The sequence below is a fragment of the Acinetobacter sp. BHS4 genome (assembly GCF_018454425.1).
Taxonomy (GTDB): domain Bacteria; phylum Pseudomonadota; class Gammaproteobacteria; order Pseudomonadales; family Moraxellaceae; genus Acinetobacter; species Acinetobacter pittii.
In genome coordinates this window covers 2,248,460-2,305,081 of sequence record NZ_CP075323.1, presented here as the reverse complement: position 1 = coordinate 2,305,081, position 56,622 = coordinate 2,248,460, and the positions used below count along the sequence as shown (strand labels likewise).

Below are 56,622 nucleotides of genomic sequence, written 5' to 3'. Positions count from 1 at the left end.
GCTCAGGAAAAACCAACTTCTATTCGAGTTTTACAATCGAATAAAAAAAAGCCGAAATCACCAGTACTTTATATTGTGATTGGTGTGATTGCAGGGGTGTTTGTCAGCATCTCGCTATTCCTGTTCTTGTCTCAACCGAATTCGCCAGAATCAACAGCAATTGAGAGTAAATCAACGGAAGAGCAAGTTTTAAATCAAGATGTTGTACATTCTTCAGATGAACAAAATCAGGTTGCTGTAAGTCAAGACAACGAGACGGACTCAATGAGTCGTGATGGCTTTGAACAGCCAAAAGATAATGAGTTAAGCAATATTTTTAAACCTGTTCCACATAAACCTGTTGCTACGAATGAACAACGAGTTTCACCATTTGATGAACAGCTAACAGGTGAAAAGAAAGTTCAGGTTGTGCCTCAACTACAGACGACTGCAGCTAAAGCGGTTCAACCTAAAATACAGCCAGCTCAGCAAAAGCCTGTAAGTAAGCCGCAGCAGCAACAAGTGGTGCAGGCTAAACCCGTAGTTGAGAGTAAAGCTCCAGCCGAACCAGAACCTGAGGTTGAGCCACCTAAGGCATCGGTAGATATTAAAATTACACGAAGTCCTTTTGCCGTGAATTAATGAACTGATGATGATCTTTCTCATTTTCTTTTGCTTTACATGTTTGGCAATTGGTTTAGCGTTTTTAATGTCTTATGAACTCAGGAGTAGAAGCAAAGATTTTGTTTTGTCATTACTGCCCCAAGGGCGTAAACAGCTTAATCAGGTTAAACAATTTGCTCAAACCATGAATCAGGCAGCTGCTCCTGAAAAATTACAATCTCATTGGCATTTACAGCAATGGTGGATTGTAATTGCAGGCTTTTTCTTGTTTGCCAGTATACTAGTTTTTGCTTTTACTCGTCCGATTAGTTCAACCCGAATTGAAGCTGAATATCTGAAAAAAACAGATCCTCAAATTTATGCACTTTTAAATGGTGAAATATTATCACCACCGCCAGAAGTAGATGAAAGCTTAATTGAAGCCGCAATTGTTGAGGCCACGCAGTTAGAGCAGCAATATTCGTCTCAAAATAGTGGAGCTATTAATTCTTCACCGATTGATAACACCAGTTTCGATGGTCGAGCTATTTTGGATACAAATTTAGTTGATCGTAAATGGGACAAAATGAACCCACGATATAAACAGCGTTTACTCATGGTCTTTAAAATCATGAAAGAGCAGTACGGTTATGAGTTGGTTCTATTGGAAGGCTATCGTAGCCCAGCACGTCAGAATATGTTGGCGGGCAATCCTAACACGACTAGAGCGAGAGGTTATCAAAGCTATCACCAATTTGGTTTAGCTGCTGATGTAGCATTTAAACGAAATGGAAAAGTGGTTATTTCTGAGCGAGATCCGTGGGCAATGCAAGGCTATCGGTTATATGGGCAAGTCGCTGAATCGGTTGGTTTAACTTGGGGTGGACGTTGGAAATCTATCCAAGATTATGGGCATACCGAGTTCCGTATGCCGGGCTTAAGAAAAACTCAAGAAATGGCAGAAAAACTGATTGCTGAAAGTTCGAATGATATAAGTTAAATATTGATTGAGGATTGAAAACGTTCTTCTAAAACAGTTGTCATTTTATCTACAAGCTGGGAAATTATCCCAGCTTTTTCCCATGTGTAAATTGAAACGGCCATAGGAGGCACAGCTCCTAATGAATCATATCGACGTACTCTACGTCCGTTGGTCGTAGCTACAGGCAGTAAAGATAATCCTAATCCTGTTTCAACACTGACTAACACGCTTTCTAGACTACTACCCGTAAAGGCAATATACCAACGTCGCCGTTCGCGTTCTAGCGTTGCGAACATTTCGTCCCGATAAAGTCCGCCTTGAGGAAAGGTCACTAAACTTATGGGATCAGACCATGCAGTTGTTGAATTCTCACTTTCAAACCATGCCATTTCTTCTGGGAATGTAGCGTGGTGATCAGCACTGGCCGCAGGTTCTTTGACAATAATAATATCGAACTCACCATTCCGATAACGTTCTGTTAAGTTGCGACTCAAGCCAGAGGTTACGTCTAAACGAATGGAACGATGCTCTTTGGCAAATATACCAAAAACTTCGGCCATTGCTTGACTCATCATATCTTCTGGTAAACCAATACGAATGGGAATACTTCCTGCTGGATCTTTAAGTAGCGCTTCAGCTTCTTGTTGAAGGGTCAAAATCCTTTGCGCATAACCAATTAGATATTCTCCAGATGCCGTCAATTTGAAAGGTCTTGCTGTCCGATCTATAAGGGCATGACCGACAGATTCTTCAAGTCGTGCTAACTGCTGACTAACTGTTGATTGAGTCAGGTGTAATCGTTCGGCAGCTGCGGTAAAACCGCCAGTTTCAAAAATAGTGACGAAAGCACGTAAAAGGCGAGGATCAAACATATTAGGTACCGCCACACTAAAAAGCCAACAAGATAAGTATTTATAATCTTAATACTATCGATTAAATAATTTAATTTCCAAATACTTTTGGTGATCTTTATTCTATTTATAAAATGTTTAGCCAAAAATTTCTATTGGGAGGCCACCATGCGTAAGTCACTAATATGGATGAATCTGATTGTCGCATTAGGGGCTTCGGTTTTTACAAATATGACGAATGCAATGGGTGAGTATCCTTTACATCAGGCAGTGATAAATAATGACACACAATCTATCAAACAGATTTTATCTCAAAAAGCTTTAATTGATGAGCGAGATGAAACAGGTTCAACTGCTTTGATGGTCGCTACAAGAGCAAATAATATACATGCTGCTTATATGCTGATAGAGGCTGGTGCGGATGTAAATGCAAAAGATAATATTCAAGACAGTCCATATTTATATGCTGGTGCACAGGGATATTTAAAAATTCTAAGAATGACACTCATGCATGGTGCCGATTTAAAAAGTATTAACCGTTACAGTGGAACTGCGCTAATTCCAGCAGCGGAACGAGGCCATGTTGAAACAGTCCGTACATTAATTGCGGCCGGTGTAGATGTTAATCATGTGAATAATTTGGGGTGGACAGCATTACTTGAGGCCATCATTTTGGGAAATGGAGAACCCAAATATCAACACATTGTAGAGCTTTTATTAAAGGCAAGTGCTGATCCGAACTTGGCTGATAAAGACGGCATAACTCCTTTACACCATGCGCGGTCACGAGGATACCGCGAAATTGAAAAAAGACTTCTTGCAGCTGGTGCAAAATAGAAAGTGAGAATATGTGATGGAAAAAGGTGAACAGTTTTTACGTAAGGCGATTGAGCTTGCTTATAACAATATCGAAAAAGGTGGCAGGCCATTTGGTGCTGTGGTTGTAAAGAATGGAGAAATTATTGCTTCAGGCGTAAATCAGATTCTGGTAACGAATGATCCAACCGCACATGCTGAATTACTGGCGATTCGTGCAGCCAGTCAAGTTTTAGGATCTGCCAACCTAGAAGGCTGTTCTGTGTATGCAAGTGGACATCCATGCCCAATGTGTATGGCTGCAATGCGTTTAGCCGGTATAAAGTCGGTGAGCTATGCTTATTCTAATGAAGATGGAACACCATTTGGTTTGTCTACAGCTGAAATATATATTGAGCTTGCCAAGCCCTTTGCTGAGCAATCAATGAAAATTCAATATATACCGATCAGAGTTGAAAACCGCACTGATCTTTATGCGCATTGGAAGAATTATCAAGCCAATCATTCAGGCTCAAAATAATGAAGCAGTCTGGAGCTTTTTTGACCCAGCCGATGCTCATTGTAACTGTGGCTTTAGTTGGCCTTAATTTAAGACCATTTATAACAAGTATTGGACCATTGATTGCCAATATTCGAACAGCCACTGGTTTAAGCTTACAAGGGATAGCACTACTTACTTTGCTACCGATGATGCTTATGGGGATTGTTGCATTTGTTGGCCCAATATTGCAGAACCTGATCGGTGAACGAAGCGCTATTCTTGGTGCATTGCTGGCCATTTGTGGAGGATGTGCTATCCGATTTTTATTGCCTACATCCGAAGGATTAATTCTTAGTGCAATAGTAATTGGATTCGGAGTTGCGATGATACAAGCGGCTTTTCCCGGCATGATTAAACGAGAATTTAGCCAATTCATTGGGCCGATGATGGGGCTTTATTCGGCTATGCTCATGGGAGGAGGTGCACTAGGTGCATGGTTAGCTCCCATAATTTCAAATATAACGGGTGTCTGGTCGATTGGCCTAGCTTTTTTTACCATTCCAGCTTTATTTGCATTTATATTGGCGCTTGTCTTTTTACCTATAAAAGTTAGTTCATCCATTCATCATGCGCCTGTACGCAAGTTGTTAAATCAACCTCGAACATGGTTATTAATGATGTGCTTTGGACTTGTAAATGGTGGCTACTCATCAGTCGTAGCTTGGTTAGCGCCTTCTTTTCAAGATCACGGTTGGAGCGCAGCACAAAGTGGGAAATTACTTGCTCTTCTGGCCTTGAGCCAAGCAGCTTCAGCACTCATTTTGCCTGTTTTAGCTAGGAAATATAAAGACCGACGTCCATGGCTATGGTTTACGTTAGCAATGCAAATGGTTGGTTTTTCAGGAATAGTTTTTATGCCTGAGTTTGCCGCTATGCTTTGGGCAATTTGTTTAGGCGTTGGCTTAGGAGGATGTTTTGCATTAACGCTTATAGTTGCATTAGACCATTTTGATGAACCCATTCATGCAGGTGCTTTATCTGCACTGATGCAAGGCGGTGGTTTTTTACTGGCAGCAATTCCGCCGTGGATTATTGCAATTTTGCATGATTTTACTGGGGGTTACAAAGCAGGATGGCTTTTTCATTTAGCCAGCGTGGCATTGGTTGTTATTTTAGTGATTAGATTGGCTCCTAAAAGTTATTTTAAGATGAGTCTGTAAAATGTTGAGTTAGCCGAGATTCTTTTTATAAAGAATTACTGATGCTAAAGCACAAGCAAATGAGGAAATAGTGATACGATAGTACTGAAAATTTCAGCTTCTAAATGAATACAACAATATTTGATTTCTATGACTTCTTCTTTGAAACAGCTCACTTTATTTAATCAAGGCTTAGGAAAAACCAGTCGATTTGCAAAAGGCGTGGATGGAACTTTACAGGCTATTGAGCATTTAGGATATGTGCAGATTGATACCATATCGGTTGTAGAGCGAGCTCATCACCATATATTGTGGAGCCGAGTACCTGATTATGAGTTAAGTCATCTCAATAGTTTGGTTGGTGAGCGGCAGATTTTTGAATATTGGTATCATGCAGCGTCTTATCTTCCTATGAAAGATTATCGTTATGCATTGCCTGCCATGATGTCTGTCAGGAACGGAGAAAGCCGTTATTTCAATAGAGGTGATCAACACCTTATGAATGAAATTTTGGCGCGTGTTCGTGCTGAAGGAAAAATTCGTCTACGTGATATTGATAAAAATAATAAAAAGAGTTTGGGAAACTGGTGGAATACCGGACCAGGCCGTCGTGCTTTTGAGCAGTTATATATGCAGGGTGACCTGATGATCTGTGAGCGCAACGGAATGGAAAAGGTCTTTGATTTGACCGAGCGCTGCTTGCCTGAAAATATTGATTTAAGTATGCCTACGCTTTATGAATATGCGCAGTATTTATTTAATAATACGCTTCGAGCACATGGTGCATTTACATGGAAACAATTAGTTCATCTAAAGAAAAATGATTTAAAAGAAACTATGCGTGTCGTTCTGAAAGAACATATTGATGCAGGTGTTGTATCAGCAATTAAGCTTGAGAAAGGTCAAATGCTATATGTGGAGGTCGCTGCATTAGAACAAAAGTTTAATACTGAGTTCGGTTTAAAAATACTTTCACCTTTTGATAACTCGCTTATTCATCGTGACCGTTTAGCTTCTTTATTTGAATTTGATTACCGCATTGAATGCTATGTACCAGCGGCCAAACGTGTATATGGTTATTTTTGTTTGCCGATTCTATATCAAGACGAGTTAGTCGGCCGACTAGATTGTAAAGCGCATCGCTCTATCAAAGAGTTAGAAGTAATTAGCCTACATTTGGAAAAAACAGTAAAAAATAAGGAGCTCTTCTTCTTCGAACTGGAACAAGAGCTCAAGCGTTTTGCTGCGTTTAATCAATGCTCAACTATTAATGACAAAGTGATTAAGCTTATTCGTACTAAAATTTAAACACCAAAAGCACTCCAACTTTTGGTGTTTTCACTTTTTTAGTTCAAAGGCATACGGTATTCAATAATTCCTGGTTTTTGTGCAATCCAGTCATAAAGCTTTTGCGCTGTTACATTGGTTTCTTGAGTATGCCAGTATAAACGGTCACAGTTGTGTTCGATAGCTTGCTTCTGCACATATTCAATGAGTTGTTTACCAATGTGTTGTCCACGAACTTCAGGTGAAACATAGAGGTCTTCTAAATAACAGTAATTATTTTTTGCCCATGTTGAACGATGAATAACATAGTGCACAATTCCTAAAACCTGCTCACCTTGTTTGGCAACGGCACAGTACATAGGTTCATTCTCATCGAAGAAACGTTCCCATGTTACTTTTGTGACATGAAGGGGTAAATTCACCTGATAAAAATTTTGGTAAGCAAGCCAATATTTCTCCCATTGTGAATAATCTTGCTGCTGAACAGGAACGATTTGAAGACCTTGATTTTGCATAATAATTACACTCTATTTTAAAGTAATAAAAAAATCGACAATTAGAGTGTAGTTTTGATAGTGGTATTTTTATAAGATACACTTTTGATATTTTTCACAGTACCAGTTTTGATATGGCCGCTCCAATTTCTGCATCTTTTCCACATTTAATTTTGCCAAAAGGCCAGATTAAAGATGGACTATATACGGCTTTGCGTGATGCAATTTTAGATGGAAGACTGACTGCCGGAATAAAATTACCCTCAAGTCGTGCTTTGGCAGAGATGATGTCAATTTCAAGAAATTCTGTATTGGCGGCTCTTGAACGATTACTGGATGAGGGATATTTATTTACCAAACCAAGTTCGGGTACTTATGTTGCTGAGGTTGTGCCAGATCAGTTAATACATGTTCAAAAAAATTCAAAAGAAACGTCTAAAAATACTCATCGTTCCTTAAATATTAATCCGAATATTGAAGCTTTATTAGATTCATGGCGAAAGCAGTCATGGTTAAGTAAAAAGAAAAAAATGTTTCATGTAGGGGTAGGCTGTATTGATTTATTTCCTCATCAACTGTGGGGCAAGTTATTAACACAAGCTTGGCGGCAGTCGTATTATCAGCTTGGTCAATTTTACGACCCACGTGGCTATCTACCTTTGCGTCAGGCAATTTCTGAATATGTTCACTCCACACGAGGGCTAAACTGCAACGAAGAGCAAATTATTATTGTAAACGGAACGCAGCAAGCTATTCATTTAACGGCCTATGCCTTACTTCAAGCAAATGATGAAGTCTGTTTGGATGAGCCGGGATATGATGCAGCTTTTAAGATTTTTCGAAGTTTTGGTGCGCAGATAAATTTGATCGAGAGTGATGAGGAGGGAATGCAAATTTCTGACATTACTGATCATTACTTCAAAAGCAAACTGGTCTATACAGCACCTTCACATCAGTTTCCTTTAGGGGGAACTTTAAGTTTAGCTCGCCGTTTTGCTTTATTAGATTGGGCAAACAAACAAGAAAAATGGATTTTTGAAGACGATTATAATAGTGAGTTTCGCTATGGCACTCACCCAATTCAAGCACTACAAGGTTTAGATCAGCAGCAAAGAGTCATTTATTCTGGCACTTTTACCAAGATGATGTTTCCAGAGTTTCGTTTAGGGTTCATGGTTGTACCTGAAGCATTAATTGAAACCTTTAGTGCAGCTAAATATTATACTGACGTGCGAAGTTCATATTTAGAGCAGGTCGCTTTAGCTCTATTCATTCAACAAGGCCACTATGCTCGACATGTACGTAAAGTTCGAAAAGCATGCTATGAGCGTCAACAAGTATTGATTAACGCTATTAATGAATACCTTTCAGATGTACTCGATGTTCAGCCAACAGATTCAGGCATTCATCTTATATGTTGGTTAAAAGCATCATGGACTGAGCAGGAGTTTATTTCTCATTGCTCGGCATTGGATTTGGAGATTCAACCTCTATCAAGATATTGTCAACTTGAGTCGAAAAAAGCAGCAGTTCTGTTGGGCTATGCTGCACATCAACCTGAGGAAATGGTGGAAAATATTAAGAGACTAGCCATCAGTATCAAAAAGTAAAATAGCTAAACTTTTCAAAATTATATCAGGATTTTAGAGTGATTTTATTTTTAATGAGAAGGGCAAAATATTTATTCGATTTTAATATTTTGATGAAATTTTAAAAAATTTAAATTTAAAAGATTTATTAATCTTATTTTAAGCTAACTTCATTATTCTAATAATATCAAAGCTCAGTACAGTACACCTTTTGGCCACATTCTCCAGATGTGGCCTTTTTTTATTAGGAATAAATACAGCTTAGAATGAATTAATTTTTTAAGGAGAATAGGATTTAATCTTCTTCCATGGCATTACTATAAAACTTAACACCTAGTTTAATTCGGTCTCGACCATTACTCATACGCCAACGGTTGGTGTCACGTAAAGAATATACACAACCACAATATTCCTGTTGGTAGAATTCCTCTCGCTTACTGATTTCAATCATTCGACTAGAGCCACCATTTTTTCGCCAGTTATAATCCCAATATTGAATATCTGGATAATGGGATGCTGCCCGAATTCCACAATCATTAATTTGAGCCATATTTTTCCAACGAGAAATTCCTAACGAACTACTGATGAGACTAAAGCCGTGTTCATGTGCATAAAGGGCAGTTCGCTCGAAACGCATATCGAAGCACATGGTACAACGAATACCACGTTCAGGTTCATTTTCCATACCTTTTGCTCGAGCAAACCAATTATCCGTATCATAATCTGCATCGATAAATGGAATATTATGCTTTTCTGCAAAACGAATATTTTCTTCCTTACGGATGAGATATTCTTTTACCGGATGAATATTAGGATTATAAAAAAATATCGAAAATTTAATTCCAGAATCAATTAATGCTTCCATAACTTCTCCTGAACAAGGAGCACAACAAGAGTGAAGTAATAATTGATCATGTCCAGATGGGAGTTCTATTTTTAAACGTTGAGTTGACATAATAAAAAATTAAATTGCAATTATAATAATTATACATTTATATTTTATTTAATTTGAAATGAATTATTTTCAGTTAAACATGAAATTGATTTGATATCTAAAATTATTTATTACTTTATTTGAGATTAAGTTAAATATATTGAAATAATTGTATTATTATATGCTAAAAGTAATTTATATATTCGTATTTAAATTTACTAACTAATATACTATCTAAAAATATAAAATACACATCAATTTTATATTAATTAAAAATAATAAACTCACAATAATGTTTGATAAGTTATTGATGTTTCTATATATAATTTGTAATTTTTTATGGCTCCTATTGTGATATGTGTCACAAATAAACCTTATTTTTTCAATTAAAATATTTCTTTAGATTTGTAGCTTTAATAAATCTATACTATAAAATTCGATGTTTTTTTAAATTTAAGTGTGTGATAATTTGAGATATGAAAGATTGGCAATGTAAGTATTGTAATGGTTACATTATGGTTAATCATTCAAAGATCAGCGTAGGAGAAAAAGTTTACTTTTTGGTATATAAATTTGATGCAAAAAATGAAAGGAAAAAATTATATAAAAAGGGAATTGTGGTTGCCCGCTACGATAATATACTTCACATTGAGTCACGTAAAAAAACATATAAAATCGAACAGGCTAAGGTCTATCCATTAGGAGCACCAATGCCTTTTGTTTATAACATGTTTTGGATATGTGGATGTCCATGTACGCTACAAAGTTAATTCCTCAACTTTAACTGTCAGCAAGGTATTTATAGATTTAACTGAATTAATAATCACATTAAATTTATCTTTTAAGATTTAAAGAAAAGATTAGATAAGACTTATAAGCTTCGAAAAATGCCTTATGAAGGTTTAAGCGTTCTGTTTATTTGTTTGACAAAACAAAGATGCTCTCTTATAAACCTCGAGTAAAGTTGGGGGCAATGATGATGATTGAGAATAAAAAAGCCGAATCTAGTCGAGTTTTGACTGTAGGAGAAGTCGCCAAAAGAAGTGGAGTTTCTGTCTCCACCTTGCATTTTTATGAAGCTAAAGGGCTTATAAAAAGTATAAGAACCAATGGTAATCAACGCCGTTTTCCCTTAATCGTTTTAAGATATATTGCGATTATTAAAGTTGCTCAAAGAGTAGGAATTCCTTTAAATGAAATTAAAGAGGCTCTTAGCGCATATCCTATGGGAAGCAAATTAACAGCTAAACAGTGGAAAGAGTTATCAAGCCATTGGCGAAAAGATCTCGATGATCGTATTCAAAAATTAACCAGACTCCGTGATGAAATGGACTGGTGTATTGGTTGTGGTTGCTTATCACTAGAGCAATGCCCTTTAAGAAATCCAGAAGATGTTTTGGGGCAAGAGGGATCTGGGCCACGAATTTTGGAAAGGCCTTAATTGCAATATTTCAATAATTATTTTTAGGAGGGAATATCTTAAATTCCAATAAATTAAATATATGGTTAATAGAACTTCTAAGTGAGTTTTTTATTGTAAAGAAGTCACATCGAAGATAACTTTTTTTGATATCTTTAGTTTTTTTATTAAGAAGCAAAAAATTTATGAAAAAAATTATCTTTCTTGGTTTAGCGCTTGTTTCGTTAACGGCTTGTTCATCTGTACAACATAAAGATCCAACTCCACCAAAAATTGGTTCACCAAACCCAGCTAGTCAATATTGTGTTGAACAAGGTGGGAAATTAGAAATCAGAAATGAAGCAAATGGTCAGGTTGGGTATTGTCATCTACCAAATGGCCAAGTCGTCGAAGAATGGAAATTATTCCGTGATAATCAAGCAAACTGTGTAGCAGAAGAAGCTCAAAAATTAGTCGGTCAATCAGGCCTTACTGATGATCAAATTAAACAAAAAACTAAATCAGAAATTGTGCGTAAAGTGGCTCCAGGTCAACCAATGACTATGGATTATCGTACAAACCGAGTTACAGTTACTATTGATCCTGCTTCTAAGAAAATTACTCAGGCAACCTGTGGTTAATATGTTTAATTAAAGTTTGCTAAATCAAATTTTAAAGAAAAGAGCCTGCTGAAAATGCAGGCTTTTTTTACTTTAATTTTCGGAATAATGGATAACGGGATACTCTTTTTGTTGTGGTAGCTGCTGTAAAGTTTGATTAATTTTGATGAGAAAAAGATCCACTTTGTCTTGGCTTGGATTGTCGGTGTTGTATGATGCTCTTTCTTGATAGTTAATTCCGCATCCAACAATTTTCATATTTGCAGGATTAAAGCTCCAATCATTTTTATTCTTGATCGAGATATCTAAATCACTATCGCATTCTTTCCAGAGTTTTAAAAATTGATTGGAATATACAGCTGGAGTTTCTTGTGCTCGGTAGGCTGTAAATCCTTGCATTTCAGGATTAGCAAACTGAAGGAGATGATTGGTAGGCATTCCTCCCCAAAGTATAGCGGTATCTTTTGGTAGTTTTATTCCTGTTATATGTTCTTCTTTAAGTGGTGCAGTTTGCTCATCTTTCTGTTTAGATTTTTGAGTTTTATAAACCAGTTTCGTTCCAACAGGAACTGTTATGCCTTTGACTTGAGTGATTTGTGTTGTATAGAAATAAGGCGAATCATCACGGTTACAGCCTGTCGGGTTATAACAACCAATACAACCACTTAATAATAAAACCGGGCAACTTAAAACACTTAATTTGAATACTCGATCCATTTTCTTGTCTTTAATTATGTCTAGAAATTTAATATATCAGTATTTAAATCAATAATAAAAAAAGCCCCTAGCGGACTAGAGGCAGAAAAACATCAGATGCAAGAACAGGTGAATTATGCATCTGAGTTAAGTAGGTTGTATCAAACCATGTAAAGCACTTTACCAGCAAAAATGAATAAAAATAGGGAGGTGCGACTAATGGCTAATATTTGTAGTTTTTTATTTGTACAACTTCGTGTAGCTGTTTTAATAAAGGGGGGGCTTTTATAGTGATTGTTCAACCGTTGTCTTTTTGTGCTACTACTCAAGTGTTATTCGTGCTTTATAGATGGCTTAATGATAATTTTAGAGCTATCCGAAAGGACACAATAATGACGAACATACGAATAATAATGAATCGAAGGTAGGACCACGTGTTTATTAGTGTATTTGATCTTTTTAAAATTGGCATCGGCCCATCTAGCTCCCATACAGTTGGACCCATGCGAGCGGCATACAGTTTTGTGGAAGATTTATTGAAGCAAAGCGATTTACAAGCAACGGTTAGAGTTCAGGTGAAGTTATACGGTTCGCTGTCGGCAACCGGTGTCGGTCATGCGACAGATAAGGCTGTTCTGTTAGGTTTAATGGGTTTTGACCCTGAACATATTGATACTCAAGTAAGTACAAGCTTGATTGAAGATGTTCTTGAAAATAAAGCCATCCAGCTTAATCAGCAAAAGAGTATTGCTTTTGACTATAAGCATGATGTGCTTTTTTTAGATGAATCTTTGCCTTATCACCCCAATGCAATGGAACTAATTGCGTATAACGAGGCTCAAGAAATTTTATATGCAGAAACTTATTATTCAGTAGGTGGTGGCTTTATTGTTAGCCAAAGACAATTAGCAACAACTCAAACTGAAACTAACGACGTTAAGGTTCCATATCCGTTTCACAGTGCGGCTGAACTTTTAAGCTTATGTAAGACTCATCATTTATCAGTGAGCGAGTTAATGCTTGAAAATGAAAAAAGCTGGCGGAGTGAAGCTGAGATTCGTAGCAAGATTATGGAAATCTGGAAAGTGATGCAGCAATGTATTCACAACGGATTAATTAATGAAGGCATATTACCGGGCGGATTAAACGTAAAACGTCGGGCTAAAAAAATTCATGATAAGTTATTAAATAAGAAAAACTCAAACCTGATTGTGACGACTTTTCATGCGATGGAATGGGTCAATTTATTTGCCTTAGCGGTAAATGAAGAAAATGCCGCTGGCGGGCGAGTAGTGACGGCACCCACAAATGGTGCAGCAGGGATTATTCCGGCAGTTTTATATTACTACGTAACTTTTTCTAAAGACTTTTCCGAAGACAAAGTAGTTCGCTTTTTTCTAAGTGCGGCAGCCGTCGGCATTTTATGTAAACTCAATGCTTCTATTTCTGGTGCAGAAGTAGGGTGTCAGGGTGAAGTCGGCTCAGCATGTGCGATGGCTTCGGCAGGTTTAGCCGAGATTTTAGGAGCGTCTCCTGAGCAAGTGGAGCATGCGGCTGAAATTGGGCTTGAACATAATTTAGGTTTAACGTGTGACCCGATTGGTGGTTTGGTTCAGGTGCCTTGTATTGAACGAAATGCAATTGCGGCTGTAAAAGCCATTAACGCAGCCCAAATGGCACTTCATGATGACGATGAACACTTTGTCACCCTAGATAAAGTGATCCAGACTATGAAGGAAACAGGCAAAGATATGTCTGAGAAATATAAAGAGACTTCAAAAGGTGGTCTCGCTGTTAACGCAATTGAGTGCTAAAAAAAATGAGATGGGGACGAGGTGACCCCATCACAATTTAAACATTAAGCTTCACGAGCAACTAAGGTTAAAATGTCGTAAGTTGCGACAAGTTCACCGCGTTGGTTTTTGACTTTAATATCCCATACCACAACGCCATGCGCAGGTTGAGATGGGTCTTTTTGTGGTTTAGGTGTTTTTTGTTTACAGGTGAGTTCAACCTGGATTGAGTCACCAATTTTAACCGGTTCAACAAAACGTAAGTTGTCCATACCGTAGTTGGCAATCACAGGACCTTGTGCTGCATCTACAAATAGACCTGCTGCAGCAGACACAATGAAGTAACCGTGTGCCACACGCTCTCCAAAGAAAGACTCGGCCGCTGCGATTTTGTCGGTATGTGCATAGAAGTAGTCACCGCTTAAACAAGCAAAATTGACAATATCTGCTTCTGTGACTGTACGACGCGCCGTTAATAAACGTTCACCAATTACTAACTCATCAAAAGACTTTTTAAATGGATGTACGCGGTCTTCATTAACTTTTGAGCCAGCAGTCCATGAGTGAGTAATTTGCGTCAAACTGTTTGGAGAACCCTGAATTGCAGTGCGCTGCATATAGTGTTTAACTGCACGAATACCACCTAATTCTTCACCGCCACCTGCACGGCCAGGGCCACCGTGTACTAAATGTGGAAGTGGTGAACCATGTCCTGTACTTTCTTTTGCAGACTCTGAATCGAGTACATGCACACGGCCATGCCAAGGCGCGATTTTTTGAATAATCTGCTCAATATTCTCATCGTTATTTTTAACGACAGAAGCCACTAGGCTACCTTCACCACGTGACACGAGGTCAGCCAATTCTTCAATGTTTTGATATGGCATGAGTGTACATACCGGACCGAACGCTTCCGTAGTATGAACATTCGTCGCTTGTAAAGGCTGTTCGCAAAGCAATAAAGTTGGAGCGAAAAAAGCACCTTTTTCAGGATGATCTGCATTAAATGTAAAGCTATCGTTGCCACCAAAAACAATTTTTGCGTCTTTGCTGAGTTCGGCAACTTTTTCTGCAACGTCATGTTTTTGCTTAATGCTCGCTAAAGCACCCATGGTGGTTTCTTCTTTTTGAGGGTCGCCCACCACAACTTTAGCAAGTTTGGCTGTTAGCTTTTCTTGCACAGTCGCTAACAAATTTTCAGGAACAAATGCACGACGAATCGCAGTACATTTTTGACCTGCTTTGGTGGTCATTTCACGAAAGACTTCACGCACAAATAAATCGATAGTTTCTTCATTTGCCTCAGGGCTTAAAATTGCACTGTTTACCGAGTCGGCTTCCATGCTAAATGGAATTGAATATTTATTGAGGTGAGGGTGGTTACGTAGTTTTTGGCCTGTGTAAGCCGAACCTGTAAACGTAACGCAGTCTTGTGGGCCTAACTGTTCTAACAGGTCATAAGTCTGACCGCAAATGAGTTGTAGTGAGCCTTTCGGTAGCACATGTGCTTCTTCAATGGCTTTTACAACTGCTTGAGTTAATTGGGCACCATCGGTTGCTGGTTTCACAATACATGGCACGCCTGCAAGTAGCGTCGGTGCAATCTTTTCAAGCATTCCCCAAATTGGAAAGTTAAAAGCATTAATGTGAACGGCAACACCTGCTTTAGGACTTAAAATGTGCTTAGCGCCGAAAGTTCCATTTTTAGATAATTGAATCCAGCTGTCTTCAGTAATAATTTTTTCGTCATTGAGTTCACGGCGAACCAGACTTGAATAGGCAAATAACGTCTGGATGCCACCTTCAATATCAATCCATGCATCTTTACGAGTTGCGCCTGTGGCATAAGCAAGTTTGTAGAACTCTTCTTTACGCTCAAGTAAATGTTGGGCAATTTGTTTTAACGCATTTGCACGTTGGTGAAATGTCCAGTTAGCCAGTTCTGTACCATTTTGTTTGGCATATTGAACAACACGTTTCATATCAATGCCATGACTACTTACGGCATAAATCGATTCACCTGTAATGGCATGATAAACAGGGCGCAGTTCTTCACTCGTCGAATGCCATGTTCCATAGACATAAGAAGCAAGATGAGGCAGTTGATGCTCAGACTGCTGAAAATCTGTGTCAGTTGAGGTTCCTTCTAGGTGTGCTTGTTCAAGCATGACCAAACTCCTTTTTTATTTGATACATCAATTATAAAAATTGCAAAAATATGATTCATAATTTCAGATTAATTTGTCTAAAAGTCAACTTTATTTTGATTTGTAAACGTAAAAAGATTTTTTGTTTTTAATTAATATTTATTAATTTCAAATATTTATTCCTTGTTTGTTGGTTGGATTTAATTTGATACTAAAAAAGTGATTGACTTTGTTTTTGGTGTATCGAAAAATAGATTGAAGGGTGATACCTACAGGGAATGAAAGAATGGAAAACAATTACCAGAAATTTGAACAAAATATTGCCAATGAAATTACGATCGAGGCTAAGGATCAAATGCCCGATGCCTACCGCAAAACATTGATTCGTCAAATCGGGCAACATGGCCATTCTGAAATTGTAGGTATGTTGCCTGAAGGAAACTGGATTACACGTGCGCCAACTTTAAAACGTAAAGCAGTTTTACTCGCGAAAGTACAAGATGAAGCGGGTCATGGTTTATATCTGTATAGCGCGGCAGAAACCTTAGGTGCTGACCGTGATGACATGATGGAAAAGTTGATTAATGGGAAAATGAAATACTCATCAATCTTTAACTATCCAACTTTGACTTGGGCAGATGTCGCTGCAATTGGTTGGCTTGTCGATGGGGCAGCCATTGTGAACCAAGTTGCGCTTTGCCGTACTTCATATGGGCCATATGCACGTGCAATGGTACGTATTTGTAAAGAAGAAAGTTTCCACCAACGTCAAGGTTTTGAAGCCATGATGGCTTTGGCAAACGGTACACCAGAACAAAAACAGATGGCACAAGATGCAGTGAATCGTTTCTGGTGGCCAGCACTGATGATGTTTGGCCCAAGTGATGAGCATTCTCCAAACAGCGCACAAAGCATGGCATGGAAAATCAAACGCTTTAGTAACGATGAATTACGTCAAAAATTTGTCGATAACACCGTACCGCAAGTGTTGCAACTTGGCTTGGAAGTACCGGACCCAGATTTAAAGTTCAATGAAGAAACAGGCCACTATGAGTTTGGCGAGATTGACTGGCACGAATTTAATGAAGTGATTGCCGGACGTGGACCATGTAATCACGAGCGTATCGAAGCACGCCGTAAAGCATGGGAAAACGGCAAATGGGTTCGTGATGCAGCAGTAGTCTACGCGAAAAAACAGCAGCTTGAAGCGAACAAAGTGGCTTAACAAGATTTATGGAAAAATTTGAGGAAATCAAAATGGAAGATAAAAACAACTGGTCGCTCTACGAAGTATTTGTACGTAGTAAACAAGGCTTAAGCCACCGTCATGTAGGCAGCTTAAGAGCACCGGATGATGAAATTGCACTACAACATGCTCGTGATGTTTATACGCGCCGTAATGAAGGAATTAGCATTTGGGTGGTTCGTTCAGAACTCATTAAGTCATCACAGCCAGATGAAAAAGCTGAATTTTTCGATCCTTCTTTAGACAAGGTTTATCGTCACCCGACTTTTTACCATATCCCAGACGGCATTGAGCACATGTAAGGGGAATGGCAAATGAATCATTCAGTTTTATCTAAATTCTTATTACATATTGGCGACAGCCAACTGGTTTTATCTCAGCGTTTGGCTGAATGGTGCGGGCATGCACCTGAGCTAGAAATTGATATTGCCTTAGCAAATATCGGCTTGGACTTGTTAGGTCAAGCAAGAAACTTTCTGACGTTGGCAGGTCAATATGATGAAGCTAAGCGTGATGAAGACCAACTTGCATATTTCCGTACAGAACGTGAGTTTTTAAACCTCTTGTTGTGTGAACAACCCAATGGTGACTTTGCACAAACGATTGTACGCCAGTGGTTGATGGACCATTACCATCTTCATTTATTTACGGCTTTAGCGCAAAGCTCACTTCCTGAATTAAGCGCGCTTGCTGTCAAATCTTTAAAAGAAGTGAAGTATCACATCCGCTTTTCAACAAGCTGGATGGAACGTTTAAGTTTAAGCACAGATGAAGCACATCAACGTGTACAAGACGGTTTAAATAATTTATGGCGCTTTACTGCTGAGTTATTTGAACTCAATCCAGACGAGCAAGCACTAGTTGCAGAAGGTGTGATTCCAGATTTTTCAAATGAAAAAGAACAATGGAACCAAACCATTGCAGCTGAGCTTAAGCGTTTTGAATTAAATGTTGCTGTGAACGGTGCTTATCGCCGTGGTGCGAAACAAGGATTACATACCGAGCATTTAGGTTATTTGTTGGCTGAAATGCAATGTATTCAAAGAACTTATCCGGGCATGACCTGGTAAGACAAGGAGGTGAGCCATGCAAATGATTCGTCATTGCATCGACCAATGTTGGGATGTTCTACAAACGGTAAGTGACCCTGAAATTCCGGTTTTATCGGTTGTGGATTTAGGCATGATTCGCGGTGTAGAGCTTAACGATCAACAAGAAATTATTGTTCGTCTAACGCCAACATATAGCGGTTGCCCAGCAACAGATATGCTCAAAGCACAAATTGTTGAGGCATTTACCGCAGAAGCTTTGACACCGGTCAAAGTCATGGTCGATTTATCAGAAGCATGGACCACGGACTGGATGTCTGAAGCGGGTAAAAAGAAACTGCAAGTTTATGGCATTGCACCACCTGAAGGGTTGGCGCATCAGTGTGGGACTCACGTTCATTTAAATGATGGTGTCGAGTGTCCACGTTGTAAAAGCCGACATACCCGACTGTTAACAGAGTTTAGTTCTACCGCCTGTAAAGCACTTTATAAATGTCAGGACTGTCTTGAGCCTTTTGATTACTTCAAATGTATTTAAGTCTTTAGATAAGGAAATCAGCCATGAGCCAATTTGTACCATTAAAAGTAAAAAGTATTACGCCGCAAACCGATCAGGCAATTTGTATTGCATTTGACGTTGTACCTGAACAACAAGAACAATTTCAATTTCAACCGGGGCAACATTTAACCATTCGCCATTTAACTGAAGCGGGTGAAATCCGCCGTTGCTATTCAATTTGTAGTTATGCGGGTAAAGAAGACATCAGCATTGCGGTTAAAAAAATTGATCAAGGGCAATTTTCAAACTGGGCCAATGACCATTTGAAAGTGGGCGATGTGCTTGAAGTGATGCCACCACAAGGCGTGTTTTTTCAAAAAGCAGCCAAGATGGGCGGACAAAACTATCTAGGCGTTGCAGCGGGCAGTGGTATTACCCCAATTTTATCGATTGTTAAGCAAGTTTTATTTGAACAACCTGAAGCTAAATTTACCTTGCTCTATGGCAATCGCTCATGGAAACAAACCATGTTTGCCGAGCAAATTATGGATTTGAAAGATCAGTTTAAAGAACGCTTTCAGCTCATCAATATTTTTTCTCGTGAGTTCAACGATAGTGAACTGATGAATGGGCGTATTGATGAAGAAAAGCTTAAACAACTTTTTGATTTTGAAGTGCTTGAAACAAGTTTTGACCATGTGTTTGCCTGTGGTCCAGACGAAATGATGAATGCCGTAGAAAATACTTTACCGAACCTTGGTATTGCCAAAGAGCGCATTCACACCGAACGTTTCCATACAGGCCAAGCGCGTAAACGTAGTGTTGAAGCGGATGCAAACCGTAAAGAAGAAAAAGTAAACATCATTTTAGATGGCCGTGAACTGATTGTTTCTGTGGCTCAAGATGATGAAAGTATTCTGGATGCGGCTTTACGTGCGGGTGCTGACTTACCGTATGCCTGTAAAGGTGGGGTGTGTGCAACCTGTCGTTGTAAGGTACTTTCTGGCGAAGTTGACATGTTCCTTAACTATAGTCTTGAAGAAGACGAAGTTGAAAAGGGCTATGTGCTGAGCTGTCAGACCTTACCAAAAGGCTCAAATGTTCGCTTGAGTTTTGATGAATAGAGGCTGTCATGCAAGAGTTAATCAAAGCCAGCACAGCTGCTGACGGTGTTTTGTTATTAACCCTAAACCGTCCGGAAAAAAGAAATGCCTTAAACAATGCGACATTGCAGTGTTTATGCGAGTTGCTCGAAGAAGCTGAACATAATGCTCAAGTCAAAGCGGTGGTTTTAACGGGTAATGCTCAATGTTTTGCGGCTGGAGCAGATCTTAGCGAGTTGGCTGCAATGGACGCCGTGTCTTTGCAACTCGATATTCGTCCAAAGCTTTGGCAAAAAATTGATGCGTTTAGTAAGCCACTGATTAGTGCAGTCAATGGTTATGCCTTAGGCGCTGGGTTTGAGTTGGTTTTGCATTCAGATATGGTGATTTGCGGTGAAAATGCCCGTTTTGCATTACCTGAAATTGGCCTTGGCATGTTGCCAGGTGCAGGTGGAACACAGCGTTTAGCGCGCTTGGTAGGACAACAACTCACCATGCGCTGGGCCATGACAGGTGAAATTATTTCGGCAAAACAGGCAGAGCAACATGGCATTTGCAGTCAAGTGGTGCCAACTGAATTAACCGTTGAATATGCGGTTCAACTTGCAGCCAAAATTGCCAAACAAGCGCCTCTAGCGATTCGCGCGATTAAACAATCAATTAAAAGTATTCATGAAACAACGTTAAGTCAGGGACTCAAGTTTGAACGTCAAAACTTTGTCTGGCTGGCGGCTACAAAAGATCGAAACGAAGGGATTAATGCTTTCTTGGAGAAAAGAAAGCCAGTGTTTAGAGGTGAGTGATGGACTATCAAAATATTATTGCTGAAGAAAAAAATGGTGTTGGCTACCTGACATTTAACCGCCCAAAAGCACTGAATAGCTTTAACGTTGATATGCATCGTGAAGTGGCTGAGGTTTTAAACCTATGGACCAAAAATCCGGATGTTCGCTGTGTTGTGATTAGTGGCGAAGGCCGTGGCTTCTGTGCAGGGCAAGATTTAGGTGACCGTGTAGTAGACCCAAACGCTGAAGCTCCAGATTTAGGATATTCCATTGAAACTTACTATAACCCGCTTATTAAAACGATTGTAAATATGCCAAAGCCTGTGATTTGCGCCGTAAATGGTGTGGCAGCAGGTGCAGGAGCAAATATTGCACTGGCATGTGATTTGGTGATTGCAGCTAAATCGGCAAACTTTGTACAAGCATTCTGTCGCTTAGGACTGGTTCCGGACTCGGCGGGTACATGGTTTTTACCACGTGCTGTAGGCCATGCGCGTGCGATGGGATTGGCTTTGTTAGGTGACAAGCTCCCAGCAGAAACCGCAAAAGAATGGGGCATGATTTGGGATGTGGTTGAAGACGCCGAGCTTAAAACAAAAGTGACTGAACTCGCTGAACGTTTAGCGAAACAGCCTACATTTGGTCTATCTCTTATTAAAAAAGCCATTCATCAATCAAGCAATAACACCTTTGAAGAGCAAATGCTGTTAGAGCGAGATTTACAACGTATTGCGGGTCGTTCAGAAGATTATCGTGAAGGGGTACAAGCCTTTATGAATAAACGTGAACCAAATTTTAAAGGGCGCTAAGCATGACAGATTTAGACTTATCTCGTGCCCGAATTGCCGTCATTGGTTCTGGCACCATGGGCATCGGTATTGCCCAGTTAGCGATCGTTAATGGGCATTCGACCGTTTTATATGATTTAGATGCTCAAAAAGCGCAACAAGCCGTTCAGGGCTTAGGGCAGACATTTAAAAAGCTGGTTGAAAAGAGCAAGCTCACACAGCAGCAAGCGGATGAAGCTTTAGCACGTTTAACGGTGGTCAATCAAATTGAAGCTTTAAGAGACGCTGACTTAGTTATTGAAGCGGTCGTTGAGAAAAAAGGAGTTAAACAGTCTTTATTTAAGCAACTCGCTGAAATTTGTAGTGAGAAAACCATTTTTGCAAGTAACACATCTTCAATTTCAGTGACTGCAATTGCGGCGGGCATTGCTCATCCTGAGCGCGTAGTGGGTTTACATTTTTTTAACCCTGCGCCAGTGATGAAACTGGTCGAAATTGTACAAGGCTTAAAAACCCCAAACAGCTTATGTTTGGCCTTAAAAAACTTGATGTTAGGCTGGAAAAAAATTCCGGTACTCACCAAGTCGACTCCTGGTTTTATTGTTAACCGAATTGCTCGTCCGTTTTATGCAGAAGGCTTTAGAGCACTGCAAGAACAAGTTACCAGCTATGACCAGCTAGATTATGCCTTGAAGCAATGCGGCGGTTTTGCGATGGGACCGTGTGAACTTACTGACCTCATTGGGCAAGATGTTAACTTTTCAGTGACCCAAAGCGTTTACCAAGAGTTTTTTTACGAGCCGCGCTACCGCCCAAGCCTCATTCAAAAAGAATTAGTCGATGCAGGTGCTTGGGGTCGTAAGTCAAAACAGGGTTTCTATAGTTATAACGAAAAAAATCAGTACGAGACATTTCAGCCTAAAGCTGTTGTTGCCAAACCAGTTGATGCTCATATTCAGCTAAAAGGGACTTGGTCTCAGCTACCTGCTTTTTTAACGCGTTTAGGTTTAAAAAGCGGATCTGCGAGTGACGACAATATCCTCCAAATTGATGATATCGACTTGCGTTTAAGCCAAGGTGAGTCAGCCAATATTCATTACTTAAGCCGTAAAGTGGTTTTGATGGATTGGCATCATGATTTTGAGCACGCAGAGGCTTTAGTACTCAGTCATAACGAGCTTTGTGAAGCAAGTGATCTGGCTAAAGTTGAGGCTTATTTTGCTCAGTTTGGTATCAGCGTGATGTGGATTAAAGACCATCCAGCTCTGTTAACCTTACGCACCATCGCCTTACTCATTAATGAAGCCTGCGAAGCAAGTTTACATGGTGTTGCGAGTCTGGAAGATATTGATAATGCCATGAAATATGGAGTGAATTATCCTAAGGGTCCTTACCAGTGGTTGACACAAATGGGCGGTGCGTATGTGCTCCAAACTTTAAATAACTTATATGCACTGTATGGAGAGGAAAAATATCGCGCGAGTATCTACCTCAAGCAATATGTAGCGAAAACTCAAAACATTGCTACTCAATATTCAAGTGATATGGCCGAATTTGCATAATCAGGAGTCAACATGGAAGACGTTTTAATTTGCGATTTTATTCGTACCCCAATTGGACGATATGCAGGTGCCTTAAGTGCTGTACGTGCAGATGATTTAGCTGCATTGCCGATCAAATATTTAAAAGATAAACACCCGAACTTACCGTGGAATACGGTAGACGAAGTGTTTTTAGGATGTGCTAACCAAGCAGGTGAAGACAACCGTAACGTTGCACGTATGGCAACACTCTTGGCAGGCCTACCTGATACTGTACCAGCGATGACGGTCAATCGTTTATGTGCTTCAGGTTTAGATGCGGTAGGACTTGCAGCACGTTCAATTAAAGCAGGTGAAGCACAGTTCGTTTTGGCAGGTGGTGTGGAGTCGATGAGCCGTGCGCCATTTGTGCAAGCTAAACCGACCGAAGCGTTTAGCCGTACGCCTGAAATTTATGACACCACCATTGGCTGGCGTTTTGTAAATAAACAACTTAAAGCACAATACGGCACCGACAGCATGCCGGAAACTGCCGAAAATGTAGCTGAAAAATATCAGATTAGTCGTGAAGACCAAGATGCGTTTGCATTGCGTAGCCAACAAAAAACGGCTACTGCACAACAAAACGGTTTCTTTAATGATGAGATTTTGCCTGTCGAGATTGTAGACCGTAAGAAAAACGTGAACGTAGTTAATCGAGACGAACATCCGCGTGAAACGACACTTGAAGCACTCGCAAAACTAAAAGCCCCATTTAAAAAAGAAGGTGGTTCGGTGACTGCCGGAAATGCCTCTGGTGTAAATGATGGTGCTGCGTGTGTGTTAATTACCAACCGTGAATTTGCAGATACACATGGTTTAAAACCTTTAGCACGCGTGATAGGCATTGCAAGTGCAGGTGTTGAACCCAAATATATGGGTATAGGTCCTGTTCCGGCTGTGCAGAAAATTTTAAAGCAGACAGGTTTAACGCTAGATCAGATGGATGTGATTGAGTTGAATGAAGCATTCGCAGCCCAATCTTTGGCTTGTATGCGTGAACTTGGTTTAAAAGATGACGATGAACGCGTGAATCCAAATGGCGGTGCGATTGCGTTAGGCCATCCGCTCGGTATGAGTGGTACTCGCTTGGTGATTACGGCAACACGTGAGCTAAAAAAACGAGGTGGACGTTATGCACTTTGCACAATGTGTGTAGGTGTTGGACAAGGCGTCGCACTGATTTTGGAAAACTTAAATTAATTCAGACGGTTTTTAAAATTACATAATGAGGAGATAGGCGATGGACAGCCTTACAACGGATAATGTTGAGCAATTAACACTTGCAGAGCTTAGAGAGCTGCAAACTAAACGGTTAAAACAAACCCTGACTTTTGTATATGAAAATAGTCCGGTTTATAAGAAAAAGTTCGATGAGGCAGGTGTACATCCTGATGACTTCGTCACTTTAGACGATCTGGCGAAGTTTCCATTTACCACCAAACAGGATTTAAGAGACAACTATCCGTTTGGAATGTTTGCTGTGCCACAAGAGCAAATTGTGCGTTTACATGCATCATCGGGCACAACGGGTAAACCGACAGTAGTGGGTTATACCCAAAAAGATATTAATACGTGGTCGGACATTGTTGCGCGTTGCTTACGCATGGCAGGTTTAACCGCGAAAGATATGGTTCAGGTGGCTTATGGCTATGGACTATTTACAGGTGGTTTAGGTGCACATTATGGTGCCGAGCGCTTAGGTGCGACGGTTATTCCAATGTCTGGCGGGCAAACTGAAAAGCAAGTTCAGCTTATTCAAGATTTTAAACCGACTGCAATTATGGTTACGCCATCGTATTGCGTAAGCATTATTGAAAAGCTGGAACAGCAATTTGGTACTGCACGTAATACGTCTTTAAAAGTCGGTATTTTTGGTGCCGAGCCGTGGACCAATGAACTGCGCCGTGAAATTGAAGAACGCCTTAATATTAAAGCACTCGATATTTATGGTTTGTCTGAGGTGATGGGGCCGGGTGTTGCCATGCAATGCTTAGGCGAGGGCGAGGGATTAACCATTTGGGAAGATCATTTCTATCCAGAAATTATTAACCCTGAAACGGGTGAAGTCTGCAAAGATGGCGAACTTGGCGAGCTAGTCTTTACCACCATTACCAAAGAAGGCTTACCGATTATTCGTTACCGTACTCGTGATTTGACCCGCTTACTACCGGGTGAAAATCTGGCTATGCGTAAGATGGATAAAATTGTGGGCCGTAGTGACGACATGCTCATTATTCGCGGTGTGAACGTTTTCCCGACTCAAATTGAAGAGCAAATTTTGCAAGTTCCGCATTTAGTTCCAAATTATGAAATTTTGGTGACTAAAAAAGGCCATATGGATACTTTGCATATTCGTACAGAGATGTGTCATAACTGTACTATACAGGCCAATCAACTTGCTCAGGAGTTGATGAAACGCATTAAAACCATGATTGGGATTAGCGTTACTGTAGAAGTTGTGACAGAAGCGACCTTACCTCGTTCGGAAGGAAAGGCAAAGCGGGTAATCGATATGCGTCAGATTGCTTAACATCAAGATCATTCAGGGTATAGAATTTATACCCTGAAACCAAACGCCAAGACATGAGTATGAGTGCAAAAATACAGCAAATAATTGATTCTGTTGTAAAGAATGAAACCTTAAGTGGAACTTCGCTTATTTCGACAATTTTTGGAGATTCAGTACTTCATCGGGGTGGAAACATTAGTCTTGCAAGCCTGATTCAGTTATTGGAGCTGTTTGGTTTTAATGACCGCGCTGTAAGAACCTCTGTTTTTCGTTTAGTTAAAAATGATTGGTTATGTTCAGACAAAATCGGCAGAACCAGTTTTTATCGAATCACCGATTCGAGCCGTTCGACTTATTTGCAAGCCGAGCAACGCATTTACAACGACCAGATGAAAGAGTGGGACCATTATTGGGATCTTATTCTGATGTCTAGCCTCGACACTGAAAATAAAGCGTTGTTAAAGAAAGAACTCGAATGGTTAGGATTTGCCAATATTTCGACAAACTTAATGGCTTATCCGGGTTGTAACCGTATTGAACTGCAACGCTTGTTGGTTGACTTAAATATGAGTGAGCAGGTGGTGGTGTTTAAAGCCGAAACCTTGCAGCTTTTTAATAATTCGGTCGATACGATTGGTCGTATGCTCAGAACCAACTGGCCCATCGATGAATTGCGCCAAAGATATTTACAGTTTCTCGATATTTTTAGAGAAATTGGCGTGTTGCTGATGCAAGAAAACGAACAACTCGAACCTGTTCAGGCCTTTCAAATTCGAACTTTGCTGATTCATTATTATCGACGGATTTTATTGAAAGACCCAGCACTACCGCTTGAGTTGTTGCCAACTGATTGGCCGGCGATTAGTGCACGAACTTTATCAATGAACATTTATAAAAAAGTATTTGAACCTGCGGATGAATACTTCTTGTCTGTTGCTGCAACAGCAGAAGGGCCTATGCCAAATGCCACAGCACATTACTGGCGCCGTTTCGGAGGTTTGGTTGCGACAAATGAGAGGTTAAATCATGCCTTGTTATAGTATTGACGGTGTTATTCCGGTGGTCAGTCCAGAGGCTTTTGTACACCCAACTGCTGTTTTAATTGGTGATGTGATTATCGAAGCGGGTGTATATGTAGGACCTTTTGCTTCATTGCGTGCCGATTTTGGACGTATTCATATTAAGCAAAATGCCAATATACAAGATAGCTGCACCGTGCATGGTTTTCCGCAAAGCGTGACTTTAGTTGAGGAAATGGGACACATTGGGCATGGCACAACTTTACATGGTTGCCGCATTGGTAAAAATGTTCTGGTCGGCATGAACAGCGTAATTTTGGACTATGCCGAAATTGGTGAAAACACTATTATTGGCGCAAATAGTCTGGTCAAAACTAAAGATGTTATTCCGGCAAATGTATTGGCAATGGGCAGTCCTGCCAAAGTTGCACGCGATTTATCAGAACAAGAAAAAAAGTGGAAAACCAAAGGCACGCAAGAATACATTGAGCTTGCGCAGCGCTGCTTAAACTCAATGCAAGAAGTTCAGCCTTTAAGCTCAGAGTCAGATGACCGCCTGACCTATAAGGACTTTAGTTCTTCAAACTATCAGATTAAACAAGATAGTGTTTAACGGCTTTTAATCAGTCGATTTCAATACAGATAGATTTATAACACTTAAGGAATACTCGCACGAGTAGGGAGACGTTTGTGCAAAAAATGGAAACTACAGCGGTTGATCAATTCGCAGAGCTATTGGGTGTTCAAGTGCTGCATCGAAGTTTTGATGAAGCGCGTTGTCAGCTTAAAGTGAAAGACGAGCACATGAATGCATTGGGCGGCGTGCATGGCGGAGTCATATTTTCTTTAGCCGATATCGCTTTTGCGATGGCTTGTAATGCAGGGGATGCGCCATATACGGGCCTACAGGCGGATATTCGCTATATGAGCGGTGCGAAAGATAGAGTGTTATTTGCAACGGCAACCAAGGTCGGCAGTAGTAAAAAATTCGCGCATTATGAAGTGTTGATAGTAGACGGTTTGAATAATAGAGTCGCTTTATTTACATCTACGTGTTACAGACTTGCGCCGTGATAGGCGATTGTTTGCTGGTTAGAGATTTAAAGATAACTAGCCAGTACAAAACCAACGTTCGAAGTTTCCATCTTTATCATAAATTTTGTGAGCTAATGCATAAGGGCACTGTATTAAGAAGTACCATCCTATGTAATTATTTACCTCATCCATCTTATTGATAGCATCACTGCCGATCCAGACTTGTTTTAACTGCTTAATTTGTTCTTCTGCTGATCCAGTTAGCAATTCGCCATCTCTAGATGGGTCTTCAAAGTTTAGATTATAAAATAGAGAAATATCACCACTTTCTAATAAGGTTTTTAAAGCCATGAAGAATGCTGTATCTTGGTCATATTCGAGCATAATCGTTGGATAAATTTCTTTGAGAAAGTTACCCGATAAATAGAATAAATCATCTAAACCCTCCTTAAACTCATACTCATGAAAGGTTTTTAGAATTAATTCTAGTTGATTCATTAAAATTTATGCTCCGTGATTTTAAGAAAATATAAAACTAACATAGAAGCTTCTGCTAAATCCCTAAAAACAGCTTATAACCACTATAATGATTTTAATTTATCCCCTTTATGATTTTCTATAAATTTCATTATATTAAATAGATTCTTTTTGCTTTATCTATCATTGACTAATAAAATAATAAAACTAGAAAATGCTAAAAGAAATTTTTAAATGCTTAATAAATTAAAGAAGTTAATAGGACTTGTCGGCTTAACATCACTTTCTACAGTAAGTTGCGCTCAACAAGATCAAGAAGCTGTCTGGCAAAATGTATACAACACTAGAACTCAATATTATGAAGAAAATATAGGTAAATTACCGGATGATATTCTAAAAATAGCTCACATGGCTGGTGTTTGGCCTGGTGGTGGTTTATATGTAATTCCAGCGGATAAAATTGGCAAAGATATTACTGTTTATTCTACCTTTGGACTTACAAACTCTGATATGCCAGCTCAAGCAACTGTTTCGGATGTAAAAGTTGAGAAAGATAATTTAGGGCGAGTTGTTTCAAGTTCAGCAAATATAAAATCAAAAACACAAACCGCGGCTCTCCCTGGTGCAGCAGGTTATGGATATGAATTAATATTAATGACTAAAGATAAAAATGCTGAATGGCCACTTTGGTTTTTACAATGGGCAGTACAAGCTGAATTGTTAAATGATGCAGGCTTTCTCAAAAGAGTTGAAAAGTATAATGGATTGACTGTAGAAGCCATATCAGTTGGAGAAAATGAGAATGACAAAATTAATGTCTTAATCACCAAAGCCCAAAAACCTCTACCTCATGGTACACAACTTCCAAATGGGAAAATGGAGTTTCTAGTCGCAATAGTTATTACGGATGAAGAAATGAAATGGTCTATGAAAAATGGACGAAATGAATTAGCTAGTAAGCTCATGGAAGCAGGGGTTGGTCAACTCAGTGATCGAAATAGATCATCTGTCATAGGTCATTAATTTTTAGATTTAGCCACTTTATGTGAAATACCATATATGCCCAAATAAAAGCAGCCTATTATCAGTATGCTGCTTTTATTTTATCTAGTTCCCTCGACTTAAATCATCTTTTTAACTTTATTGGGCTTATGTTTTATAGAACATTGAATTATATTTAATAGCTAAATTTACTTATATTTAATTATTTTTTTAATTTAAGGGTTCAGAGTGGCTTTTGTATCTGTAAAAGAAGTAGCTGATAAAGCGCAGCATTTTAGTGTCCACGAACAAATGATTATAGGGATTAATTATTGTTTAGGATTAAATGGACATGAACAAGACATTAATGAGGGGCGAGCATGGTTGTGGATAGCAGCTACATATTATCGGTCTTTTATTGCTCAGTATAATTGGGCTTTAACATGGACAAGTAAGCCTTGTTATAAAGTTGAAAAAGATATTTCTTTAGAAGAATTACAAATGTTGGCAAATGAAAATAATTTGGCAGCGATTTACATGCTAGGTGTTCATTTTAGAGAACCTGATCCTATGTTAGCTATTGAATACTATCAAAAGGCGGTAAAAGAAAATTTTTATCCAGCAATAAATAATTTAGCTGATATATATGAAAACGGCTCTGGTGTTGAACAGAACATTAATAAAGCTGTTGAACTTTATAACATTGCTGCTGAACAAGGTATTGCTGCTGCTGAGTGGAGTTTAGGATTGCTTTATTTCGATGGAGATCTTGTGGATCAAAACATTCCATTAGCTCAATATTGGTTACAAAAAGCAGAAGCAAATGGATGGTTTCCAGCTCAGGATCTTTTGATTTCTATCGATGAAAATTATCAAAAAATTTAAGTCTATAAATTCAGATTATTTTCTCCTTGGATATTTCGCCTAGTACCTGTTAAGTTGAAAGGAAAACTTTTCAGGTACTCAACTTATAACCAAAATGATTAAGGCATACGTTAATTCCGTTAAGTGAGTAGTCCGTACAGCCTTTATGAAAGCACTTGTTTTCTGAAAAGCCTTCATGAGCTAAAACAACTAAGAATTGCTTCATACTGTTTATTCGATTTTGGCTCAAGGTTTGGTTCACATCTGAAAGTTTAATTCCAAAAATAGGCGCTGTTGGTGTATCTGGATAACACTCAAAATACCATGCTTGCGCACACTCAGAGCAGACATAATAAAACTCACCATAGTCAAATTTTGGAAGAGTTTCTTCGCATGGAGCTTCTTCAATGATGTAGTGAGGAAACCTATTTTTCATTTCATAGCTATTGCTGAAAATATTTGAAAAGCTGTCAGGGCATACAAAAAATTCACCGACATTTTGACATTCACACATAGATTTTGTTCTTTCTTAAATTTAATTTTTTGAAAGCTTATATAAGTTTTCAATCATATCTTGAATGATTTCCTGATTTTTAACAAAAGAATTATCTTTAATATATTTTTTAACATCTTGAAGAATATCTTTTCCATATTCTAACAACTTAATTTGCTGACTAATCACCTCTATTTTTTTATCAATCAATTGATTGGAGATAATATTACATTCTTCAGAAGGAGGCTTTGTTTCAAGTTCAATGAGTTGTTTTATCTCTTCTAGTGTAAATCCAACACTTTTTAAACCTATAGTTAGCTTAACTTTCTGTTCATGTATATTCTGATAGTTTCTATAGCCATTTGTTAATCGATCGGGAACTAATACACCACATTTTTCATAAAAACGTAAAGTATCTAATGATAGTCCGTATTTTTTTGAAAATTGACTAATATTCATTCAGTAGCCCTTATTTTTTAACTCGGATATTTTACAGCTATCATTGTTTAAGATCTGACCTTCAATATATTTTTTGAAGAATATATTCATTTTATCAAAATTTATCTTTGTAGGCTGGATAACAAAGTAAGTTAAAAAAGGTACAAGTAGTCCATTAAAATCTTCTGCCTGAACTAATTGAGTTGTATTGGCATCAATTTTAGTGAAAATAAATTGATGTCGACCATTAAATAATCCATTTATATATAATTTTCCTTCCCATTCTAAGTGATATTTATTAAGTTTTCTTATTACTGGTTGCATTTGAAATTGCACTTTTTTGTTTTCATCATATAAATCTACACTAATTTGTTGACCTACATGGGTGGGGAATCTATCAATACCAAATAACGTATTCCATTTCGGATACAATGAAGTACATGTGAAGGTTTGCCAAACATGTTCTATTGGCTGATTTATAATGATTTTTGTTTCAATTCTCTTATGATGAAATAAAAGGATGAACACAGAGAATACAACGATAGTGGAAATTACTTTCATCAAATAGTACCTCTATTGCTAAATACTATAATGATTCTAAGGTTGGAGCTTACTCTAAGCTCAAGTAAAATTTTTACCTGCACGCTAAATTGGATTGTATCTAATAAAAATCTCTTTTGTGAAAGCTAGAAAGAAGGGAGGAACACTTTTTTATTTTTTATACTTCAGATAATGCCCATTATGTTAGATGGATATATTATGCACGACACTTATTGTCGCATTGTTTATATTTTACTATTGTTTTTGGGTGACATATTTTATAAATTTAGTATTTAATTCAGGATATTATAAATATGAAACTCAATATTCCAGATCAACAGATTACTTTAGTTTGTCCTAATTGTGAGAATACACTTTTTTCTATGGATGAAAATAAAATAGTTACATGTGCTACTTGTAATTTAACGCTTCATAAAGATGAGCTAATTGATCAAAATCATGTTACAGACAAGATAGACACTAATAAGATAGCCAAAGATTTAGCTCAAGAAATGAAAAAGATATTTAAAGGTAAAGGGTGGAAATAAGTAATTCATGGATATAAATTGGGAGATTACAATAGCGGGAATTTCGGCTATTTTTGCTGGTATATCAATAGTATTTTCAATATATAGTTTTTTTTCTTTTAAAAAACTTAACAAGAAGATTCTAGAACAACAGGTTGAAATCAATAGCCTCTTAATTACTAAAGAAAAAGACTACTCTAATGAACAAAATAAAGCTGACATTCGAGCATACAAAACAGGGGCAAAAGGAAATTATCAGGTGATGATAACCAATGCTGGTAAGGCTACTGCTGAAAACGTTTATTTAGAAGTTTTAATTGATAGCGCCTATATTGGATGTTTTTGGGATATTGATGAAATTTTCCCTATGAATATTGTTTCGGGTCATTCAGGAAAGCTTTCCTATTCAAGAGGGATGGACTTTCCAAGTAAGTTTACTGTTAGGATTACATGGGATGATCAATTTAAAAAACAAAACTCAAAGGATATTGAAATAGTTAGTTAATACGGTAATTTGTTTAATTCTCATATAAGCAATACCACGCACCCACCTATACTTAAAAACAGCCTCCCAAGGCTGTTTTTTTTACATCCTCCACAATCCCCACTTAACAATAACTCCCTCATTATTTAGCCTTACTTTTCTAATGATTTAATTTAAAACAAATGGCATTTTGCGTGCTTGACTGCAATAGGGTTGGGCACTATTCTTTGCCTGCTGGCCTACATTGCCAGACGGTCGTCGCGGACCGATTACAACAGCATCAGAATTATTCCTTTCTGAGGGATAATTTTGTGTGAGCATCTCCTTGTCTCCTCCCGTTGCGGTAGGACGGGAGAGGGACACCCTCGGGTGTGCTGGTTGTTGTACCAGTCCGCGAACCCTTTCTCGTTCTGCCACCATAATTTCTATTCATGTCGGCAGAACTCCCCATAAAAAGGAGTTGGCTTTGCACATTCTTAATTTCTTGGCTCTCACTGCCAAAAGCTATAACAACACAGCTTAAAATTTTAAAGCAGCTTGATTGCCCTAAGGTTCTCAGGTTTTAAGTCTTTTTATTTAAAACTTAGCAATAACAAACTCGAGATGTGCCACGCACAGTCTTTACGGCTTTGCTGTGCCTTTTTTCTCCCAAAAAAGTATCTCATTTAGAAACAACAAGAATTTATAACGGTAAAAACATGCCAAAGTTAGTTCTCCCAACACGTGCTATACAAGTTATTAATACATCAACTAATTTATTTCACCATTTTGGGTTTCACACGGTTGGTGTCGACCGAATTGTGAAAGAGTGCCAAATTCCCAAAGCGACTTTTTATAACTACTTTCACTCGAAAGAGCGGTTTATTGAAATCTGTTTAATCGTGCAGAAAGAACGATTAAAAGAAAAAGTGGTCTCAATTGTAGAGTACGCCCAAGATACAAGCGCGGCCGATAAACTCAAACAGCTTTATTTCTTACACACCGAGGTAGAGGGGATGTACTACCTATTATTTAAAGCCATGTTCGAAACGAAACTGACCTATCCAAAAGCCTATATCACCGCAGTGAGATATCGCACATGGCTGCTGAATGAAATCTATAGCCAGCTGATAAAACTAAAAACCGATGCGACTTTTCAAGACGCCAAACTATTTTTATATATGGTGGAGGGCACAATTATTCAGCTTTTAAGCTCAGATGGGGCAATTGATCGGGAAAAGATGTTGGATTGTTTCCTTAATGCGAATAAGGCGGTCAATGCATTTAAATATAAGCAATAAACGTTGGCTTTGAATATTAAAAAAGGCTTTGTTCAAGTGGAAGAGGCCTTATTTATTTTAAGCTTATTTGTTCAGTTCAGGGGGTAAATGCTGCGCCAAATAATCAATTGCAAGGCGGGTTTTGAGTGGCATAAAAGGCAGCGTAGGCCATACCAGATGAATCGGAAAAGCGATGCTCGACATGGTTTCTAACACTTGTACCAGCTTACCTTCCTGTAATTCATTTTGAATGAGCCAGTCGGGTAGCCAAGCGATACCAGCTCCAGCAAGCGCTGCATTTTTAATAGCTTGTAAGTCATTTAAAAGAAGTTTTGCTTTGGGTTTTATAAATAAAGGCTCTGTATTTTCCTTTTGAAGTCGCCATTTTTGCATTTGACCAAAATGCGGATCGGCAATCGTGGCGTGGTGGTCTAAGTCTTCAATATTTTCTAATGGACCTGCTTCATTTAAATAGTCAGGTGAGGCACAAAGTAGCATTCGATGTTCACCAATCGGTTTGGCAACGAGCTGAGTGGTGTCAGGTAGTGAACCAATTCGGATGCATAAATCAAAACCTTCTTCGACCAAGTCTACAGTTCGATCATTAAATGAAATTTCTAGCTGTAAGTCCGCATGCTGCTGAGCAAATTTAACCATGAGCGGGGCAGCAAAGAGTTGCCCGAACAGCACTGGCACAGACATTCTTAACCGGCCTGTTGCATTAATTTTCCTTTGGTCTAATAAAGCTGCCGCATTTTGTATTTCACTTAACGCTCGGCGGCTATGCTCATAAAATAAAGCACCTTCGTCAGTCATGCTGAGTGAACGTGTTGTTCTTTTAAATAAAGCCACACCAAGCTGATCTTCAAGGCGAGCAATATTTTTACTAATGGCTGAGCGAGTTAAATGCAATTGCTCGGCAGCTTTTACAAAACTTCCAGCTTCAACCACAGTCACAAATATAGATATTGCACTTAGCTCATGTTGCATTATTGTTGCCTAAAAGGAACCAATGATAAGAAATAATATCACCACTGTTGAATTTATTGTGGAGTTAATATGGCTTCATCAAAAACGTGGAGATGGTCATGGCTAAAATATTGGTATTAAAATCCAGCATTATGGGTGAGGGTTCACAAACCAATCGCCTAATCGATGTCATGCTTGAACACCGTAAAGACCAAGGTTTGCAAGATGACATCACCATACGCAATTTAGCTGAAATGAACCTGCCTGTATTAGATTTAGAAATCTTTCAGGCGCTTCGTGGGGCTGAAAATATAAATCAAGACATTCAGCAGATTGTTGCTTTGTCGGACGAATTAATTGCTGAATTAAAAAGTGCTGATTTACTAATTATTGGCGCACCCATGTACAACTTAAATGTCCCGACTCAACTCAAAAACTGGTTTGACTTGGTGGCACGCGCAAGACAAACATTCCGCTACACCGAAACTTATCCTCAAGGTTTGGTGGAAGGGGTAAAAGCTGTGGTAGTAAGCAGTCGGGGCGGCATTCATGTTGGTCAAGAAACTGAGGCAGTCACGCCTTATCTCAAAGCGGTGTTAGGGCTAATGGGCATTCATGATGTCGATTTTATCTATGCCGAAGGCTTAGACATGCAGGCCTATCGCAGCAACTCTTTAGATTTGGCAAACCAGCAAGTCAAAGACTTTGCCATTTAAGATCATGAGCTGAAACTCTTGTACCTCTAATTGATGACAAGAGTTTCTAAGTCTATTTAAATCACATTTCTAAGTTCATTTGCCGTGTTACGCAGTAATGGCAAAATTTGCTGAACTAAATAGTCTTCTTGTACACGGTTGGTTTGAGACATACAGTTAAGCGCAGCAATGGCTTGACCTTGGGCGTTAAATACGGGCACTGCAATCGCAATCACACCAAGCTCATGTTCTTCTTTGGAAAGACAATAATCCGATAACGAAATACCTTTAAGCACTTCAAAAAACTTAGACTCATCTACTAGGGTAAAAGGCGTTAAGCGTTTTAAACCGTAAGTTTTGACCCATGCATGCTGAGCTTCTTCAGACAGTGCTGCTAGCAATACTTTACCCGTAGACGTTGCATGGGCAGGCAGTCGGTTTCCTAAATGCATGCCATAAGGACTAACGCGCAAATTATCTTGCTGCGGTAAATAACTGCGGGCAATCGGCACCACTTCGTTATCGTCTAACACCACAATCGAAAAAGTCAGAGATGTCTGCGCGCACAAAAGATTTAAAAATGATTGAGCAACTTTAGGCAGGTGGGCAGAGCTTAAATAAGAACTTGAAAAGCGCAGCACGCGATGCGTGAGCCAAAAGTAATGTTCATCGGTTTCTAAATAGCCTAAGTATTTTAAAGTTTTAAGATAACGCCTTGCTGCTGTACGACTAATGCCTGTTCGCTCGGCTACTTGAGTGACATTAAGCCGCTGGCGATCTGTTCCAAAAGCTTCGAGTAAAGCTAAGCCTTTTGCTAAGCCTGCAATGTAGTCTTCTTGACGAATTTTCTCATGCGAGTTTGGGTGCTCTAAAAAAGCATCGAGAGAAGGCATCCTTTCATTCCTGTTATTTTGGTTGTTTCTGTCCGCTATCCGGACAAACTAAATGATAAACGGTTATTTTCGTCTTGGATACATAGTGCACAAAACTTAAAGCCAGTAATTTAAAAGTCAGGATGAAACAAGGATGAAGTTATGGATATTTTAAAGACACAGGTTGCAATTATTGGATCTGGACCAGCAGGATTATTGCTTGGACAACTTCTATATAAAGCTGGCATCGACCATATTATTGTTGAGCAACGTAGTGCTGAATATGTGGCTTCACGGATTCGTGCAGGAATTTTAGAGCAAGTTTCGGTCGACTTACTGAAACAAGCAGGCGTTGACCAAAACTTAAAAGACAAAGGATTACCACATTCGGGCATCGAAATCTTAACCAATGGTGAATTACATCGCGTTGATTTGGCAGCACTCACGGGTGGCAAACAAGTGACCGTATATGGTCAGACCGAAGTGACTAAAGATTTAATGACTGCGCGTGAAGCAGAGCAGCTCACTTCATTTTATGAAGCTCAAAATGTACAAGTGAAAGATTTTTACACTGCACCAAAAGTTGAGTTTGAGTACCAAGGTAAAGCCTTTCAAATTCAGTGTGACTTTATTGCTGGTTGTGATGGCTACCATGGTGTCTGCCGTGCCAGCGTACCTGAAGACAAAATTAAAACCTTCGAAAAAGTTTATCCGTTTGGCTGGTTAGGGGTGTTGGCAGATGTTCCACCTGTAGCCGATGAACTCATTTATGTACAGTCAGAACGTGGATTTGCTTTATGTAGTATGCGTTCAGAAACACGTAGCCGTTATTATTTACAAGTCCCTTTAACAGATCATGTAGAAGATTGGTCAGACGAAAAGTTCTGGGATGAGTTAAAAAACCGCCTAGACCCTGAAAGCCGTGAAAAGCTAGTGACAGGACCTTCTATTGAAAAAAGTATTGCGCCGTTACGTAGCTTTGTGACCGAACCAATGCGTTTCGGAAAACTATTTTTAGCAGGTGATGCTGCGCATATTGTTCCACCGACAGGAGCAAAAGGCCTCAATCTCGCGGCTTCCGATATTGCTTATTTATCAAGTGCGCTTGTTGAATATTATGTCGAAGGTTCCGAGCAAGGTATAAATGAATACTCAGAAAAATGCCTACAACGTGTATGGAAAGCGGAGCGTTTTTCTTGGTGGATGACTCATTTATTGCATCGTTTTGAAACTGAAAGTGAGTTTGATCATAAGATTAAACAAGCCGAGTTAAGTTATGTGCTTGGCTCGATCGCAGGTAAAACCACATTGGCCGAAAACTATGTCGGTTTGCCTTATGAAATTAAGCAAATTGATAGTTTTAAGCACGCAAGCTAAAGACTAGGTAAGAAGTAAAAAGAGCATGTAAATGCTCTTTTTTTTTTATATAAAAAACTGGCTGAAATAAGATCGCTTAAAAGATGTGATTTGGCTAAAAGTAGCCCGATACTTTTCAATATATAGGGCTACCTATCTGTTCACCTAAAGTTTATTCAGCGGTTGCCGTAACTTTATTATTGGTTAATATCACTTGTTGCTGAGATTGAAGGGGCTTAATCACTTGTGGGTTAGAGTTACTCCAAGGGATATAGGCTTCTGTCAAAATATGGCCTGTAAGACTGGTTAAATCACTCGTTTTAACTTCTGCATTGCCTTGACGACCAAATAATACAACTTCATCACCTGCTTTGGCCTCTGGAATATCTGTTACATCAACCATAACAGTATTCATTGATACTCGACCCACCACTGGTGCTTTTTGTCCATTGATTAATACAAAAGCTTTATTACTAAAACTACGACGGTAGCCATCCGAATAACCTACAGGGAGGTTTGCGAGTCTAGAGTCACGTTTTAAAGTATAAGTTTGGTCATAACCTACAGTTGAATCTTTAAGGTAATTATTCACTGCGGCAATTTGTGTTTTAAATGCCATCATGCCTTTAAATTCAGGGTGATTAGGAAAATCCCCATATATAATTGCGCCTGCACGAACCATATCTAAATGTGATTCAGGAACGTTTACGGTAGCAAATGAATTAGCTGTATGTAATGTTAATTCTTTACGATTCAGTTTGGCTTTTTTAATCAACCATGCGGTTTGTTCATTAAATTGCGCCAGACGCTCACGGACAAATTTTTCATCTTCTACGGCATAGTGGGTCATAATGCCGTCAATTTTAAGATGGGGAAGTTTGGTGATCGCCACAGCTTGTTCTTTGCCTAAAGCCGTAGACATTTCAAGACCATTACGATCCATACCACCTGAATTTAAAGCCAAGCTGTAATGAACAGTTGTATTGTTCGTTTCTGCCCATTTAGACATACGAGCGGCTTGGTCATAATTACCTAAAAGCTCTTCAATATTTAAAGCCTGTGCGTTGATAATTTCACTATCTGTGGCGGTACGTAAACGTGTAATTTTGCCTTTATAGCCATGCTTGCGCACCATAGCCGCTTCAGCATTACTGGTAATGCCAATACAAGATACGTTTAACTTCATAACACTTGGCATAAGTAGATCAATACTATGGCCGTATGCGTTAGCTTTCATGACTATACAAAGTTGTGTTTTGCCATTAAGTAACTGATTTGTCCTTTTAATATTATCTTCAAAAGCTTGAGTATCAATTTCTATCCATGCATTTGCTGTAGGTGCAGGGCTTACTTCATTTGTAACATGGGGAGTAAGTAAGGGAGCTGCATGAGCAAATTGCACCGAACCGAATAATATTAATGCACAACTATAAGCGAGATGAGAAAATTTTGTTTTAAGTTTCATGAGTTTTTAATCTTTCCTAATTGAATATATTTTACCTTTCGGTATATTTCTATGATTAATTACAGCAATACAATTAATTTGTTTTGCGAAATCATATATTTTTTCGTAATAATATTTCCTCCTTAAAATATTATGAGAAGTATTAAGCGAGCCTAAAGCCACCTTAATTTTATTAAAAAATATTGTCATGATTTAAATCATATTAATTAAATCTAAATATACATCCGTAAAAAAACAATAGAAAAATTTACTATATTTTCTAAGTGTTATTTTTTTAATCTAATTGTACCTATTGTTTTTTTATTTAATTCTATAAAAATTATGATTTTTTAAAAAATATAGAGTTTTATTTTGGTTGGAATTTAGTCTATTATACTTTGTAGATGATATTTATTATCACTTGATATTTGATGGTTTGTTGATTAAATATATGTAAATTAATGTTTTTTGATAAAATTTTTCTTGGGATTTTGAATATGTAGATTTATAAAAATAAAATAATTTTAGAGTGCTATGACACAATTGCTCAATTTTTAAGCAAAAGATTTATTTTTAAAAATTACTAATAAATTAATTTATTTTTTTAAATAAAATATTTGTTAGTCAAAATAAATAATTACCTGACATTAGGTAGTAAAATTGAGATTTAAATTTTCATGAGACAACGCAACTAAAGGCTTTATTTTCCTTGTTTGAGCTAATTTTTTATCCACTGTTATGGCTAAATTAAGATCAAACTATTAAGGTGTATTTAATGAGGTATTTAAGTGTTTTAGTTTTAATAAAGATAATAAGTATATAATAACTTTAATGAAAAAATAGTTTTTTTATAGTTGTGAATGTGGTTGTAAGTTTTTATTTATTATTATATTTTAATTCTGAAAGATAGTAGTGTAGATATCAGTTAATTGTAAACGATATCTAAGAATCAACTTTTAAGTGAATCCCTATATCTATTGGAAGATTAAATAATGAGCTTTTTGATAAGTCTGGTGGTTAGAATATAAAGCTCATCTATGAAAATATTAATAAATAATTATTAATGAGTAGATGGATGGATACCCAAGAATTCTCTTATTTAAAATTGTCAAATTAACTTCTTTAATGAAGGTGAACTCTAAGTAAGTTTCTCTAAATAATTATATTTTTAAGAAATACTTAATGGAAGAATAGGTGTGAATTATAATTTTTTAACCTTTGTTATAACTGTGTTGATTATTAATCTATCACCAGGTCCTGCTATGATTTATGTAATAAATCAATCATCAAAATATGGAATAAAAGCAGGATTAAAGGCAGCAGCAGGGGTTGAGTTTGGTGTCTTCTTCTATGTTTTGTTAACGGCATTTGGGTTAATGGTTATCTTTCAAGAAACTCCTATGCTATACAAAATTATTCAATTTATGGGTGCTTTGTATCTAATTTATTTAGCATATCTGTCTTGGCCCAAACGTAAATCAATACAAAGCCCAAATATTCTTTCTCAAAATTCTTCAGAATCAGTCCGTCATACATTTAGCAAAGGGATATTGATTAATTTATCTAACCCAAAGATTGGCCTCTTTTTTGTTAGCTTGTTACCACAATTTGTACCTTCAGATTCTCACCCTGCTTGGCTGTATTTTCTCTTATATGGGCTAATTTTTAATTTTGGAGGTATTTGTGTGAATGTGACAGTTGGAGCAATGGCGCGAAAATTAAAAACTATTATACAAAGAGCATCATGGTTTAATTATGTTCCACCGCTTTTGTTCTTATCTATTGCTGTTTTAAGCATAGCGCAGGTGGGGGTGTGAGTTTGTATTGTTGGAATTTCTACTTTTCATCACGATCGTACTATTAACATGGTCTATTTTTTTATGAAAAAATGAATTGGAAAAAAGCGGGTAATAGGATGTATTTTGCTTAAAAGATCAGCATTAATAAAAGCTTTTGTCACATTTTTTCAGTATATTGCTATTAATTTCTTTATTTATAAATTCTAAGTTTGTATGGAACAGGACCAAGCTCGCATACCTAAATATATTCCTATCCGCGATGCAATTGCCCACGATATTGAATCTGGCGTATTAAAAGCCCACGCAAAACTCCCTTCGGAAAGGGTGCTTTCTGAACAATTCCAAACCACTCGTGTGGCTGCGCGTGAAGCTTTATTGGCTTTGGAAACTGATGGTTTGATTTATCGTTTAGACCGCCGTGGTTGGTATGTTCGTTCTCCTCGTATTATTTATCACCCGCAATCGACAAAAAACTTTAATCAGTTTGTGATTGAACAAGGCTATGAACCTTCGACAGAAGTGATTTCGAGTGAACTGACTCAGGCTACTTCTTGGGATGCCAAGCATTTAAAAGTTGAAAAAGGGCATCCGATTTATTCAGTTTGGCGACGTCGTTGTATTAATGGACGACCTGTTTTGGTTGAGCATTTACGGGTGAATGCCGAGTTTTTCCCTGAGTTTTTAACTCATGATCTTAAGCAATCGATTACTTTACTCATGGCAAATCAATATAACTGCCATATCACCAGAGCCGACATTAACCTCTATCCAACCGCTTTATCGGAACAGCAGGCCAAAGCACTGCATGTCAATGTGGGCGCACTGGGTTTATATATTCGTCGTAGTAATAGAAATGAACAAGGCGTGATTACTGATGTCGACCAAGAATATTGGCTACATGATGTTTTAGATTTGCATTTTGAAGCGCGAGCATAAAAATACAATCTGGTTTAAACCAGATTAATTAAACTGTCATATAAAGCTGTTGAAATACGATCATCAACTAATTGCATTCGATGGTTTGCAGATGAAACAGTATGTTCAACAGACAATTAAACTCGGCACTGCATCAGTTTTAGGTGTGGTGGTCGCTATTCAAATGGGATGTTCATCAGCAACATCAAAACAATCAGAAGAAATTACAGTCTATACGGCAGTGGAAGCCGATCAGCTCAAACAGTACCAAGAAGAATTACATAAAGCCTATCCAGAGCTAAAAGTAAAATGGGTACGTGATTCAACAGGGGTGATCACCGCTAAACTTTTGGCAGAGCAGAAAAACCCACAAGCGGATGTAGTTTTTGGTGTTGCTTTAACCAGTTTGTTGGTCATGGAAAAGAAAGACATGCTTGAGCCTTTTAAACCAGAAGGCATTGAAAATTTAAAACCAGAATTTGTAAGTCAAAAACCTGTACCGACTTGGACGGGTATGGATGCATGGGAATCTGCAATTTGTGTAAATAAAGTCGAATTAGAAAAACGTAAGTTACCAATTCCAAAAACTTGGAAAGATTTAACCAACCCCATTTATAAAAACCTGATTGTGATGCCAAATCCGGCTTCGAGTGGCACAGGCTATTTAGATGTCACGGCTTGGATGCAAATTTGGGGCGAAAAGCAGGCATGGGACTATATGCAGGCTTTAGATAAAAACATTTCACAATATCCTCACTCTGGCTCAAAACCTTGCAAGATGGCTGCACAGGGCGAAATCCCAATTGGAATTTCCTTCGGTTATCCAGCCTTTAAATTAAAAGCAGAGGGTGCACCTTTAGAAGTGGTTTATCCAACTGAAGGTTTAGGTTGGGAAATGGAAGCGTCAGCAATTGTGAAAGGAACCAAGAAATTAAGTAGCGCACAAAAATTTATAAATTGGTCGGTAAGCAAAGCGGCAAATGAAGCCTATGCCCATAACTTTTCAATGGTGGCCTACAAAGGCATTGAAAATACCACTATGGACTTCCCGAAAAACCTTCCCCAAATGCTCGTAAAAAATGATTTTTATTGGGCGGCAGAGCAGCGTGAACGTATTTTGGCTGAATGGTCAAAGCGTTTTGAAAAGTGATCTTTTGGATAAGGGCCTTATTATGCAAATTCCTTCGTCATTGCAATCATCGCTGCTGGGTCAAAACCAAAAGGCCGAGTTAGCAGGGCATTTATTGTCGACATTAACGACCTATAAATATCCTGAACATGGCCCTTCGGTTTTAGAAGTGGTGGATATCCAAAAAAAGTTTCAACACTTTCAGGCCCTAACGCATATTAATTTAGACCTGAACGCTGGCGAGTTCGTGAGCTTTTTGGGACCTTCTGGATGCGGTAAAACCACATTGCTACGCATAATTGCGGGTCTAGAAAAACCTGATTATGGAAAGGTTATAAAAAAGGGCGCAGACATTACTTTGTTGAGTGCTGAAAAGCGTCACTGTGGCATTGTGTTTCAGAACTATGCGTTATTTCCAAACTTAAACGTTGAAGAAAATATTGCGTTTGGCTTAGACAAAAAGAAATGGGATAAGGCACAGCGTAGTCAACGAGTTCAGCAATTATTAGAACTGATTGAATTACCCGATATTGCTAAAAAATATCCAAATCAATTGTCGGGTGGGCAGCAGCAACGTGTTGCGCTTGCTCGGGCAATTGCACCGAAGCCTGATATTTTACTGTTGGATGAACCATTGTCTGCACTCGATGCTCAGGTACGTCTAAACCTAAGACAAAAGATCCGTTCGATTCAAACGCAGCTTAATTTGCCAACCATTATGGTCACACACGATCAAGAAGAAGCATTAAGCATTTCTGACCGTGTGGTGGTGATGAATCATGGCGTCATTGAGCAAATTGATACACCGCACAATATTTATTACAAGCCACAAACCCAATTCGTTGCTAAGTTTATTGGCACGATGAACTTTTTAAAAGCCACTTGTTCGGTCGTTAATCAGCTCGAGGTTTTAGGTTTTATTCCTCTAAATTTGGAGCAACAAAAACTTAAAGCAGGGGAAAATTACAGCATTGGTTTTAGACCCGAAGCCGTCGAGTTGGTTGATGATTTCGGTAGTGATAAAGAGTCGTTGTATTTGCCGGTTAAAGTATTAAGCACTGAATTTTTAGGTGCAAAACGCCGTTTATTTTGCGCTATTCATATCGATGGAATTGAGCAGACAAAACACCTTTTGCAAATTGAAATTGAAAATACCAAGTTCAAGTCCTTGCAAGAACTCATGTTTATAAAAGTGCCTAATCAGCTCATTCATGTCTTTGACGAACAAGGGTACTCACTATGTTAAATGAAGCTGCTTCAGCGGTTTTAAAAACACAGCCGCGTCGAAAAACTGAATATTCATTAAGATCAAATATTGCTTTAGCTATGGTCGCAATCGCTTTGACTTTAGCAATTATTGCTCCTTTAATGATGCTGTTTGAAACGGCATTTTTTGATGAAAATCAAAATTTTGTTGGCCTTGAAAATTTTTATAATTATTTTGCAAGTCCAGCTTTACTCAGCTCTGTATTTAACTCGGTGTGGGTTGCTTGTACTGCTACTGTCATTACAGTATTTCTTGCCAGTATTTATGCTTTTGCCCTGACCAATGTAAATATAAAAGGCAAAGGTTTCTTTAAGCTGGTGGCTTTTTTACCCATTTTAGCGCCGTCACTTTTGCCTTCTTTGGCATTGGTTTATTTATTTGGTAAGCAAGGTGTGTTTAAACCTTTACTGGGTGATATACAAATTTATGGTCCAATCGGTATTTTAATCAGTTATTGCTTTTGGCTATTTCCAGCAATTTTGATGTTGATGATGGTGTCTTTTCGCAGTGTTGATCAGCGTTTAATTGAGGCATCTTTGTCGCTCGGCAAAAATATCTGGAAGACACATTACCACGTCACGCTACCTGCAATTCGCTATGGACTCATCAGCGCAAGTCTGGTGGCCTTTATTTATGTGTTGACCGATTTTGGTATTCCAAAAGTCATTGGCGGTTCATTTAATATGATGGCGCTTGATGTCTATAAACAGATTATTGGTCAGCAAAATATGAGCATGGGTGCGGTCATTTCCATCTTGTTATTGCTACCAGCAGTGTTCGTCTTTATTTTCGATCGTATTCAAAGCAAACGCCATGCACGGTTTCAAGCTTTTCAGGCTAAACCTTATGTTTCAGCATCGAATAAAAAACTTGAAGTCGTTCTGGGCTTATTTTGTGGTTTAGTTTCAGGTGCGATTTTACTCATTATCTTTACTGCAGTGCTGGCTTCATTCATTCAGTCTTGGCCTTATGATTTGTCTTTAACCTTAGCACATTACAGTTTTGAATATGTCGATGGCGGCGGTTGGGCAGCGTACTTTAACTCGGTTCGTATGGCACTCTTTAGTACGGTTTTTGGAACAGCACTGATTTTTATGGTGGCACTATTAACCGAACGTTTTAAGGCACACCCACTCATTAAAAACTATGTGCAAGCTTTGGTTTTACTGCCACTTGCTGTACCTGGGTTGGTTCTAGGTATTGCTTATATTTTGTTTTTTAACCAGCAAAGCAACCCTTTAAATGTGCTGTATGGAACCATGACCATTTTGGTGATTTCAACCATCGTGCATTATTACACCGTCCCACACCTGACTTTAACCAATGCTATTAAACAGATTCCGTTACAGCTCGATCAGGCAGCAGAAACTTTAGGAACATCGAAGTGGAAAACCTTTTGGAAAGTGTATTTGCCCATGTGTTTTCCTGCGCTATGCGATGTATCGGTCTATGTTTTTGTGAATGCCATGACGACTGTGTCGGCTGCCATTTTCCTCTATTCACCAGACACCAGTTTAGCTGCGGTAGCTGTTTTAAATATGGATGATGCAGGAGACACGGTTGCTGCTGTTGCGATGAGCATTCTCATTTTAACCACCTCGTGTGTTGTAAAACTCATTCACTGGTTATTTACCCGAAAAATTATGGCAAGAAGTCAGCAATGGCGCGAAAGCTCCCATTAAGTTTTAGCTAAACACAATTTTTATTTAACCGACTGAAACGAAATGCTTTGTTCAACAAGGCAAGGGTTTATTCATCCTAAATTTAGAAAATTGGAAGTCTTATGAATAACGCAAAGTTTGATTTAATTGTTGTCGGCGCCGGTATTTTAGGTTTGTCCGCTGCCATACAGGCGCAAGAGCAAGGCTTAAAAGTCTGTATCTTCGAGAAAAATGCCAAACCTGTGGGTGCAACTCGCCGTAATTTTGGCATGGTCGGAACATCGACCTTAACCCATCCAGAGCAGCAGTGGCGAAACTACGCGCTTGAAACGCGTTCTTTTTATCAGCGTATTCAAGCTGAAACCGATATTTCGTTTGCTCAACGCCAAGGTGTGTATCTGGCAAACACTGCACTTGAATGGCAGGTTTTAAATGAGTTTGCCGAGCGTGCAAGTAACTATCAAATACCTGTGCATTTACGAAGTCATGATGAATTGGTCACCCAATTTTCCTATTTGAACCCCGAGCAGAAGTTTCAAGGTGGTTTGGTTTTTGAAGAAGATTATTCGGTCGAACCACATGTGGTTGGGCAACGACTATTGGCATATGTACAAAGAAAAGGTGTAGAGATTTATACCAATGCCTGTGTTGTTCAAACCCAATATCAGCATGAAAGTTGTCAGGTTCGCTTGGCAAATGGCGAGGCATATCGGGCAAATAAAGTTTTGATCTGCCACGGTGAAGTCATCGATGTTTTATATCCAGATCTCTTACAAAGTTTGAACTTGAAACGGTGTGGCTTACAAATGGCCCTAACTCAACGGTTTTACCAAAAATTAAATGCTTCTCTTTATTCAGGCTTATCTATTTCACGTTATCCGGCTTTTGAAATTTGCCCAAGTCATGCGGAGTTGGTTAAAGCGTCACAACAAGGTTTCATTAAAGAATACGGTATTCATATTCTGATTAAACAAAACGAATTTGGCGAACTCATCGTAGGTGATAGCCACGAATATCATTCAATTGATGAAGCGCCTCAGTTCGAGCAGCGTGAAGAGATTAATGAATTTATCCAAGCTTACTGCCATGAAAAATTAGGGCTGACTTTACCTCCAATTCAAAAACGTTGGAATGGTTATTACCTGACTCATGAAGATGAGTTGGCCTGTGTCACTGAAGCTGAAAAAAATATCTTTCTGGTGAGTGCAATTGCTGGCAAAGGTATGACCACAGGGGCCGGATTTATGAAAGAAATATTAGAAGAAAATATTTACTAGTTTTCATCTGGTTTAAACCAGATTGATGTATATTGAAATGAACGTGAAAGAAATGAGTAACATTATGAACATGCAACCCCAACTCGATATGGATTTAGAGAACAAATATTTGCTTCTTACTCCAGGACCATTATCAACATCGGCAACAGTACGCCGTGCAATGCAAAAAGATTGGTGTACGTGGGACCAAGAATACAACTCGCTGGTACAAGATATTCGTAATCGACTGGTAAAGTTGGCAACCAGCCAATCTGAAAAATATACGGCTGTGTTAATGCAAGGCAGTGGAAGTTTTGCTGTGGAGTCTGTGCTTGGGTCAGCTATTCCACGTGATGGCAAAATCTTGATTATTAATAACGGCGCATACGGTGCACGTATGGTGCAAATGGCGCGTTGCCTAAATATTGAAGTTGTAGAACTGAATTATTTAGAAACCCAAACACCAGATTTACAAGAAATTGAGCGTGTTTTAGAAGATAAAACTATTAGCCATGTTGCTTGTGTGCACTGTGAAACCACCACAGGTATTTTAAATCCAATTCAAGAGATAGGCCGTTTAGTTAAAGCAGCAGGAAAAATCTGGATTGTGGATGCCATGAGTTCATTCGGTGGTGTGCCCATGGATATTGCTGAGCTTGAAATTGATTTTCTAATTTCAAGTGCAAATAAATGTATTCAAGGTGTTCCGGGCTTTGGTTTTATTTTGGCAAAGCGTGATTGCCTAGAAGCATGTAAAGGTTTATCTCGTTCGGTAAGTCTCGATTTGTATGACCAGTGGAATACAATGGAGCAGTATAACGGTAAATGGCGTTTTACCTCGCCAACCCATGTGGTACGTGCTTTTTATCAAGCCTTACTTGAGCTTGAGGCAGAAGGCGGAGTTGCTGCACGTTATCAACGTTATTTACAAAACCAACAAACCTTATCGCAAGGTATGCAACAACTGGGCTTTGAGTTGGTACTCGGTGAAGAGTGCCCACAATCACCCATCATTACCACTTTTCTTTACCCAACAGCCAAGTCATTTAGCTTCCAGTCATTTTATGAAACGCTGAAAAAATCAGGCTACGTAATTTATCCGGGCAAAGTCACTGACCTTAACTGCTTCCGTATTGGCAATATTGGCGAAGTTTATATTCATGACATTGAAGGGCTTCTTGCTGCGATTGCGAACTACTGTGAAAACCACCTAAACCAAGCTGTAACAGCATAACTTTTATTAAAACATTTGAATTAAAGGGAATACTTCATGACGACCAACAATACACAAATTCAGGCTGTGGTTTTTGACTGGGCTGGTACAACTGTAGATTTTGGCTCACGTGCACCAATTTTAGCTTTTATGGCTTTGTTTAAAGACAATAAAGTTGAAATTACGGTTGAAGAAGCGCGTGCGCCAATGGGTTTAGAAAAACGTGACCATATTGCAGCAGTTTTAAAAATGCCGCGTGTAGCGACTGCATGGCAGGAAGTATATGGGAAGCCTGCAACTGAAGCAGATATTGATCGGTTATATAAAGATTTTATTCCTTATCAATTAAAATCGATTCCAACATGTTCTGCTTTAATTCCGGGTGCATTAGAAACGTTTGAGAATATTAAAAAGCGTGGTGCAAAAATCGGCAGTAACACGGGTTATGCATCCATGATGATTGGTCGTTTGGTCAAAGATGCTGCCGATCAGGGTTATCGACCGGACTGTATCGTTACGGCAAGTGACGTGAAATTTGGCCGTCCATATCCTGAAATGCTATGGAAAAACTTAATTCAACTCGACGTATCTGACATCAAAACCGTTGTAAAAGTAGATGATACAGTGGTGGGTATTGACGAAGGTTTAAACGCAGGGTGCTGGACAGTAGGACTTGCGATTAGTGGTAATGAAGTCGGTTTAAGCTATGAAGAGTGGAGTTCGCTATCGGCCGATGAACAGATTATTCTAAAAGATAAGGCATACCAAAAAATGAATGCGTCTGGCGCGCACTATGTGATTGATAGTGTTGCTGATTTGCCAAATGTTTTAGATGATATTGAACGCCGTTTGGGGCAGGGTGAACGACCTTAAACAAAGTTTAGGTCTATATCTTTTTTAAGCTTAGCTCCCTCGGGAGCTAAGCTTACCTAAAAAATTAAAATGAAGAGTAGATACACTCTACATATGTGGAAATAAGGAGTAACTTTAAGAGGTAAATTCCTTATTTCCTGCTAACCATCTAAAACACATGTTTAGATCGTTAGTACCATCAATCCTATAGACACAGGACCTATAGGATTTTTTGTGATGGATCTTTTACGACTTTTGAGGGTCATATAATTTTTCTTTAATAAATAGGGCTGGTATCACGCCACAAATCAGGTAGGCAGCACCCATCACGACAAAACCTAAACCAATTGACCCGCCAGAGGCTAAGAAACCAATAGTTGCAGGGGCTAAAGCAGCACCTAAACGTCCAACGTTATAAGCACCGCCAATGGCTGTACCGCGAATAGCGGTCGCAAAGCTTTCAGTCATGTAGGTTGCATTTACGCCATACGGGATGCCGTAGAGGAAACCAAAGGTCACCAGTAAATATAGAATGTTGCTTGGCGAGTTATAAAAAACAATCAGAGGTAGGAAAATAGCAGTGCCGATTGCACCAAAGGCATAGGTAAAACGACGTCCTAATTTATCGGCCATCATGCCCGCAAGAACTTTACCCAAAATCATGGCGGTATATGTACCTACCATATAGGCAGTCATTTCCTTAAATTTCATACCCAATTCACTTTCAAGGTATGACGGCATCCAGTTGTTTACACCATAGTAGCCAAACTGTAAAAAGCCCGCTGTTAATGCCCATAAGATAAACATATTGCGGTTTCGTTTATCTTGGAAAATAAGCTTAAATGCTGAAGTTTTTTGAGCATTTTGAGTCACAACAGGTTGTTGTAGTCGAGACTTTTGCCATGCTTCTGGTTCTGGTACAAGAATATGCATAAGGACAGCAATAATGATCGGAATAATCGCAACATAAAACAGCATGCGCCAGCCATAATCAGGAATAATCCAACCTGCAAGCAAAGTCGCAACAATATAGCCAACCGTCCAACCTGCTTGTAAAGTACCCAGTACTGTGGTGCGATAACGGGTTGGGACATATTCGGCCATGAGGGTATTACAGGCAATATAAAGTGAACCTAAACCCAGTGATGCGAAAAATCTTAAAATACCAAACTGAAGAAAGCTTTGGGTGAAACCTAAGCCACAGGTGAGGAGCGAGAAAGTTAAAATAGAAATAACCACAATGCGCACACGACCAAATTTATCGCACGCCCATCCCCCAAAAATGCCACCAACAGCCATGCCTGCCAATGTGAAACTGCCAAGCATACCTGCTTGTACTGAACTTAATCCAAAATCTGCCTTAATACTATTTAAGCTATAAGACAGCATCATCAAATCTGCACCATCTACCAACAGTGCTAGAAAAGCAAAAGTAAAAGCTATTTTCCACGTATGAGGCTGTATACGAGAAAGACCTTCTTTGTAATTTGTAGCCATAATCCATTACCTACATTTGATAAAAAGCACTTCAAGTCGTTTTAAAGTGCTTAAAATTTGGTTAAGACGCAGCGCGAATCATGTTTCGGGCAATAATCACTTGTTGAATTTGAGTGGTCCCTTCATAGAGACGGAACAAACGAACATCTCGATAAAAACGTTCAATGGCATATTCACTGATGTAACCCGCACCGCCGTGAATTTGTACACAACGATCAGCAACGCGGCCACACATTTCAGTTGCAAACATTTTTGCGCATGAGGCTTCGGTGCTAACGTTTTGACCTGCATCGCGTAGGCGTGCAGCGTCTAAGACCATACATTTAGCTGCATAAATTTCAGCTTTTGAATCGGCAAGCATGGCTTGAATGAGTTGGAATTCGGCAATCGGTTGTCCAAATTGCTTGCGTTCGATGGCGTAATTTAAAGAGTCGTCTAGCATTCGTGTTGCTGCGCCGACACTCAAAGCCGCAATATGCAAACGGCCTTTATCGAGTACTTTCATAGCAGTTTTAAAACCAACACCTTCTATACCACCAATGAGCGCTGAAGCAGGGATGCGACAATTTTCAAAAATAACGTCACAGGTATGGGCACCTTTTTGTCCCATTTTTTTATCGCGTTTGCCAAGAGAAATGCCCGGAGTTTGGCTATCGACAATAAAAGCAGAAATGCCACCAGCACCTTTAATATCAGGATTTGTACGTGCCATGACTGTAAATACACCAGCGTGAGGAGCATTGGTAATAAAGCGTTTGGTGCCATTTAAAATATAAAAATCACCCTCTTTTACTGCGCTGGTTTTTAAAGAGGCTGCATCAGAACCCGCATCTGGTTCGGTTAAGCAAAAAGAACTAATCACTTCACCACGTGCTAAACGTGGCAAGAAAAATGATTTTTGTGCTTCGGTCCCATCAATAATCAGGCCACTTGAGCCAATGCCATTATTGGTTCCAATCAGAGAGCGAAAAGCAGGAGAGGTACGACCCAATTCAAAAGCCACGTAGACCTCTTCTTCCATTGTTAGTCCAAGACCTTCGTACTCTTCAGGAATGGTTAAACCGAATAAGCCGAGAGCTTTCATTTGCTCAACAATATCTTGAGGAATTTCATCCGTTTCAGCGACTTCATTCTCATGAGGAATTAATACACCTTCAACAAATTGTCGAATCATATCAACAAGTTGATTTAAGGTTTCCTGATCTCGAATCATAGTCTCGTCCTTTTACTACATACTAAAAACATCAATGTGATGTTCGTAAAATCACCAATATTTGAAGCGATAGTAATCAAACGATGAACGCAAAACAATATATTTTGAAAGTTAATTTCGCAATGCGATACTTTGTTATTGATTTATGTTTGGCTAATTTATTGATTTATTTGAGCTATATTTTCTTATAAAAAATCATTATTTTTAGTGGAAAATTAAAGTTTGATTTTTAAAAAGAGCTGTGTATATTAAAAATATATATCGCTATGCGAAATTTTAAATGGATAAGTTTTCCTATAGGAAATAAGTCACAAAATATAGTGGGATGAAGATGGGTGCTTTAAATGGAATTCGGGTACTTGACTTAAGTCGGGTATTGGCTGGGCCTTGGTGTGGGCAGATTCTTGCCGATTTAGGCGCAGAAGTAATCAAGATTGAACGACCAAAAGTCGGTGACGATACCCGTTCTTGGGGGCCGCCTTGGATGAAAGATGACTCAGGCCAAGACACTCAAGAAGCTGCTTATTATCAGTCTACCAACCGCAATAAACTATCGGTTGCCATCGATATTGCCAGTCCTGATGGCCAAGAATTGATTAAAGCTCTTATTCAAGACACCGATGTTGTGATTGAAAACTACAAAGCGGGTTCTTTGAAAAAATACGGTTTAGACTACGAGTCTTTATCTGCGATTAACCCTAAACTGGTGTATTGCTCGATTACAGGTTTTGGTCAAAATGGTCCAAGAGCAGAAGAGCCCGGTTATGACTTTATTATTCAGGGCATGGGCGGACTCATGTCTGTTACGGGTGAGCGTGATGATTTGCCCGGCGGTGGTCCACAAAAAGTAGGGGTCGCATTTTCTGATTTAGCTACAGGACTTTATTCTACGATTGCCATACAGGCTGCTTTACTCAACCGCCATGTGACAGGTTTAGGCCAATACATTGATATGGCTTTGCTTGATGTTCAAATTGCCACAATGGCAAATCAGGGAATGAATTATCTTTCATCGGGTAATATTCCTAAGCGTTATGGCAATGCACACGCCAATATTGTGCCTTATCAAGTGTTCAAAGCTTCTGACCGTGATTTCATTATTGCGTGTGGAAATGACACTCAGTTTATTCAACTCTGTCGAAGTATTGGTTTACCCGATTTACCAAATGATGCACGTTTTGCTCGAAATGCGGACCGAATCAAGCATCGTGATGAAATTATCGGGATTTTACAAACTCACTTTTTAACAAAAACAGCAGATGAATGGGTAGATGCAATTTATGCCGCTAAAGTTCCCGTCGGTGTGATTAATAACTTGGAACAAGCTTTTCAAGAACCGCAAGTAATTGCCCGAGAAATGTTAGTCGAGATGAATCATCCTCAACGTGAAAAACTGAAGGTAATTGGGTCACCAATCAAACTTTCTAGAACACCTGTTGAATACAAAACAGCACCACCGCTGCTGGGAGAACATACGCAGGCCGTTTTGGGAAGAGTGGTTTCTTCAGAAAAACTGGCTGAGCTCAAAGAAAAAGGTGTAATTGGGTAGGTGGCTTAAAAGCGGAAGGTTAAAATTATATTTAAAATCAGAAAATAAAATATTTAATCTTTCGCTTTAATGAGTTAAATGAAGTTATCTTTTAGATGCAGACTCGGATGTTTGCTCTTTTGCTATTTATAGAAAAAATAGATTATAATTTTCGCAGTGCGAAACAAAATATGGATTGGTATGACAATGAACGACGCAGTTGATGCAGAACAGACAGAAAAATTATTAGCGCCTTTAAGGCATGAATTATTACATCCGATTGAAGACATGCAAGATGAAAATGATCGCCAATTTATTACTGCATTAGCACGTGGTTTAGAGCTATTACGTTGTTTTACGCCTAAGCATCAGCATTTGGGTAACCAAGAGCTTGCTCAGATGACCGGTTTGCCAAAACCAACCATTACTCGCCTTACACATACCTTGTCGCGTTTGGGTTATATCAAACAAGTACCTAACTCAAGCAAATTCCAGCTTTCAGTAGGGGTTCTTGCGTTTGGTTACTCCATGTTGTCTAACGTATCGATTCGCTCTATTGCTCATCCATATATGAAAAATTTGGCAGACTATGCTGGCGCTGCTGTAGCCATGGCAACACGTGATCGATTGAACATGATTTATCTTGATGTGGTGCAAGGCAAAGGCAATATGACCATGCGTCGTCAAGTTGGAACTTATTTACCGATTCATTTAAGTTCGATGGGGCGTGCATGTTTAGCGGCAATGCCTGAAGATGAGCGAGAGTTTTTACTTGATGCCATTCGTAGCAAGCACAAAGAAGACTGGATCAAAATTAACCGTGATCTAGACAAAGCTTTTAAAGACTACCAAGATTTTGGATACTGTTTTTCAATCGGTGAATGGCATAAAGATGTCAATTCAGTTGCAGTTCCACTGATTCATGAACAACATGGTTTGCTGGTATTCAACTGTGGCGGCCCAAGCTTTATTATGAATCGTGAAAAACTCGAAGAAGATATTGCACCGCGTCTTTTACACATGGTGAATAATATTCGTACTGAGATTAGCTAAACCAATCTGATTTACTTATAAAAGCCAGCTTTGATTTTCAATGCTGGCTTTTTAATGGGTGAGCTTTAAGCTGTTTGGTTGTGAAAGTTCGGTTTTCTTTTTTCTTTAAAAGCATTTAATGCTTCTTTAAACTCAGAACCTTGCAAAAAATGCGAGAAAATAGTCGACTCATGATCAATACGATTGAGTAGATCATCAATTGGCATATCTCTTAGTAACTTTTTACTGAGTTGTAAGGCTTGGCTTGGTTTGTGAGCAAGTTTAATAGCCACATCTTCAACCGCTTGATCCAGCTCAGTTGCCTCAAATATTTCATTTACCAGACCATAATTCTTTGCTTGGTCTGCCGAAAACTTTTCACCCAATAAAATAATCTCAGAAGCACGAGCAAAGCCCAATAGTCTTGGCAAGATGTAACTTGAACCCGCTTCAGGTACAAGTCCCAAATTCACAAAGGGGAATTGGAAAATAGAGTTTTGGCTTGCATACACAAGGTCGCAATGTAGAAGCATGGTGCTGCCAATACCAATTGCTACACCATTTACTTTAGCAATAATCGGTTTTGGAAACGTTGCTAAGCTTTTTAAGAAAACAATCGAAGCGGGTGGTTCGGAACTGGTGGTATCGCGTTTTTCAAATGCATTTACATCATTACCACTGGTAAATGCGGAGTCTTCACCAGTCAGCACAACCACATGAATGTCTTGATTGGTTGCAGCTTGATCTAATGCCTGACTTAAAGCTGCATACATTTCATAATTAATTGCATTCTTTTTAGTGGCATTACTCATGGTGAGCGTTAGTATATTTCTATCAAAATACTTATGAATTGTGCCTGTTTTAAGCTCGCTTTGGGTTTTGTTGTTCTGCTGCATCGTTCATTCCTTTAAATAATTTTCCGTCTAAAATTTAAACTGATGCTATCGAAAAATAATTCCGTTATCAATTATTTTGTTTTATATTGTGGTATAAAATTTTGTATTGTGAAATTTTTAACTTAAATTACTTTAAATGTTGATAGGATTTATGCGTAAATAAGCATCTAGCCCTGCTAAGGAAATAAGAGGCTGGCTATAGAACAGTGAGTGGAAAGAATATGAAGACCAAAATTACAGAATTATTTGAAATTGAGCATCCAATTATTCAAGGCGGTATGCATTATGTTGGTTTTGCAGAGCTTGCAGCTGCGGTTTCAAACGCGGGCGGGTTAGGTATTATCACTGGCCTAACTCAGCGTACGCCTGAAAATCTGGCAAAAGAAATTACACGTTGCCGAGAAATGACCGATAAGCCTTTTGGGGTAAATTTAACCTTTTTACCTACCGTAAATACTCCTGATTATCCGGGTTTTGTAGAGGCAATTATTAAAGGTGGAGTCAAGGTTGTAGAAACAGCAGGGCGTAATCCTGAACAGGTGATGCCATATTTAAAGGCTGCTGGTATTAAAGTAATTCACAAATGTACTTCGGTTCGACATAGCTTAAAAGCTCAGCAAATTGGATGTGATGCGGTTTCTGTAGATGGTTTTGAGTGTGGTGGGCATCCTGGTGAGGATGATGTGCCAAATATGATTTTATTACCTTTAGCAGCCGATGCATTAGACATCCCGTTTGTTGCCTCTGGTGGTATGGCAGATGGGCGCTCACTTGCTGCGGCTTTAGCGATGGGAGCCGATGGAATTAATATGGGAACCCGTTTTATTGCGACTCAGGAAGCACCTGTACATGAAAATGTGAAACAGGCGATTTTGAATGCAACCGAAAGAGATACGCGTTTAATTATGCGTGCTTTGCGAAATACAGAACGTGTCATGAATAATGCTGCTGTAGAAAAAATCGTAGCAAAAGAAAAAGCACTTGGCGATAACATTAAATTTGAAGATATTATTGAAGAAGTTGCAGGGGTTTATCCAAAAGTGATGATTGATGGCGATGTAAATGCAGGTGCATGGTCATGTGGGTTAGTGGCTAGCTTGATTCATGATATTCCGACATGCGATGAACTGGTTAGCCGGGTTGTCAAAGAGGCAGAAGACATTATTCGTGGTCGATTATTAGGGCTTTTATAACGAACCATTAACCTACTTTATATAAGATCAGCACAAGCTTTAATTGTGCTGATTTTTTGCATCATGTACACAATAATAAAGACATAAAACGGCAAAAATTAAACCCAAAATACAGACACCTGTCCATCCGAAGTGTTTCCAAGCATAACTTCCTGCCGTTGTGCCTAAAGCACCGCCAGCAAAGTAACCCGTCATATAAATGGCGTTAAAACGTGAGCGTAGTTCTTGATTAAGTTTAAATACAATACTTTGGTTGGTGACATGTACCGCAGAAAGAGAAGCGTAG

The 56,622-nt window shown here is 38.8% G+C and carries 59 protein-coding genes (2 of these 59 only partly in view); 42 read left to right on the top strand and 17 right to left on the bottom strand.

Going from position 1 to position 56,622, the window contains the following annotated elements:
• On the top strand, window positions 1-621 hold the 3' portion of the coding sequence (locus tag KIP84_RS11015; protein ID WP_213688481.1) for a hypothetical protein. It extends 3 nt beyond the left edge of the window; the window shows 621 of its 624 coding nt (coding positions 4-624); its start codon lies off the left edge, out of view; it ends in the stop codon at window positions 619-621.
• 7 nt (window positions 622-628) lie between these two features.
• The gene (locus KIP84_RS11010) at window positions 629-1,582 is read left to right on the top strand and encodes a M15 family metallopeptidase (protein ID WP_057086159.1); all 954 of its coding nucleotides are present in this window, start codon (window positions 629-631) and stop codon (window positions 1,580-1,582) included.
• On the opposite strand, the gene KIP84_RS11005 is transcribed toward KIP84_RS11010, so the two are convergent.
• Complete coding sequence (locus KIP84_RS11005) at window positions 1,579-2,436, bottom strand: LysR family transcriptional regulator (protein ID WP_199976452.1); 858 nt, start codon at window positions 2,434-2,436, stop codon at window positions 1,579-1,581. The two genes, KIP84_RS11010 and KIP84_RS11005, sit on opposite strands and share 4 nt — an antisense overlap.
• Before the next feature lie 147 nt (window positions 2,437-2,583).
• On the opposite strand from KIP84_RS11005, the gene KIP84_RS11000 reads away from it, so the two are divergent.
• The 4 genes from KIP84_RS11000 to KIP84_RS10985 all read left to right on the top strand — a co-directional run bounded on the left by KIP84_RS11000 (window position 2,584) and on the right by KIP84_RS10985 (window position 6,219).
• The gene (locus KIP84_RS11000) at window positions 2,584-3,252 is read left to right on the top strand and encodes an ankyrin repeat domain-containing protein (protein ID WP_213688480.1); all 669 of its coding nucleotides are present in this window, start codon (window positions 2,584-2,586) and stop codon (window positions 3,250-3,252) included.
• A 16-nt stretch (window positions 3,253-3,268) separates the two neighbouring features.
• Complete coding sequence (locus KIP84_RS10995) at window positions 3,269-3,751, top strand: nucleoside deaminase (RefSeq protein WP_032056491.1); 483 nt, start codon at window positions 3,269-3,271, stop codon at window positions 3,749-3,751.
• On the top strand, window positions 3,751-4,932 hold the full coding sequence (locus tag KIP84_RS10990) for a cyanate transporter (protein WP_213688479.1): 1,182 nt from the start codon (window positions 3,751-3,753) through the stop codon (window positions 4,930-4,932). The genes KIP84_RS10995 and KIP84_RS10990 overlap by 1 nt, the downstream gene beginning before the upstream one ends.
• A 129-nt stretch (window positions 4,933-5,061) precedes the next feature.
• Complete coding sequence (locus KIP84_RS10985) at window positions 5,062-6,219, top strand: crosslink repair DNA glycosylase YcaQ family protein (protein WP_213688478.1); 1,158 nt, start codon at window positions 5,062-5,064, stop codon at window positions 6,217-6,219.
• Window positions 6,220-6,257: 38 nt separating this feature from the next.
• Here KIP84_RS10985 and KIP84_RS10980 read toward each other — a convergent pair whose 3' ends face one another.
• A complete protein-coding gene (locus KIP84_RS10980; protein ID WP_213688477.1) occupies window positions 6,258-6,713 on the bottom strand; it encodes a GNAT family N-acetyltransferase in 456 nt (151 codons plus the stop codon).
• 113 nt (window positions 6,714-6,826) lie between these two features.
• On the opposite strand from KIP84_RS10980, the gene KIP84_RS10975 reads away from it, so the two are divergent.
• Window positions 6,827-8,302, top strand: coding sequence for a PLP-dependent aminotransferase family protein (locus KIP84_RS10975; protein WP_213688476.1), 1,476 nt, complete (start codon window positions 6,827-6,829; stop codon window positions 8,300-8,302).
• Between the two features lie 274 nt (window positions 8,303-8,576).
• Here KIP84_RS10975 and KIP84_RS10970 read toward each other — a convergent pair whose 3' ends face one another.
• On the bottom strand, window positions 8,577-9,236 hold the full coding sequence (locus tag KIP84_RS10970) for an epoxyqueuosine reductase QueH (RefSeq protein WP_213688475.1): 660 nt from the start codon (window positions 9,234-9,236) through the stop codon (window positions 8,577-8,579).
• Between the two features lie 455 nt (window positions 9,237-9,691).
• Here KIP84_RS10970 and KIP84_RS10965 point away from each other — a divergent pair, with 455 nt between their 5' ends.
• The 3 genes from KIP84_RS10965 (at window position 9,692) to KIP84_RS10955 (ending at window position 11,255) form a co-directional block, all read left to right on the top strand.
• A complete protein-coding gene (locus tag KIP84_RS10965; protein WP_213688474.1) occupies window positions 9,692-9,985 on the top strand; it encodes a hypothetical protein in 294 nt (97 codons plus the stop codon).
• A gap of 206 nt (window positions 9,986-10,191) precedes the next feature.
• Window positions 10,192-10,656, top strand: coding sequence for a redox-sensitive transcriptional activator SoxR (gene soxR / locus KIP84_RS10960; RefSeq protein ID WP_199976466.1), 465 nt, complete (start codon window positions 10,192-10,194; stop codon window positions 10,654-10,656).
• Window positions 10,657-10,820: 164 nt separating this feature from the next.
• Window positions 10,821-11,255 (top strand): I78 family peptidase inhibitor, encoded by a 435-nt coding sequence (locus tag KIP84_RS10955; RefSeq protein WP_005076719.1) that lies wholly within the window; start codon window positions 10,821-10,823, stop codon window positions 11,253-11,255.
• 72 nt (window positions 11,256-11,327) lie between these two features.
• Here KIP84_RS10955 and KIP84_RS10950 read toward each other — a convergent pair whose 3' ends face one another.
• A complete protein-coding gene (locus tag KIP84_RS10950) occupies window positions 11,328-11,951 on the bottom strand; it encodes a hypothetical protein (RefSeq protein ID WP_213688473.1) in 624 nt (207 codons plus the stop codon).
• A gap of 413 nt (window positions 11,952-12,364) precedes the next feature.
• Between KIP84_RS10950 and KIP84_RS10945 the strand changes: the two genes are divergently transcribed.
• Window positions 12,365-13,744, top strand: coding sequence for an L-serine ammonia-lyase (locus tag KIP84_RS10945; RefSeq protein ID WP_213688472.1), 1,380 nt, complete (start codon window positions 12,365-12,367; stop codon window positions 13,742-13,744).
• Between the two features lie 44 nt (window positions 13,745-13,788).
• Here KIP84_RS10945 and paaZ read toward each other — a convergent pair whose 3' ends face one another.
• A complete protein-coding gene (gene paaZ, locus KIP84_RS10940; protein WP_213688471.1) occupies window positions 13,789-15,891 on the bottom strand; it encodes a phenylacetic acid degradation bifunctional protein PaaZ in 2,103 nt (700 codons plus the stop codon).
• 265 nt (window positions 15,892-16,156) lie between these two features.
• Here paaZ and paaA point away from each other — a divergent pair, with 265 nt between their 5' ends.
• The 13 genes from paaA (at window position 16,157) to KIP84_RS10875 (ending at window position 27,525) form a co-directional block, all read left to right on the top strand.
• Entirely contained in the window at window positions 16,157-17,095 is a 939-nt protein-coding gene (gene paaA, locus KIP84_RS10935) for a 1,2-phenylacetyl-CoA epoxidase subunit PaaA (RefSeq protein ID WP_000431128.1), read from the top strand.
• A gap of 32 nt (window positions 17,096-17,127) precedes the next feature.
• Window positions 17,128-17,418, top strand: coding sequence for a 1,2-phenylacetyl-CoA epoxidase subunit PaaB (paaB, locus tag KIP84_RS10930; RefSeq protein ID WP_000389648.1), 291 nt, complete (start codon window positions 17,128-17,130; stop codon window positions 17,416-17,418).
• Between the two features lie 12 nt (window positions 17,419-17,430).
• Entirely contained in the window at window positions 17,431-18,186 is a 756-nt protein-coding gene (paaC, locus tag KIP84_RS10925; RefSeq protein WP_213688470.1) for a 1,2-phenylacetyl-CoA epoxidase subunit PaaC, read from the top strand.
• Between the two features lie 16 nt (window positions 18,187-18,202).
• Window positions 18,203-18,703: a 1,2-phenylacetyl-CoA epoxidase subunit PaaD gene (gene paaD, locus KIP84_RS10920; protein ID WP_005070011.1), complete on the top strand. Its 501-nt coding sequence runs from the start codon at window positions 18,203-18,205 to the stop codon at window positions 18,701-18,703.
• Window positions 18,704-18,726: 23 nt separating this feature from the next.
• Entirely contained in the window at window positions 18,727-19,788 is a 1,062-nt protein-coding gene (paaE, locus tag KIP84_RS10915) for a 1,2-phenylacetyl-CoA epoxidase subunit PaaE (protein ID WP_213688469.1), read from the top strand.
• An 8-nt stretch (window positions 19,789-19,796) separates the two neighbouring features.
• On the top strand, window positions 19,797-20,570 hold the full coding sequence (locus KIP84_RS10910; protein ID WP_213688468.1) for an enoyl-CoA hydratase-related protein: 774 nt from the start codon (window positions 19,797-19,799) through the stop codon (window positions 20,568-20,570).
• Window positions 20,570-21,361 carry a 2-(1,2-epoxy-1,2-dihydrophenyl)acetyl-CoA isomerase PaaG gene (gene paaG, locus KIP84_RS10905; RefSeq protein ID WP_000386292.1) on the top strand — a complete coding sequence of 264 codons (792 nt, stop codon included), beginning with the start codon at window positions 20,570-20,572 and terminating at the stop codon, window positions 21,359-21,361. The genes KIP84_RS10910 and paaG overlap by 1 nt, the downstream gene beginning before the upstream one ends.
• A gap of 2 nt (window positions 21,362-21,363) precedes the next feature.
• On the top strand, window positions 21,364-22,902 hold the full coding sequence (locus KIP84_RS10900) for a 3-hydroxyacyl-CoA dehydrogenase (protein ID WP_213688467.1): 1,539 nt from the start codon (window positions 21,364-21,366) through the stop codon (window positions 22,900-22,902).
• 12 nt (window positions 22,903-22,914) lie between these two features.
• Entirely contained in the window at window positions 22,915-24,123 is a 1,209-nt protein-coding gene (gene pcaF, locus KIP84_RS10895; RefSeq protein ID WP_213688466.1) for a 3-oxoadipyl-CoA thiolase, read from the top strand.
• A 40-nt stretch (window positions 24,124-24,163) separates the two neighbouring features.
• Window positions 24,164-25,453 carry a phenylacetate--CoA ligase PaaK gene (gene paaK / locus KIP84_RS10890; RefSeq protein WP_000377865.1) on the top strand — a complete coding sequence of 430 codons (1,290 nt, stop codon included), beginning with the start codon at window positions 24,164-24,166 and terminating at the stop codon, window positions 25,451-25,453.
• A gap of 53 nt (window positions 25,454-25,506) precedes the next feature.
• Window positions 25,507-26,472, top strand: coding sequence for a phenylacetic acid degradation operon negative regulatory protein PaaX (gene paaX, locus KIP84_RS10885; protein ID WP_000062822.1), 966 nt, complete (start codon window positions 25,507-25,509; stop codon window positions 26,470-26,472).
• Complete coding sequence (locus tag KIP84_RS10880) at window positions 26,459-27,064, top strand: DapH/DapD/GlmU-related protein (RefSeq protein ID WP_213688465.1); 606 nt, start codon at window positions 26,459-26,461, stop codon at window positions 27,062-27,064. The genes paaX and KIP84_RS10880 overlap by 14 nt, the downstream gene beginning before the upstream one ends.
• 77 nt (window positions 27,065-27,141) lie before the next feature.
• Window positions 27,142-27,525, top strand: a complete 384-nt coding sequence (locus tag KIP84_RS10875; protein ID WP_213688464.1) for a PaaI family thioesterase — start codon at window positions 27,142-27,144, stop codon at window positions 27,523-27,525.
• A 36-nt stretch (window positions 27,526-27,561) separates the two neighbouring features.
• On the opposite strand, the gene KIP84_RS10870 is transcribed toward KIP84_RS10875, so the two are convergent.
• Complete coding sequence (locus KIP84_RS10870) at window positions 27,562-27,984, bottom strand: hypothetical protein (RefSeq protein WP_063098563.1); 423 nt, start codon at window positions 27,982-27,984, stop codon at window positions 27,562-27,564.
• Between the two features lie 213 nt (window positions 27,985-28,197).
• Between KIP84_RS10870 and KIP84_RS10865 the strand changes: the two genes are divergently transcribed.
• Window positions 28,198-28,986, top strand: a complete 789-nt coding sequence (locus KIP84_RS10865; protein ID WP_213688463.1) for a suppressor of fused domain protein — start codon at window positions 28,198-28,200, stop codon at window positions 28,984-28,986.
• 207 nt (window positions 28,987-29,193) lie between these two features.
• A complete protein-coding gene (locus KIP84_RS10860) occupies window positions 29,194-29,829 on the top strand; it encodes a tetratricopeptide repeat protein (protein ID WP_213688462.1) in 636 nt (211 codons plus the stop codon).
• Between the two features lie 70 nt (window positions 29,830-29,899).
• On the opposite strand, the gene KIP84_RS10855 is transcribed toward KIP84_RS10860, so the two are convergent.
• The 3 genes from KIP84_RS10855 to KIP84_RS18835 are packed head-to-tail and all read right to left on the bottom strand — an operon-like array spanning window position 29,900 to window position 31,300.
• Window positions 29,900-30,322, bottom strand: a complete 423-nt coding sequence (locus KIP84_RS10855; RefSeq protein ID WP_213688461.1) for a hypothetical protein — start codon at window positions 30,320-30,322, stop codon at window positions 29,900-29,902.
• 21 nt (window positions 30,323-30,343) lie between these two features.
• Window positions 30,344-30,760, bottom strand: coding sequence for a MerR family transcriptional regulator (locus KIP84_RS10850; protein WP_213688460.1), 417 nt, complete (start codon window positions 30,758-30,760; stop codon window positions 30,344-30,346).
• The gene (locus KIP84_RS18835) at window positions 30,761-31,300 is read right to left on the bottom strand and encodes an SRPBCC domain-containing protein (protein ID WP_228308287.1); all 540 of its coding nucleotides are present in this window, start codon (window positions 31,298-31,300) and stop codon (window positions 30,761-30,763) included.
• 293 nt (window positions 31,301-31,593) lie between these two features.
• On the opposite strand from KIP84_RS18835, the gene KIP84_RS10840 reads away from it, so the two are divergent.
• Both KIP84_RS10840 and KIP84_RS10835 read left to right on the top strand, forming a co-directional pair.
• Window positions 31,594-31,827, top strand: a complete 234-nt coding sequence (locus KIP84_RS10840) for a hypothetical protein (RefSeq protein WP_017389009.1) — start codon at window positions 31,594-31,596, stop codon at window positions 31,825-31,827.
• A 7-nt stretch (window positions 31,828-31,834) separates the two neighbouring features.
• Window positions 31,835-32,311, top strand: coding sequence for a hypothetical protein (locus KIP84_RS10835; RefSeq protein ID WP_213688459.1), 477 nt, complete (start codon window positions 31,835-31,837; stop codon window positions 32,309-32,311).
• Window positions 32,312-32,458: 147 nt separating this feature from the next.
• Here KIP84_RS10835 and KIP84_RS18830 read toward each other — a convergent pair whose 3' ends face one another.
• Window positions 32,459-32,611, bottom strand: a complete 153-nt coding sequence (locus KIP84_RS18830) for a hypothetical protein (RefSeq protein WP_226381279.1) — start codon at window positions 32,609-32,611, stop codon at window positions 32,459-32,461.
• A 377-nt stretch (window positions 32,612-32,988) separates the two neighbouring features.
• On the opposite strand from KIP84_RS18830, the gene KIP84_RS10825 reads away from it, so the two are divergent.
• A complete protein-coding gene (locus tag KIP84_RS10825; protein ID WP_213688458.1) occupies window positions 32,989-33,570 on the top strand; it encodes a TetR/AcrR family transcriptional regulator in 582 nt (193 codons plus the stop codon).
• 63 nt (window positions 33,571-33,633) lie between these two features.
• Here the strand turns inward: KIP84_RS10825 and KIP84_RS10820 are convergent, their stop codons facing one another.
• On the bottom strand, window positions 33,634-34,539 hold the full coding sequence (locus tag KIP84_RS10820; protein ID WP_213688457.1) for a LysR family transcriptional regulator: 906 nt from the start codon (window positions 34,537-34,539) through the stop codon (window positions 33,634-33,636).
• A gap of 98 nt (window positions 34,540-34,637) precedes the next feature.
• Here KIP84_RS10820 and KIP84_RS10815 point away from each other — a divergent pair, with 98 nt between their 5' ends.
• Window positions 34,638-35,234 (top strand): NAD(P)H-dependent oxidoreductase, encoded by a 597-nt coding sequence (locus tag KIP84_RS10815; RefSeq protein WP_213688456.1) that lies wholly within the window; start codon window positions 34,638-34,640, stop codon window positions 35,232-35,234.
• Between the two features lie 56 nt (window positions 35,235-35,290).
• On the opposite strand, the gene pobR is transcribed toward KIP84_RS10815, so the two are convergent.
• On the bottom strand, window positions 35,291-36,106 hold the full coding sequence (gene pobR / locus KIP84_RS10810; RefSeq protein WP_213688455.1) for an IclR family transcriptional regulator PobR: 816 nt from the start codon (window positions 36,104-36,106) through the stop codon (window positions 35,291-35,293).
• A gap of 141 nt (window positions 36,107-36,247) precedes the next feature.
• Between pobR and pobA the strand changes: the two genes are divergently transcribed.
• Complete coding sequence (gene pobA / locus KIP84_RS10805) at window positions 36,248-37,462, top strand: 4-hydroxybenzoate 3-monooxygenase (protein ID WP_002114537.1); 1,215 nt, start codon at window positions 36,248-36,250, stop codon at window positions 37,460-37,462.
• A 151-nt stretch (window positions 37,463-37,613) separates the two neighbouring features.
• On the opposite strand, the gene alr is transcribed toward pobA, so the two are convergent.
• Window positions 37,614-38,906 carry an alanine racemase gene (alr, locus tag KIP84_RS10800; RefSeq protein WP_213688454.1) on the bottom strand — a complete coding sequence of 431 codons (1,293 nt, stop codon included), beginning with the start codon at window positions 38,904-38,906 and terminating at the stop codon, window positions 37,614-37,616.
• Between the two features lie 1,175 nt (window positions 38,907-40,081).
• On the opposite strand from alr, the gene KIP84_RS10795 reads away from it, so the two are divergent.
• The 8 genes from KIP84_RS10795 to phnX all read left to right on the top strand — a co-directional run bounded on the left by KIP84_RS10795 (window position 40,082) and on the right by phnX (window position 48,998).
• Window positions 40,082-40,702 (top strand): LysE family translocator, encoded by a 621-nt coding sequence (locus KIP84_RS10795; protein ID WP_063098576.1) that lies wholly within the window; start codon window positions 40,082-40,084, stop codon window positions 40,700-40,702.
• 195 nt (window positions 40,703-40,897) lie between these two features.
• Window positions 40,898-41,620, top strand: coding sequence for a UTRA domain-containing protein (locus tag KIP84_RS10790; protein ID WP_213688453.1), 723 nt, complete (start codon window positions 40,898-40,900; stop codon window positions 41,618-41,620).
• A gap of 91 nt (window positions 41,621-41,711) precedes the next feature.
• Window positions 41,712-42,749 (top strand): putative 2-aminoethylphosphonate ABC transporter substrate-binding protein, encoded by a 1,038-nt coding sequence (locus tag KIP84_RS10785; protein ID WP_039765608.1) that lies wholly within the window; start codon window positions 41,712-41,714, stop codon window positions 42,747-42,749.
• Window positions 42,750-42,771: 22 nt separating this feature from the next.
• On the top strand, window positions 42,772-43,974 hold the full coding sequence (locus tag KIP84_RS10780; protein ID WP_213688452.1) for an ATP-binding cassette domain-containing protein: 1,203 nt from the start codon (window positions 42,772-42,774) through the stop codon (window positions 43,972-43,974).
• Entirely contained in the window at window positions 43,968-45,677 is a 1,710-nt protein-coding gene (locus KIP84_RS10775) for a putative 2-aminoethylphosphonate ABC transporter permease subunit (RefSeq protein WP_213688451.1), read from the top strand. The genes KIP84_RS10780 and KIP84_RS10775 overlap by 7 nt, the downstream gene beginning before the upstream one ends.
• A gap of 101 nt (window positions 45,678-45,778) precedes the next feature.
• The gene (locus KIP84_RS10770; protein ID WP_213688450.1) at window positions 45,779-46,933 is read left to right on the top strand and encodes a TIGR03364 family FAD-dependent oxidoreductase; all 1,155 of its coding nucleotides are present in this window, start codon (window positions 45,779-45,781) and stop codon (window positions 46,931-46,933) included.
• A 25-nt stretch (window positions 46,934-46,958) separates the two neighbouring features.
• On the top strand, window positions 46,959-48,146 hold the full coding sequence (gene phnW / locus KIP84_RS10765; RefSeq protein ID WP_213689839.1) for a 2-aminoethylphosphonate--pyruvate transaminase: 1,188 nt from the start codon (window positions 46,959-46,961) through the stop codon (window positions 48,144-48,146).
• Window positions 48,147-48,182: 36 nt separating this feature from the next.
• Window positions 48,183-48,998, top strand: coding sequence for a phosphonoacetaldehyde hydrolase (phnX, locus tag KIP84_RS10760; RefSeq protein ID WP_199112271.1), 816 nt, complete (start codon window positions 48,183-48,185; stop codon window positions 48,996-48,998).
• A 225-nt stretch (window positions 48,999-49,223) separates the two neighbouring features.
• Here phnX and KIP84_RS10755 read toward each other — a convergent pair whose 3' ends face one another.
• Window positions 49,224-50,474 (bottom strand): MFS transporter, encoded by a 1,251-nt coding sequence (locus tag KIP84_RS10755; protein ID WP_213688449.1) that lies wholly within the window; start codon window positions 50,472-50,474, stop codon window positions 49,224-49,226.
• A 61-nt stretch (window positions 50,475-50,535) separates the two neighbouring features.
• Window positions 50,536-51,687, bottom strand: a complete 1,152-nt coding sequence (locus KIP84_RS10750; RefSeq protein WP_213688448.1) for an acyl-CoA dehydrogenase family protein — start codon at window positions 51,685-51,687, stop codon at window positions 50,536-50,538.
• 331 nt (window positions 51,688-52,018) lie between these two features.
• On the opposite strand from KIP84_RS10750, the gene KIP84_RS10745 reads away from it, so the two are divergent.
• Together KIP84_RS10745 and KIP84_RS10740 are read left to right on the top strand one after the other, a co-directional pair.
• The gene (locus KIP84_RS10745) at window positions 52,019-53,236 is read left to right on the top strand and encodes a CaiB/BaiF CoA-transferase family protein (RefSeq protein WP_114172116.1); all 1,218 of its coding nucleotides are present in this window, start codon (window positions 52,019-52,021) and stop codon (window positions 53,234-53,236) included.
• Between the two features lie 186 nt (window positions 53,237-53,422).
• Complete coding sequence (locus KIP84_RS10740) at window positions 53,423-54,268, top strand: IclR family transcriptional regulator (RefSeq protein WP_000996082.1); 846 nt, start codon at window positions 53,423-53,425, stop codon at window positions 54,266-54,268.
• A 65-nt stretch (window positions 54,269-54,333) separates the two neighbouring features.
• Here KIP84_RS10740 and KIP84_RS10735 read toward each other — a convergent pair whose 3' ends face one another.
• Window positions 54,334-55,143, bottom strand: coding sequence for an enoyl-CoA hydratase (locus tag KIP84_RS10735; RefSeq protein WP_213688447.1), 810 nt, complete (start codon window positions 55,141-55,143; stop codon window positions 54,334-54,336).
• 221 nt (window positions 55,144-55,364) lie between these two features.
• Between KIP84_RS10735 and KIP84_RS10730 the strand changes: the two genes are divergently transcribed.
• Window positions 55,365-56,336, top strand: coding sequence for a nitronate monooxygenase family protein (locus KIP84_RS10730; protein ID WP_213688446.1), 972 nt, complete (start codon window positions 55,365-55,367; stop codon window positions 56,334-56,336).
• Window positions 56,337-56,375: 39 nt separating this feature from the next.
• Here the strand turns inward: KIP84_RS10730 and KIP84_RS10725 are convergent, their stop codons facing one another.
• A protein-coding gene (locus KIP84_RS10725) for an MFS transporter (protein ID WP_213688445.1) crosses the window boundary here: on the bottom strand, window positions 56,376-56,622 show its final stretch. Its footprint extends 926 nt past the window's final position; 247 of the gene's 1,173 nt are visible here — the last part of the coding sequence; its start codon lies beyond the right edge, outside the window; it ends in the stop codon at window positions 56,376-56,378.

What these genes read in the sequence shown, in the direction of transcription:
- KIP84_RS10835 (WP_213688459.1), top strand. Translation starts at nt 31,835, where the DNA reads ATGGATATAAATTGGGAGATTACAATAGCGGGAATTTCGGCTATTTTT.
- KIP84_RS10745 (WP_114172116.1), top strand. Translation starts at nt 52,019, where the DNA reads ATGGGTGCTTTAAATGGAATTCGGGTACTTGACTTAAGTCGGGTATTG.
- pcaF (WP_213688466.1), top strand. Translation starts at nt 22,915, where the DNA reads ATGGAAGACGTTTTAATTTGCGATTTTATTCGTACCCCAATTGGACGA.
- KIP84_RS11010 (WP_057086159.1), top strand. Translation starts at nt 629, where the DNA reads ATGATGATCTTTCTCATTTTCTTTTGCTTTACATGTTTGGCAATTGGT.
- paaB (WP_000389648.1), top strand. Translation starts at nt 17,128, where the DNA reads ATGGAAGATAAAAACAACTGGTCGCTCTACGAAGTATTTGTACGTAGT.
- paaD (WP_005070011.1), top strand. Translation starts at nt 18,203, where the DNA reads ATGCAAATGATTCGTCATTGCATCGACCAATGTTGGGATGTTCTACAA.
- KIP84_RS10865 (WP_213688463.1), top strand. Translation starts at nt 28,198, where the DNA reads ATGCTTAATAAATTAAAGAAGTTAATAGGACTTGTCGGCTTAACATCA.
- KIP84_RS10950 (WP_213688473.1), bottom strand. Translation starts at nt 11,951, where the DNA reads ATGGATCGAGTATTCAAATTAAGTGTTTTAAGTTGCCCGGTTTTATTA.
- soxR (WP_199976466.1), top strand. Translation starts at nt 10,192, where the DNA reads ATGATGATTGAGAATAAAAAAGCCGAATCTAGTCGAGTTTTGACTGTA.
- paaX (WP_000062822.1), top strand. Translation starts at nt 25,507, where the DNA reads ATGAGTATGAGTGCAAAAATACAGCAAATAATTGATTCTGTTGTAAAG.
- KIP84_RS10870 (WP_063098563.1), bottom strand. Translation starts at nt 27,984, where the DNA reads ATGAATCAACTAGAATTAATTCTAAAAACCTTTCATGAGTATGAGTTT.
- KIP84_RS10995 (WP_032056491.1), top strand. Translation starts at nt 3,269, where the DNA reads ATGGAAAAAGGTGAACAGTTTTTACGTAAGGCGATTGAGCTTGCTTAT.
- phnW (WP_213689839.1), top strand. Translation starts at nt 46,959, where the DNA reads ATGTATATTGAAATGAACGTGAAAGAAATGAGTAACATTATGAACATG.
- alr (WP_213688454.1), bottom strand. Translation starts at nt 38,906, where the DNA reads ATGAAACTTAAAACAAAATTTTCTCATCTCGCTTATAGTTGTGCATTA.
- KIP84_RS10975 (WP_213688476.1), top strand. Translation starts at nt 6,827, where the DNA reads ATGGCCGCTCCAATTTCTGCATCTTTTCCACATTTAATTTTGCCAAAA.
- paaC (WP_213688470.1), top strand. Translation starts at nt 17,431, where the DNA reads ATGAATCATTCAGTTTTATCTAAATTCTTATTACATATTGGCGACAGC.
- pobA (WP_002114537.1), top strand. Translation starts at nt 36,248, where the DNA reads ATGGATATTTTAAAGACACAGGTTGCAATTATTGGATCTGGACCAGCA.
- KIP84_RS10825 (WP_213688458.1), top strand. Translation starts at nt 32,989, where the DNA reads ATGCCAAAGTTAGTTCTCCCAACACGTGCTATACAAGTTATTAATACA.
- KIP84_RS10755 (WP_213688449.1), bottom strand. Translation starts at nt 50,474, where the DNA reads ATGGCTACAAATTACAAAGAAGGTCTTTCTCGTATACAGCCTCATACG.
- KIP84_RS10770 (WP_213688450.1), top strand. Translation starts at nt 45,779, where the DNA reads ATGAATAACGCAAAGTTTGATTTAATTGTTGTCGGCGCCGGTATTTTA.
- KIP84_RS10955 (WP_005076719.1), top strand. Translation starts at nt 10,821, where the DNA reads ATGAAAAAAATTATCTTTCTTGGTTTAGCGCTTGTTTCGTTAACGGCT.
- KIP84_RS10785 (WP_039765608.1), top strand. Translation starts at nt 41,712, where the DNA reads ATGAAACAGTATGTTCAACAGACAATTAAACTCGGCACTGCATCAGTT.
- KIP84_RS11005 (WP_199976452.1), bottom strand. Translation starts at nt 2,436, where the DNA reads ATGTTTGATCCTCGCCTTTTACGTGCTTTCGTCACTATTTTTGAAACT.
- KIP84_RS10970 (WP_213688475.1), bottom strand. Translation starts at nt 9,236, where the DNA reads ATGTCAACTCAACGTTTAAAAATAGAACTCCCATCTGGACATGATCAA.
- KIP84_RS18835 (WP_228308287.1), bottom strand. Translation starts at nt 31,300, where the DNA reads ATGAAAGTAATTTCCACTATCGTTGTATTCTCTGTGTTCATCCTTTTA.
- KIP84_RS10730 (WP_213688446.1), top strand. Translation starts at nt 55,365, where the DNA reads ATGAAGACCAAAATTACAGAATTATTTGAAATTGAGCATCCAATTATT.
- KIP84_RS10735 (WP_213688447.1), bottom strand. Translation starts at nt 55,143, where the DNA reads ATGCAGCAGAACAACAAAACCCAAAGCGAGCTTAAAACAGGCACAATT.
- KIP84_RS18830 (WP_226381279.1), bottom strand. Translation starts at nt 32,611, where the DNA reads ATGCTCACACAAAATTATCCCTCAGAAAGGAATAATTCTGATGCTGTT.
- paaK (WP_000377865.1), top strand. Translation starts at nt 24,164, where the DNA reads ATGGACAGCCTTACAACGGATAATGTTGAGCAATTAACACTTGCAGAG.
- KIP84_RS10850 (WP_213688460.1), bottom strand. Translation starts at nt 30,760, where the DNA reads ATGAATATTAGTCAATTTTCAAAAAAATACGGACTATCATTAGATACT.
- KIP84_RS10750 (WP_213688448.1), bottom strand. Translation starts at nt 51,687, where the DNA reads ATGATTCGAGATCAGGAAACCTTAAATCAACTTGTTGATATGATTCGA.
- KIP84_RS10815 (WP_213688456.1), top strand. Translation starts at nt 34,638, where the DNA reads ATGGCTAAAATATTGGTATTAAAATCCAGCATTATGGGTGAGGGTTCA.
- KIP84_RS10790 (WP_213688453.1), top strand. Translation starts at nt 40,898, where the DNA reads ATGGAACAGGACCAAGCTCGCATACCTAAATATATTCCTATCCGCGAT.
- KIP84_RS10780 (WP_213688452.1), top strand. Translation starts at nt 42,772, where the DNA reads ATGCAAATTCCTTCGTCATTGCAATCATCGCTGCTGGGTCAAAACCAA.
- KIP84_RS10990 (WP_213688479.1), top strand. Translation starts at nt 3,751, where the DNA reads ATGAAGCAGTCTGGAGCTTTTTTGACCCAGCCGATGCTCATTGTAACT.
- KIP84_RS10840 (WP_017389009.1), top strand. Translation starts at nt 31,594, where the DNA reads ATGAAACTCAATATTCCAGATCAACAGATTACTTTAGTTTGTCCTAAT.
- phnX (WP_199112271.1), top strand. Translation starts at nt 48,183, where the DNA reads ATGACGACCAACAATACACAAATTCAGGCTGTGGTTTTTGACTGGGCT.
- paaE (WP_213688469.1), top strand. Translation starts at nt 18,727, where the DNA reads ATGAGCCAATTTGTACCATTAAAAGTAAAAAGTATTACGCCGCAAACC.
- KIP84_RS10965 (WP_213688474.1), top strand. Translation starts at nt 9,692, where the DNA reads ATGAAAGATTGGCAATGTAAGTATTGTAATGGTTACATTATGGTTAAT.
- KIP84_RS10740 (WP_000996082.1), top strand. Translation starts at nt 53,423, where the DNA reads ATGAACGACGCAGTTGATGCAGAACAGACAGAAAAATTATTAGCGCCT.
- KIP84_RS10910 (WP_213688468.1), top strand. Translation starts at nt 19,797, where the DNA reads ATGCAAGAGTTAATCAAAGCCAGCACAGCTGCTGACGGTGTTTTGTTA.
- paaZ (WP_213688471.1), bottom strand. Translation starts at nt 15,891, where the DNA reads ATGCTTGAACAAGCACACCTAGAAGGAACCTCAACTGACACAGATTTT.
- KIP84_RS10855 (WP_213688461.1), bottom strand. Translation starts at nt 30,322, where the DNA reads ATGTGTGAATGTCAAAATGTCGGTGAATTTTTTGTATGCCCTGACAGC.
- KIP84_RS10820 (WP_213688457.1), bottom strand. Translation starts at nt 34,539, where the DNA reads ATGCAACATGAGCTAAGTGCAATATCTATATTTGTGACTGTGGTTGAA.
- paaG (WP_000386292.1), top strand. Translation starts at nt 20,570, where the DNA reads ATGGACTATCAAAATATTATTGCTGAAGAAAAAAATGGTGTTGGCTAC.
- KIP84_RS10775 (WP_213688451.1), top strand. Translation starts at nt 43,968, where the DNA reads ATGTTAAATGAAGCTGCTTCAGCGGTTTTAAAAACACAGCCGCGTCGA.
- KIP84_RS10985 (WP_213688478.1), top strand. Translation starts at nt 5,062, where the DNA reads ATGACTTCTTCTTTGAAACAGCTCACTTTATTTAATCAAGGCTTAGGA.
- KIP84_RS10880 (WP_213688465.1), top strand. Translation starts at nt 26,459, where the DNA reads ATGCCTTGTTATAGTATTGACGGTGTTATTCCGGTGGTCAGTCCAGAG.
- pobR (WP_213688455.1), bottom strand. Translation starts at nt 36,106, where the DNA reads ATGCCTTCTCTCGATGCTTTTTTAGAGCACCCAAACTCGCATGAGAAA.
- KIP84_RS10900 (WP_213688467.1), top strand. Translation starts at nt 21,364, where the DNA reads ATGACAGATTTAGACTTATCTCGTGCCCGAATTGCCGTCATTGGTTCT.
- paaA (WP_000431128.1), top strand. Translation starts at nt 16,157, where the DNA reads ATGGAAAACAATTACCAGAAATTTGAACAAAATATTGCCAATGAAATT.
- KIP84_RS10980 (WP_213688477.1), bottom strand. Translation starts at nt 6,713, where the DNA reads ATGCAAAATCAAGGTCTTCAAATCGTTCCTGTTCAGCAGCAAGATTAT.
- KIP84_RS11000 (WP_213688480.1), top strand. Translation starts at nt 2,584, where the DNA reads ATGCGTAAGTCACTAATATGGATGAATCTGATTGTCGCATTAGGGGCT.